General features: G+C 63.9%; 50 protein-coding genes and 1 pseudogene (1 of these 51 cut by a window edge). 25 read left to right on the top strand and 26 right to left on the bottom strand.

The window, feature by feature from the left end:
• The 3 genes from IVA92_RS24600 to IVA92_RS24590 form a co-directional block, all read right to left on the bottom strand.
• Positions 1–1,180, bottom strand: partial view of a DUF892 family protein gene (locus IVA92_RS24600; RefSeq protein ID WP_247277667.1) — the 5' portion only. It extends 92 nt beyond the left edge of the window; 1,180 of the gene's 1,272 nt are visible here — the first part of the coding sequence; the start codon lies at positions 1,178–1,180; its stop codon lies off the left edge, out of view.
• A gap of 141 nt (positions 1,181–1,321) precedes the next feature.
• Complete coding sequence (gene hydA, locus IVA92_RS24595; RefSeq protein ID WP_247277666.1) at positions 1,322–2,776, bottom strand: dihydropyrimidinase; 1,455 nt, start codon at positions 2,774–2,776, stop codon at positions 1,322–1,324.
• Between the two features lie 113 nt (positions 2,777–2,889).
• Positions 2,890–3,498, bottom strand: a complete 609-nt coding sequence (locus IVA92_RS24590; RefSeq protein WP_247277665.1) for a TetR/AcrR family transcriptional regulator — start codon at positions 3,496–3,498, stop codon at positions 2,890–2,892.
• A gap of 100 nt (positions 3,499–3,598) precedes the next feature.
• Between IVA92_RS24590 and IVA92_RS24585 the strand changes: the two genes are divergently transcribed.
• From IVA92_RS24585 to IVA92_RS24575, 3 genes are all read left to right on the top strand, one after another.
• Positions 3,599–4,294: a PspA/IM30 family protein gene (locus IVA92_RS24585; RefSeq protein WP_247277664.1), complete on the top strand. Its 696-nt coding sequence runs from the start codon at positions 3,599–3,601 to the stop codon at positions 4,292–4,294.
• A 52-nt stretch (positions 4,295–4,346) separates the two neighbouring features.
• The gene (locus IVA92_RS24580) at positions 4,347–4,622 is read left to right on the top strand and encodes a YiaA/YiaB family inner membrane protein (RefSeq protein ID WP_247277663.1); all 276 of its coding nucleotides are present in this window, start codon (positions 4,347–4,349) and stop codon (positions 4,620–4,622) included.
• A 269-nt stretch (positions 4,623–4,891) separates the two neighbouring features.
• Positions 4,892–5,098 (top strand): hypothetical protein, encoded by a 207-nt coding sequence (locus tag IVA92_RS24575; protein ID WP_247277662.1) that lies wholly within the window; start codon positions 4,892–4,894, stop codon positions 5,096–5,098.
• A 61-nt stretch (positions 5,099–5,159) separates the two neighbouring features.
• Here the strand turns inward: IVA92_RS24575 and IVA92_RS24570 are convergent, their stop codons facing one another.
• The gene (locus tag IVA92_RS24570) at positions 5,160–6,005 is read right to left on the bottom strand and encodes an SDR family NAD(P)-dependent oxidoreductase (protein ID WP_247277661.1); all 846 of its coding nucleotides are present in this window, start codon (positions 6,003–6,005) and stop codon (positions 5,160–5,162) included.
• Between the two features lie 189 nt (positions 6,006–6,194).
• Between IVA92_RS24570 and IVA92_RS24565 the strand changes: the two genes are divergently transcribed.
• The 4 genes from IVA92_RS24565 (at position 6,195) to IVA92_RS24550 (ending at position 11,512) form a co-directional block, all read left to right on the top strand.
• The gene (locus tag IVA92_RS24565) at positions 6,195–7,691 is read left to right on the top strand and encodes an aldehyde dehydrogenase family protein (protein ID WP_247277660.1); all 1,497 of its coding nucleotides are present in this window, start codon (positions 6,195–6,197) and stop codon (positions 7,689–7,691) included.
• 108 nt (positions 7,692–7,799) lie between these two features.
• Positions 7,800–8,927 (top strand): alkene reductase, encoded by a 1,128-nt coding sequence (locus IVA92_RS24560; RefSeq protein WP_247277659.1) that lies wholly within the window; start codon positions 7,800–7,802, stop codon positions 8,925–8,927.
• Positions 8,928–9,084: 157 nt separating this feature from the next.
• Positions 9,085–9,588: a GFA family protein gene (locus tag IVA92_RS24555; RefSeq protein ID WP_247277658.1), complete on the top strand. Its 504-nt coding sequence runs from the start codon at positions 9,085–9,087 to the stop codon at positions 9,586–9,588.
• Between the two features lie 262 nt (positions 9,589–9,850).
• Positions 9,851–11,512 (top strand): thiamine pyrophosphate-binding protein, encoded by a 1,662-nt coding sequence (locus IVA92_RS24550; RefSeq protein ID WP_247277657.1) that lies wholly within the window; start codon positions 9,851–9,853, stop codon positions 11,510–11,512.
• A 209-nt stretch (positions 11,513–11,721) separates the two neighbouring features.
• Here the strand turns inward: IVA92_RS24550 and IVA92_RS24545 are convergent, their stop codons facing one another.
• Positions 11,722–13,101, bottom strand: a complete 1,380-nt coding sequence (locus tag IVA92_RS24545; RefSeq protein ID WP_247277656.1) for an LLM class flavin-dependent oxidoreductase — start codon at positions 13,099–13,101, stop codon at positions 11,722–11,724.
• 265 nt (positions 13,102–13,366) lie between these two features.
• Between IVA92_RS24545 and IVA92_RS24540 the strand changes: the two genes are divergently transcribed.
• The 6 genes from IVA92_RS24540 to IVA92_RS24515 all read left to right on the top strand — a co-directional run bounded on the left by IVA92_RS24540 (position 13,367) and on the right by IVA92_RS24515 (position 19,273).
• Complete coding sequence (locus IVA92_RS24540; protein ID WP_247277655.1) at positions 13,367–14,752, top strand: M20 family metallopeptidase; 1,386 nt, start codon at positions 13,367–13,369, stop codon at positions 14,750–14,752.
• 85 nt (positions 14,753–14,837) lie between these two features.
• Positions 14,838–15,749, top strand: a complete 912-nt coding sequence (locus tag IVA92_RS24535) for an amino acid ABC transporter substrate-binding protein (protein WP_247277654.1) — start codon at positions 14,838–14,840, stop codon at positions 15,747–15,749.
• A gap of 129 nt (positions 15,750–15,878) precedes the next feature.
• Positions 15,879–16,610: an amino acid ABC transporter permease gene (locus IVA92_RS24530; protein ID WP_247277760.1), complete on the top strand. Its 732-nt coding sequence runs from the start codon at positions 15,879–15,881 to the stop codon at positions 16,608–16,610.
• A gap of 2 nt (positions 16,611–16,612) precedes the next feature.
• Entirely contained in the window at positions 16,613–17,305 is a 693-nt protein-coding gene (locus IVA92_RS24525) for an ABC transporter permease subunit (protein WP_028140044.1), read from the top strand.
• A 192-nt stretch (positions 17,306–17,497) separates the two neighbouring features.
• Positions 17,498–18,229 carry an amino acid ABC transporter ATP-binding protein gene (locus tag IVA92_RS24520; RefSeq protein WP_247277653.1) on the top strand — a complete coding sequence of 244 codons (732 nt, stop codon included), beginning with the start codon at positions 17,498–17,500 and terminating at the stop codon, positions 18,227–18,229.
• Positions 18,230–18,415: 186 nt separating this feature from the next.
• Positions 18,416–19,273, top strand: coding sequence for a D-amino-acid transaminase (locus tag IVA92_RS24515; protein ID WP_247277652.1), 858 nt, complete (start codon positions 18,416–18,418; stop codon positions 19,271–19,273).
• A 160-nt stretch (positions 19,274–19,433) separates the two neighbouring features.
• Here the strand turns inward: IVA92_RS24515 and IVA92_RS24510 are convergent, their stop codons facing one another.
• The 3 genes from IVA92_RS24510 to IVA92_RS24500 are packed head-to-tail and all read right to left on the bottom strand — an operon-like array spanning position 19,434 to position 22,700.
• Positions 19,434–19,895, bottom strand: a complete 462-nt coding sequence (locus tag IVA92_RS24510) for a carboxymuconolactone decarboxylase family protein (protein ID WP_247277651.1) — start codon at positions 19,893–19,895, stop codon at positions 19,434–19,436.
• A gap of 26 nt (positions 19,896–19,921) precedes the next feature.
• Complete coding sequence (locus IVA92_RS24505) at positions 19,922–21,532, bottom strand: MDR family MFS transporter (protein ID WP_247277650.1); 1,611 nt, start codon at positions 21,530–21,532, stop codon at positions 19,922–19,924.
• 16 nt (positions 21,533–21,548) lie between these two features.
• The gene (locus IVA92_RS24500) at positions 21,549–22,700 is read right to left on the bottom strand and encodes an HlyD family secretion protein (RefSeq protein WP_247277649.1); all 1,152 of its coding nucleotides are present in this window, start codon (positions 22,698–22,700) and stop codon (positions 21,549–21,551) included.
• Between the two features lie 134 nt (positions 22,701–22,834).
• Here IVA92_RS24500 and IVA92_RS24495 point away from each other — a divergent pair, with 134 nt between their 5' ends.
• Entirely contained in the window at positions 22,835–23,746 is a 912-nt protein-coding gene (locus tag IVA92_RS24495) for a LysR family transcriptional regulator (protein WP_247417091.1), read from the top strand.
• 12 nt (positions 23,747–23,758) lie between these two features.
• Here the strand turns inward: IVA92_RS24495 and IVA92_RS24490 are convergent, their stop codons facing one another.
• A complete protein-coding gene (locus tag IVA92_RS24490) occupies positions 23,759–27,190 on the bottom strand; it encodes an indolepyruvate ferredoxin oxidoreductase family protein (protein ID WP_247277647.1) in 3,432 nt (1,143 codons plus the stop codon).
• Between the two features lie 156 nt (positions 27,191–27,346).
• On the opposite strand from IVA92_RS24490, the gene IVA92_RS24485 reads away from it, so the two are divergent.
• Positions 27,347–27,802: an Lrp/AsnC family transcriptional regulator gene (locus tag IVA92_RS24485; RefSeq protein ID WP_247277646.1), complete on the top strand. Its 456-nt coding sequence runs from the start codon at positions 27,347–27,349 to the stop codon at positions 27,800–27,802.
• A gap of 187 nt (positions 27,803–27,989) precedes the next feature.
• On the opposite strand, the gene IVA92_RS24480 is transcribed toward IVA92_RS24485, so the two are convergent.
• From IVA92_RS24480 to IVA92_RS24470, 3 genes are read right to left on the bottom strand one after another with little or no spacing between them, the layout of a single operon-like run.
• Positions 27,990–28,769, bottom strand: coding sequence for a fumarylacetoacetate hydrolase family protein (locus IVA92_RS24480; RefSeq protein ID WP_247277759.1), 780 nt, complete (start codon positions 28,767–28,769; stop codon positions 27,990–27,992).
• Positions 28,762–30,156: an LLM class flavin-dependent oxidoreductase gene (locus IVA92_RS24475; protein WP_247277645.1), complete on the bottom strand. Its 1,395-nt coding sequence runs from the start codon at positions 30,154–30,156 to the stop codon at positions 28,762–28,764. Before IVA92_RS24475 ends, IVA92_RS24480 begins: the two co-directional genes overlap by 8 nt.
• A gap of 21 nt (positions 30,157–30,177) precedes the next feature.
• Positions 30,178–31,230 carry an Ldh family oxidoreductase gene (locus IVA92_RS24470; RefSeq protein ID WP_247277644.1) on the bottom strand — a complete coding sequence of 351 codons (1,053 nt, stop codon included), beginning with the start codon at positions 31,228–31,230 and terminating at the stop codon, positions 30,178–30,180.
• Between the two features lie 296 nt (positions 31,231–31,526).
• On the opposite strand from IVA92_RS24470, the gene IVA92_RS24465 reads away from it, so the two are divergent.
• Positions 31,527–35,642, top strand: a complete 4,116-nt coding sequence (locus IVA92_RS24465; protein WP_247277643.1) for a GAF domain-containing protein — start codon at positions 31,527–31,529, stop codon at positions 35,640–35,642.
• Here IVA92_RS24465 and IVA92_RS24460 read toward each other — a convergent pair.
• The 5 genes from IVA92_RS24460 to IVA92_RS24440 form a co-directional block, all read right to left on the bottom strand.
• Positions 35,616–35,957, bottom strand: coding sequence for a hypothetical protein (locus IVA92_RS24460; RefSeq protein WP_247277642.1), 342 nt, complete (start codon positions 35,955–35,957; stop codon positions 35,616–35,618). The two genes, IVA92_RS24465 and IVA92_RS24460, sit on opposite strands and share 27 nt — an antisense overlap.
• Positions 35,958–36,183: 226 nt before the next feature.
• Positions 36,184–37,176: a UDP-glucose 4-epimerase GalE gene (gene galE / locus IVA92_RS24455; RefSeq protein WP_247277641.1), complete on the bottom strand. Its 993-nt coding sequence runs from the start codon at positions 37,174–37,176 to the stop codon at positions 36,184–36,186.
• A gap of 19 nt (positions 37,177–37,195) precedes the next feature.
• Positions 37,196–37,999, bottom strand: a complete 804-nt coding sequence (locus IVA92_RS24450) for a WecB/TagA/CpsF family glycosyltransferase (RefSeq protein WP_247277640.1) — start codon at positions 37,997–37,999, stop codon at positions 37,196–37,198.
• On the bottom strand, positions 37,992–40,373 hold the full coding sequence (locus IVA92_RS24445) for a Wzz/FepE/Etk N-terminal domain-containing protein (protein WP_247277639.1): 2,382 nt from the start codon (positions 40,371–40,373) through the stop codon (positions 37,992–37,994). Before IVA92_RS24445 ends, IVA92_RS24450 begins: the two co-directional genes overlap by 8 nt.
• A 278-nt stretch (positions 40,374–40,651) precedes the next feature.
• A complete protein-coding gene (locus IVA92_RS24440) occupies positions 40,652–41,452 on the bottom strand; it encodes a methyltransferase (protein WP_247277638.1) in 801 nt (266 codons plus the stop codon).
• Between the two features lie 407 nt (positions 41,453–41,859).
• Between IVA92_RS24440 and IVA92_RS24435 the strand changes: the two genes are divergently transcribed.
• Complete coding sequence (locus tag IVA92_RS24435) at positions 41,860–42,888, top strand: glycosyltransferase family 2 protein (protein ID WP_247277637.1); 1,029 nt, start codon at positions 41,860–41,862, stop codon at positions 42,886–42,888.
• A 16-nt stretch (positions 42,889–42,904) separates the two neighbouring features.
• Here IVA92_RS24435 and IVA92_RS24430 read toward each other — a convergent pair whose 3' ends face one another.
• Positions 42,905–43,891, bottom strand: a complete 987-nt coding sequence (locus tag IVA92_RS24430; protein WP_247277636.1) for a glycosyltransferase — start codon at positions 43,889–43,891, stop codon at positions 42,905–42,907.
• Positions 43,892–44,206: 315 nt separating this feature from the next.
• Here IVA92_RS24430 and IVA92_RS24425 point away from each other — a divergent pair, with 315 nt between their 5' ends.
• On the top strand, positions 44,207–45,559 hold the full coding sequence (locus IVA92_RS24425; RefSeq protein ID WP_247277635.1) for an O-antigen ligase: 1,353 nt from the start codon (positions 44,207–44,209) through the stop codon (positions 45,557–45,559).
• Positions 45,560–45,677: 118 nt separating this feature from the next.
• Positions 45,678–46,811, top strand: a complete 1,134-nt coding sequence (locus IVA92_RS24420; protein ID WP_247277634.1) for a GNAT family N-acetyltransferase — start codon at positions 45,678–45,680, stop codon at positions 46,809–46,811.
• A gap of 52 nt (positions 46,812–46,863) precedes the next feature.
• Here IVA92_RS24420 and wrbA read toward each other — a convergent pair whose 3' ends face one another.
• The 3 genes and pseudogenes from wrbA to IVA92_RS24405 form a co-directional block, all read right to left on the bottom strand.
• Positions 46,864–47,463, bottom strand: a complete 600-nt coding sequence (wrbA, locus tag IVA92_RS24415; protein ID WP_247277633.1) for an NAD(P)H:quinone oxidoreductase — start codon at positions 47,461–47,463, stop codon at positions 46,864–46,866.
• 154 nt (positions 47,464–47,617) lie between these two features.
• Positions 47,618–48,315: pseudogene (locus IVA92_RS24410) on the bottom strand (pirin family protein).
• 37 nt (positions 48,316–48,352) lie between these two features.
• Positions 48,353–49,105 (bottom strand): SDR family oxidoreductase, encoded by a 753-nt coding sequence (locus IVA92_RS24405; protein WP_247277632.1) that lies wholly within the window; start codon positions 49,103–49,105, stop codon positions 48,353–48,355.
• 117 nt (positions 49,106–49,222) lie between these two features.
• Between IVA92_RS24405 and IVA92_RS24400 the strand changes: the two genes are divergently transcribed.
• Positions 49,223–50,158, top strand: a complete 936-nt coding sequence (locus IVA92_RS24400; protein WP_247277631.1) for a LysR family transcriptional regulator — start codon at positions 49,223–49,225, stop codon at positions 50,156–50,158.
• 119 nt (positions 50,159–50,277) lie between these two features.
• On the opposite strand, the gene IVA92_RS24395 is transcribed toward IVA92_RS24400, so the two are convergent.
• Complete coding sequence (locus IVA92_RS24395; RefSeq protein ID WP_247277630.1) at positions 50,278–50,541, bottom strand: hypothetical protein; 264 nt, start codon at positions 50,539–50,541, stop codon at positions 50,278–50,280.
• Between the two features lie 147 nt (positions 50,542–50,688).
• Here IVA92_RS24395 and IVA92_RS24390 point away from each other — a divergent pair, with 147 nt between their 5' ends.
• Entirely contained in the window at positions 50,689–51,675 is a 987-nt protein-coding gene (locus IVA92_RS24390) for a tripartite tricarboxylate transporter substrate binding protein (RefSeq protein ID WP_247277629.1), read from the top strand.
• Between the two features lie 95 nt (positions 51,676–51,770).
• The gene (locus IVA92_RS24385; protein ID WP_247277628.1) at positions 51,771–52,115 is read left to right on the top strand and encodes a hypothetical protein; all 345 of its coding nucleotides are present in this window, start codon (positions 51,771–51,773) and stop codon (positions 52,113–52,115) included.
• A 74-nt stretch (positions 52,116–52,189) separates the two neighbouring features.
• Here the strand turns inward: IVA92_RS24385 and IVA92_RS24380 are convergent, their stop codons facing one another.
• The 3 genes from IVA92_RS24380 to IVA92_RS24370 all read right to left on the bottom strand — a co-directional run bounded on the left by IVA92_RS24380 (position 52,190) and on the right by IVA92_RS24370 (position 54,705).
• Positions 52,190–52,660 (bottom strand): YbaK/EbsC family protein, encoded by a 471-nt coding sequence (locus tag IVA92_RS24380; RefSeq protein WP_247277627.1) that lies wholly within the window; start codon positions 52,658–52,660, stop codon positions 52,190–52,192.
• A gap of 52 nt (positions 52,661–52,712) precedes the next feature.
• A complete protein-coding gene (locus IVA92_RS24375; RefSeq protein WP_247277626.1) occupies positions 52,713–53,444 on the bottom strand; it encodes a haloacid dehalogenase type II in 732 nt (243 codons plus the stop codon).
• Positions 53,445–53,820: 376 nt separating this feature from the next.
• The gene (locus tag IVA92_RS24370; protein ID WP_247277625.1) at positions 53,821–54,705 is read right to left on the bottom strand and encodes an amidohydrolase family protein; all 885 of its coding nucleotides are present in this window, start codon (positions 54,703–54,705) and stop codon (positions 53,821–53,823) included.
• Positions 54,706–55,009: 304 nt separating this feature from the next.
• Here IVA92_RS24370 and ykgO point away from each other — a divergent pair, with 304 nt between their 5' ends.
• The 3 genes from ykgO (at position 55,010) to IVA92_RS24355 (ending at position 56,250) form a co-directional block, all read left to right on the top strand.
• Complete coding sequence (gene ykgO / locus IVA92_RS24365; protein WP_006611362.1) at positions 55,010–55,135, top strand: type B 50S ribosomal protein L36; 126 nt, start codon at positions 55,010–55,012, stop codon at positions 55,133–55,135.
• A gap of 105 nt (positions 55,136–55,240) precedes the next feature.
• On the top strand, positions 55,241–55,882 hold the full coding sequence (locus tag IVA92_RS24360; RefSeq protein WP_247277624.1) for a tetratricopeptide repeat protein: 642 nt from the start codon (positions 55,241–55,243) through the stop codon (positions 55,880–55,882).
• 107 nt (positions 55,883–55,989) lie between these two features.
• The gene (locus IVA92_RS24355; RefSeq protein WP_247277623.1) at positions 55,990–56,250 is read left to right on the top strand and encodes a hypothetical protein; all 261 of its coding nucleotides are present in this window, start codon (positions 55,990–55,992) and stop codon (positions 56,248–56,250) included.
• 7 nt (positions 56,251–56,257) lie between these two features.
• Here IVA92_RS24355 and IVA92_RS24350 read toward each other — a convergent pair whose 3' ends face one another.
• A complete protein-coding gene (locus IVA92_RS24350; protein WP_247277622.1) occupies positions 56,258–56,440 on the bottom strand; it encodes a hypothetical protein in 183 nt (60 codons plus the stop codon).
• Positions 56,441–56,602: the final 162 nt, after the last annotated feature.

Here is a 56,602-nt window from a genome sequence, read left to right as displayed (position 1 = left end):
CGGCGAGCGATTTCGAGAGCAAAGCGACGACCGCGCTGTGACGGAGCTGCTGGGCCAGATTGCGTGCCGTGGTATAGCCGGACATCTCGTAATGTTCGACGCGTTGAGCCGCTGAGATCAGCGCGAGGTCGGCGGCTGCGTCTTCCTTCTCTTCGCCTTCCTTCATGACCTCCTGGCCTTCCTCGATCAGCCCCATCATGCCTTTGCAAGGCTTGGCCCGAGCGTTCTCGCCGAGGAGCTCGAAGCATTCGTTGATGCGTTCGACCTGGTTCTCGGTCTCGGCGAGATGCTGCTCGAACAGTTCCCGCAACTGATCGAAACGCGCGGCCTGCGCCATCTTCGGAAGCGCCTTGGTCAACTGCTTCTCGGCATGGAGAATGTCACGCAGCTCGTGAAGCAGAAGATCGGTCAGGCCGGCTTCGTCGACGGGCGGCGAGCTCTCCGTGACGATCGATGTGGCAGCGCCGGGCTCCGCGGACTGCAGTGCCGGGGACTCGGTGAACACCCAGTCTTCGCCTTCGTTCCACGGACCGCGGGTGTCGATTTCGCCGTGGTCACCGCTGCCGGTGGAGTCGTTGAAGTACTGGTTCACGAGGCCAGGCGTCGGAGCAATCCGGCCGACACTGAAGGCCGGTTTGGACAGGCTTTCGAGTGCGCGCGCGAACGCCTTCATATGCGTAATCTCTCGCGTCATCAGGAATTGTAGTGCGTCTTTGCTGCCGGCGTCGTCGCAGAAATTGATCAGACGCTCGTAGACGATCTTGGCTCGCGCTTCGGCGGCGATGTTGCTGCGCAGGTCGACGTCGAGCTCGCCGGTGATCTTGAGATAGTCGGCGGTCCAGGGATTCCCCTGCGAATTGAACAGATTGACGCCACCGCCGCCGGCAATTGCAATGAGCGGATCGGCTTCCGCCGCCTGACGGTCGTTCTTTGAAGGCGCAAGATGCATCCGCGCCAGGCAGCCGACGACCTCGAGATGACTAAGCTCTTCGGTGCCGATATCCATCAAGAGGTCTTTGCGGTCGGGGTCCTCGCAATTCAGCCCCTGAATCGAATATTGCATCGCGGCCGCGAGTTCGCCATTGGCGCCGCCGAACTGCTCGAGGAGCATATTGCCGAAGCGCGGATCGGGTTCGTCGACGCGCACGGTGAACATCAGCTTTTTGACGTGGTGATACATGGAGGGCTCGCGCTCTGGAAGGAAAGATACGCGACAACGAGACGTCCGGACGTTCGTTCCTAAGCCCTCTCCAAGATTCAAGCTGTAGTTGCCCGAGACATTGCCGCAGAAGCGATAGCTCTGATCTCGCGGCGAGGAGTGTTACGGCGTCACCGCGCCGCGTTCGACCGCGGGCGGGGCGGTGAGCTTCTTCCAGGTCGAATTGGCCAGATGCACCGGCGAGAATGGCGGCCGCTCGACATAACGGCCGTCGCCTGCCTTGGCGCGCAGATCGCCATCTTTCCAGACGATGCGGCCACGGGACAACGTCGCGGCCGATCCGCCGGTGCAGGAAAAGCCCTCGAACACGTTGTAATCGATCCGACTCATCTGCCGCTTGGCACTGATGGTCCTGGTTGCCTTGGGATCCCACACCACGATGTCGGCGTCCGATCCGGCGGCGACGGCGCCTTTCCGCGGATAAATGTTGAGGATGCGGGCGATGTTCGCCGAAGTCACCGCGACGAATTCTTCCCTAGTCAGCCGCCCGGTGGCGACGCCCGCGGTCCACAGCAGCGCAAGGCGGTCTTCGAGCCCGCCGGTGCCGTTCGGGATCTTCCTGAAGTCGCCGAGGCCGAACCGTTTCTGCGCAATGGTGAAGGCGCAATGGTCGGTCGCGACGACCTGGAGCGAGCCGGCTTGCAGGCCGGCCCACAGGCTGTCCTGATGCGATCTGTCGCGGAACGGCGGTGACATCACGCGCTGGGCGGAGTGATCCCAGTCCTTGTTCTGGTACTCGCCGGCGTCGAGCAACAGGTGCTGGATCAGCGGTTCGCCATAGACGCGCTTGCCGGCCGCGCGCGCCCTTGCAATCGCCTCATGCGCTTCGCGGCAGCTGGTGTGCACGATGTAGACCGGCGTGCCCGTCATGTCCGCGATCATGATCGCGCGGTTGGTGGCTTCGCCCTCGACCTCCGGCGGTCGCGAGTAAGCGTGGCCTTCGGGGCCGGTGACGCCGCGTGCGATAAGCGCCTCTTGCATCAGGGCGACGACGTCGCCGTTCTCGGCATGGACCACCGGCATGGCGCCCAGATGAGCGCAGCGCGCGAACGAGTTGTAGAGCTCGTCATCGTTCACCATGAGCGCGCCCTTGTAGGCCATGAAATGCTTGAACGTGTTGATGCCGTAGGTTTTGACCACGGTCTCCATCTCGTCATGGATTTGCTTCGACCACGATGTCACCGCCATGTGGAAACCATAGTCGGCGGCCGCCTTCTCGGATTTGCGGCGCCAGTCCTGATACGCCGCGAGCATCGACTGGCCGTGATCGGGCAGGCAGAAATCCACCACCATCGTGGTGCCGCCAGCGAGCGCCGCTTTGGTTCCCGATTCGAAATCGTCGGCGGTGACGGTGCCCATGAACGGCATTTCGAGATGGGTATGCGGATCGATGCCGCCCGGGATGACGTAGGCGCCGCCGGCGTCAATCACTTCAGCGCCCGCGGGTGCATCGAGTGAGGCCCCGACCGCGACGATGGCCTCGCCGTCGATCAGCACGTCAGCACGGCGCGAACAATCGTGATTGACGACGGTGCCGCCGCGGACGAGGAGGGGCATAGAGAACTCCGGGGTGGGGCGAGGGGATAGGGCTCCGTGAAGGCTAAGCGCGGCAATCGCGATGCGACAGGCGAAATTTTAGTCAGCCACCGCCAACGGTTTCGCCGCTGCCTCTACTCTGCGAGGGCGACTAGCCCAACCAGCATTGCGCGTACGAGGCCTGCGATTTCCTTGCGCAGCGCCGGCAGGGGTACGGCGACCAGCTTCTGTTCCAACCCCAGCGCCACCATGCCATGGACCGCCGAGAACAGGCTGCGCGCGGTGATGCTCAGTTCTTCCGGGCTGCGCTTTGGAAGCAGCGCGGACAGCGGCTGGTAGATGTGGCGGAACAGCTGCATCTGGTCCTCGATCGACCAGTCCGGGACGATCTTGTCGGCCTCCATGCGGTGCTCGAACAGCGCGCGCCAGAGCTGGAGATTTTCCGCGGCAAAATCACAATAGGCGATCGCGATGCGGACCAGGGCTTCTTGTGGCGATGGCTCGCCCGCGCTCTCAGCGGCGCTGAGCGCCTTGTCGAGCCGAAGCAATGTGCGCGAGCCGACGCGCAGGATCAATTCGTCGACGTCGGCGACGAGATTGTAGACCGCGCCATTGGCGCAGCCGATCTCGCGGGCGAGATCCCGGGTCTTCAGGCCAGCCAATCCCCGTTCAGCGATCATTCGTTCCGCCGCAAGAACTAGGTCTGATCGCAATTTCTCTCGACGTTCCAAGATCTTAGACATCGCCTACCAAGTTCGTGAGCGTCGCTCATAAATTTCTTGAGCAACGCTCAAGATATGCTAGAAAGCATATGTGAGCAACGCTCATAACAGGGAGCAACAAATGTTCAAGACCGTGGTGACCCTTTTCCGCGGCAGCGTGGCCGCTGCGGGCGAGGAGCTGGAAGACCGGACCGCCCTACTCATCCTCGATCAGCAGATGCGTGATGCGGCCGCGGCCGTCGAGCGCAGCAAGCGCACGCTGGCGCTGGCGATCGCGCAGGACCAGCAGGAGGGCCGCAAGCTCGAAGCGACGAATGCCCGCATCGCCGATCTCGAGACCCGCGCCGTTGCGGCGCTCGACGGTGGCCGCGACGACCTCGCCAAGGACGCGGCGGAAGCCATCGCGAGCCTTGAGGCCGATCGCGATGCGTTGATGACGGCACGCGCGCTGTTCGCGACCGAGATCGTGCGGTTGAAGCGCCATGTCGCCAGCGCGCAGGCTCGCATCACCGAGCTCGATCGCGGCCGCCGCATTGCCCGCGCATCGGAAGCGGTGCGCTCGCTTCGTCGCAGTGGCATCGAGGCTGCACGACCCTACGAATCCACGCTGCCGGAGGCGGAGGGCACGTTGAGGCGTTTGCGCGAGCGGCAGATGGAGGCCCAGGCCGCCGACGATGCCCTGGTGGAGCTCGACGCGACCACCGGTCCGCTCGCCACTGCCGAGAGACTCGCCGAACAGGGCTTTGGCCCGCGGCTCAAGACGACGGCAGACGATGTGCTGGCGCGGCTGAAGTCCAAGCGCATGCCGACTGCCTGATCTCAACCCCAACTTCCCGAACCAATCATCATTCGAACAACAGGAGACCACCATGAACCAGAACGGCCAGCCGCACAGCAGCGCTTGGGTGAGCTTCACTTACGCGTCCTTCGCAGCCTCGGCTTTCCTCGTCGGCATCGGCATCTTCTTCCTGCCGATCGACCTCTGGATGAAGGGCTATCTCACCATGGGCATCGTCATGCTGATCCAGACCTGCATCACGCTGACCAAGACCGTGCGCGACAATCACGAGAGCAGCCGCCTCGTGAACCGCATCGAGGACGCCAAGGCCGAGCGGCTGCTGATGGAGGTGTCCAAGGCGGCTTGAGGAGAGAGGCGCGGAAGAGGAGCGCTGTATGGCGGCGGCTGATGCTGAGCATCCGCCCCCGCCGTATCTCCGGTCATTTGCAACAATCGTGGCATCGCCCGCAAAATGCAGTCGAACCATGATGGCGGGTGTTGCGCTCATATGTTGCCGAGATCCTTTACATGCTGAGGCTTGTTACCTGGTTGTCCAGGTCAGAGCAGGCTTTGCCGATTGTGATTTGAACGCAGGTGCGATATGGCTCTCGCGCTTTCCAGAGGCGGAGACGAGCATTGTCGAAACAATCGTTGCGTGAGGAGGCCGAGCGCCTGATCCGCGAATCGATGGAAAAGAGAACCATCGTCGTCAAGCAGGGCACCACCCGCATCGAGGCCGTCTGCGGCAAGTGCGGCGCGCCGAACCGGGTGCAGGCGGAAAAGGGCCAGACGCGCGTCAAGTACGCCTGCAAGGATTGCGGGCACAAGCAAGAGACGCTGTAAGCGGGTTATCTGATCTCACCGTGCTGTCGCGCTCCAGCTCCTCAGCATGAGGGTCTGATAGTCAGTCGCCCTCCACAAACGTCTTGAACGCATCGGCGTAATCCGGGTGCCACCGCGACAGCGGCGGGCGGTTCTCGATGATGTCGCCGGCGGCCCACAGCATGCGCTTCTCGTCGAGTGCGCGCGGCACGTCGTTGTCCGGGCACAGGATGTAGAAGTCGCCGGCCTCGATCCGCGCCAGCATGAAGTCGACGGTCTGCTCCGGCGTCCAGGCGCCTGCGGGCTTCTCGGTGCGGCCTTTCGCGGTGAGGCCGGTGAAGACGAAACCGGGGATGAGCAGATGCGCGGTGATGTGGCAGTCCTTCGTGTTACGCAGCTCGTGCTGGAGCGCTTCCGTAAAAGCTTTCACGCCGGCCTTGGAGACATTGTAGGCGGGATCGCCCGGCGGGGTGGTGATGCCTTGCTTCGATCCGGTGTTGATGATGAGGCCTGGTTTACCGCGCGCGATCATGCCAGGTGCGAAGATGCGCGAGCCGTTGATGATGCCCCACATGTTGACGCCGATGATGCGCTGCCAATTGTCCGGCCCGGCGAACAATGTGCTGCCGGGCTGGATGCCGGCATTGTTCATCAAGATATCGGTGCCGCCGAAGCGTTCGCCTACGGCATGTTCGAGTTCCGTCACGCTCTCGGCCTTGCTGACATCGGCGGCAAACGTCATCACATTCGCAGCACCTGCGATGGATGAGAGTTTTGTTGCGGCCTCGGCCAGCCGCACCTGATCGACATCGGCGATGCACAGCTTCATGCCGGTGCGCGCAAACGCCGCGGCGGCGGCAAATCCGATCCCGGACGCGCCTCCTGTGATCACGGCAACGTTGTCTTTGATGATGGCGGGATGTGACATGGCGGCCTCCGGCGAAGCTACGTTGCGTTCCGCCGCGTTATAGCACGTGTCTCGTGCGACCCTGCACAACTCGGCATGGGAGGTCTTCGCTCCGCGCCGCCTTTACGCCTCTCCGGCGCCGCTGTATTTTGTGGGACGAACGATCGCGCCCAGATCGAACCAATCAATCACCTGACAGGGAGTGCAGCCATGGCTGTGTCGCAGGCTATTCCGATCACGCGCCATCCATTCGCGAACGGGTCCTACAAGCAGATGCTGGTCGACGGGAAGTGGGTCGACGCTGCCTCAGGCAAGCGCTTCGAAACCCGCAATCCCGCCACCGGCGAGCTGCTCGCAACCGTCGCCGAGGGGGACAAGGAAGACATCGACCGTGCGGTCGCCGCGGCCCGCCGCGCCTTCGAAGGACCCTGGAGCAAGGTCAAGCCGTTCGAGCGGCAGAACCTACTGCTCAAGCTCGCCGATCTCGTCGAGAAGAATTTCGACGAATTGTCGCAACTCGACACGCTCGACATGGGGGCCCCGGTCAGCCGGACCCGCGCCTATCGCCTGCGCGCCATCGGCATGCTGCGTTACTACGCCGGCCAAACCACCGCGATCCATGGCGAGACCATCGAGAACTCGCTGCCGGGCGAGATCTTCTCCTACACGCTGAAGGAGCCGGTCGGTGTCGTCGGCGCCATCATCCCCTGGAACGGGCCGCTGACGGCGACGATCTGGAAGATCGGTCCGGCGATCGCGACCGGCTGCACGGTGGTGCTCAAGCCTGCCGAAGAAGCGCCGCTGACCTCGCTGCGCATCGCCGAGCTTGCGATGGAAGCGGGCGTGCCGCCCGGCGTCATCAACGTCGTTCCCGGCTATGGCGAGACCGCGGGCGCGGCGCTCGCCTCGCACCATGACGTCGACAAGGTCGCCTTCACCGGCTCGCATGTCACGGGCCAGTCGATCATCCGTGCGTCGGCCGGCAACCTCAAGCGCGTCTCGCTCGAGCTCGGCGGCAAGTCGCCGGACATCGTATTCGCGGATGCCGATCTCGATGCCGCGGTGCCGGGCGCCGCGATGGCGGTGTTCGCCAATTCGGGGCAGATCTGCAGCGCCGGAACGCGCCTGTTCGTCGAGCAGTCGATCTACGAGGAGTTCGTCGGCCGCGTCGCGGAGTTCGGCAAGAAGCTGCAAGTCGGAAACGGCCTCGATCCAAACACCCAGATCGGCCCACTGGTGTCCGAGCAGCAATTGGAGCGTGTCACCGGCTACCTCGATATCGGCCAAAAGGAAGGCGCCAAGGCGCTCGCCGGCGGCGGACGCGTCACCGAAGGCGCGCTGTCGAAGGGCTTCTTCGTCTCACCCACGGTGTTCGCGGGCGTCCAGGACAACATGCGCATCGCGCAGGAGGAGATCTTCGGTCCCGTCATCTCCGCGATCGCGTTCAAGGACATGGATGAGTTGGTCAAGCGCGCCAACAACACCACTTTCGGCCTCGGCTCGGGCCTATGGACCCGCGACGTCAGCAAGGCCCATGCGGTAGCGAAGAGTTTGCGCGCCGGCTCGGTGTGGGTGAACTGCTACCAGGCGATGGACCCGGCTGTGCCCTTCGGCGGCTACAAGATGAGCGGCTATGGCCGCGAGTCGGGCAAGCAGCACGTCGAGGAATATCTCAACGTGAAGGCCGTCTGGATCAAGACGGCGTAGTTTCCCTCCTCCCTTTCGCAAGGAGGAATATTGCCTTCGTGGGGCGGCACCTTTCCGGTAGCCGCCCCGCTATATGATCGTCATCCTTCCGAAGCATTTGAGGCCAGCATGAAGTTCGAGGCGTTGTTTCGACCGTTGCAGGTCGGTCCGTACAGGCTCGCGCATCGCGTCGCGATGGCGCCGCTAACGCGCATGCGGGCGGAGCGCGAAACTTTCGCGCCGTGGCCGCTCAACGCCGAATATTACGGCCAGCGCGCGACGCCGGGCGGCTTGATCATCGCGGAAGCCTCCCCTGTGCTCTCGCACGGCCGCGGCAATCCGGCGACGCCGGGCATCTATTCGGAGGCGCAAGTCGCTGGCTGGCGCAAGGTGGTCGATGCCGTGCACGCCAAAGGCGGCATCATCTTCCTCCAGCTTTGGCATGTCGGCCGCGTCTCGCATTCCTCCTTCCACGGTGGCGCGCTGCCGGTGTCGGCCTCGGCGATCCCGATCAAGGCCGAAGGCATGAAGGCGATGACCGCCGACGGCAAGATTTCGGACTACGAGACGCCGCGCGCGCTGGAGACCGAAGAGGTCAAGGGCATCGTCGAGGCATTCCGGCAGGGTGCCAAGAATGCGCTCGCCGCCGGCTTCGACGGCGTCGAGATCCACGGCGCCAACGGGTATCTGCTCGAGCAGTTCCTGCAATCGCGCAGCAACCAGCGCACTGATCAGTATGGCGGATCGATCGAGAACCGCGCGCGGCTGCTGTTCGAAGTGACGCAGGCCGCGATCGACGTCTGGGGAGCGAACCGCGTCGCCGTCCGGCTGTCGCCTCACGGCATCGCCAATGATTCCGGCGAGCCCGATCCGATGCCGCTCTATAGCCATGTCGTGAGGGCGCTCGACAAGCTCGGTCTTGCCTATTTGCACTTCATCGAGCCGCGTTCCAGCGGCGCCGGCCGCGCCGACGTGCATTGGGAGAACGTGCCCTCCGCGATGGTGCTGTTCCGCCCGCTCTACAGCGGCGTGCTGATGACCGCCGGCGGCTTCACCGGCGAGAGCGCGAATGCCGCGATCGCCGACGGATATGCCGACATCATCGCCTTCGGTCGCATCTTCATCTCCAACCCCGACCTGCCGCGGCGTCTTCGGCACGGCTTCCCGATCACGCCGTACAATCGTGCGACGTTCTACGGTGGGGAGGAGAAGGGGTACACGGATTATCCGGCGTATGACGAACTGACGCCGGCCTGAACTGTTTCCGTCATTCCGGGGCGACGCAACGCCTCGAGCCGGGAATCCATGTCGCATCCTGGCGTGCCGCCCGATGGATTCGGGCTCGCGACTTCGTCGCGCCCCGGAATGACAATCGTGTATTCTCGTCCTCGCAATGACGACGGAGAGAATCCCCATGGCCAAAGCCGCCGCCGCCGCAGGAATTGCCACCGGGCAATGTCTCTGCGGCAAGGTCAGCTTCGAGATCGACGTGCCTGCGCGCTGGGCCTGGCATGATCATTCCGCCGCCAGCCGCCGCGCCCATGGCGCGGCCTACGCGACCTATGTCGGGAGCTGGAAGAAGCGCTTTCGCATCACCGCTGGCAAGACTGCGCTCACGCGTTACGAAGACAAGGCCACGAAGACCACCCGCAGCTTCTGCTCGCATTGCGGCACGCCGATCGCTTATGAGCGCCCGCGCGGGCCGCACATGGTCAATATCCCCCGCGCGCTGTTCAACGAGCGCACCGGCCGCCAGCCGCTCTATCACATCGCCATCGAAGAGCTGCAGGAATGGGCCTATGCCGGCGAGCCGCTGGTGCCGCTGAAGGGCTTTCCTGGCGTGGTCTGGCAGCGCTCGAAAAGGAAGAAACGGGTGAGGGGCGAGGATCCGTTCGAATTGGGGCGGGAGGAGATGTAGCGCACCGCGCACAGCTCTCGTGCCCCGGACGCAGCGCTGCGCCCCTTCGGCGGTGCGCTCCTGAGCCGGGGCCATGGTACCAGCCTCCGCCGTGCGAGTTCTGTGTCCCGGCTCTGCGTCGCAACGTTACACGTTTGCGCCACGTCCGGGACACGGAGAGGCGCTCACGCAACGCAGCCATGACCGCGTTTCCTTGCACGCTTCCTCCGACTTCGGCCATCATACGCCCATCCTTGCGGCAACGTCCGCTCCTGGAGGAAACATGAAGAACAAGATCACCGGCCGCTCGGCCTTTCTCGCGCTGCTCAAGGACGAAGGCATCACCCATCTGTTCGGCAATCCCGGCACCACCGAGTTGCCGATCATGCATGCGCTGAAGGATCACCCTGATCTCACCTATGTGATGGCGATGCAAGAGAGCCTGGTGGTCGCGATCGCCGACGGTTACAGCCGCGCCTCCGGAAAGCTTGTCGCTTGCAACGTCCATGTCGCGCCCGGCCTCGGCAACGCGATGGGCTCGCTCTACAACGCCAAGTTCACGGGCACGCCGATGATCCTCACCGCCGGCCAGCAGGAGCAGGGCCACGGCCTGATGGAGCCGGTGCTGTACGGTCCCTTGGTGCGCATGGCCGAGCCGCTGGTGAAATGGGCGGTCGAGGTGACGCGGCTCGAGGACCTGCCGCGCATCGTGCGCCGCGCGGCAAAGGTCGCGACCACGCCGCCAACCGGCCCCGTGTTCATCTCGCTGCCTGGCGACATCCTCAATAGCGAGGCGGGCATCGATCTCGGCCGCTCCACCCGCATCGACGCGCGTACCAGACCATCAGATGGTGCGCTCAGGGCCTTTGCTGCGCGGCTGCTGAAAGCCGAGCGTCCTGTGATCGTCACCATGGACGAAGTGGTCAAGAGTGACGCGCTGAAGGAGGCGGCTGAATTGGCGGAGTTGCTCGGCGCCGCCGCGTTTCAATCCTCGACAGCTTACGGTGCGCACTTCCTCTCGGAGAGCCCGAGCTTCGTCGGCACGCTGGCGCGGGTTCAGAAAGCGGCGCGCGATACGCTCGCGCCCTACGATCTCCTGATTGCGCTTGGCGGTGATCCGCTGCGGATGTCGGTCCATAGCGAAGTCGATGCGCTGCCGGATGGTCTCGGCATCGTGCAGATCGGTCTCGTCGATTGGGAGATCGCCAAGAATTACGGCGCCGAGATCGCGCTGAAGGCGGATTTGAAGGAAACGCTGCGCGCGCTGATCCCGGTGCTGAAAGAGATGGGCGGCGCAACACTCGCGAGCCGCGCCAAGCAGCACCTCGCCGAGCTCGTGCCGAAGAATTGGACTGCGCGCCGCGCCGCGCTGATCGAGCAGATCAACAGGAGCGCGGGCCGCACGCCGATCGACCCGGACTTTCTGGTGTTGCAAATGGTCGAGGCCATGCCCGAACATGCCATTCTCGTGGACGAAGGGCTCACCTCCAGCCGCCAGATCACCAACCTGCGTCCGCATCGCGAACGCTACGGCTATCACGGCCTCGCCTCCGGCGGCATCGGCTGGGGCCTGCCTGCCTCGGTCGGCGTCAGCATCGCCAATCCGGATCGCCCCGTCGTCTGTTTCTCCGGCGACGGCAGCGCGATGTATTCGATCCAGGCGCTGTGGACGGCGGCGCATCACAAGCTGCCGCTCAACGTCGTCATCGCCAACAATGGCGGCTACCGCATCATCAAGCAGCGCCTGCTCGCATTCCACGGTGACGACAATTACGTCGGCATGGATTTCGTCGATCCGCCGGTGGATTTTGCGGGCGTCGCGAAAGCGCTTGGCTGCGAGGCGATCAAGGTCAGCGATTCGCGTGAGCTGAAGACGACCCTGTCGTCGGCGCTTGGCCGGCCGGGGACGAAGCTGATCGAGGTGCTGGTGGACGGGAGGGTGTAAGTAGCGCTGCCTCCAAGTTCTCAGCTGTCATCGCGCGCGAAGGCGGGCGATCCAGTATTCCAGAGACGGCTGTGATTCCTCGATAGGCCGCGGCGTACTGGATGCCCCGGTCCCGGCTGCGCTAGGCTATGCGGGGCTTGCAAGCTCACTCGGCCGGCGAAGCTTCAGCGAAGATGGCAAGCCGGGGCATGACAGTGAGAGTGTGGCTCCTACCCCGTCTTCCCCACCCGATACCCCGCCGCCGGGTGCGGCGCATCGAGCCTTGCCCGGCCCTCGCCGAACAGCTTCTCCCGCAGCGTGCCCTTGGCATAGCCCGGCTTGTACCGTCCGCGCCGCGTCAGCTCCGGCACCAGCATGTCGGCGATATCCTCGAAATCGCCGGGCGAGATCGCAAAGGCGACGTTGAGGCCGTCGACATCGGTCGCCTCGAACCATTGCTCGATCTTGTCGGCAACCATCTCCGGCGTGCCGATCACGACGGGGCCGGCGCCGCCGATGCCGACATGCTCGATGACGTCGCGCACAGTCCAGACCCGGTCCGGATCGGCCCGGGTGACGTTGTCCATGGCGCTGCGGCCAGCGTCGTTCTGGACGTGCCGGACCTGCTGGTCGAGGTCGTAACCGGAGAAGTCGACGCCGGTCCAGCCCGACATCAGCGCCAGCGCGCCTTCGGGGCTGATATGGCGGCGATAGTCGGCGTATTTCTCTTTCGCCTCGGCTTCCGTCCGTCCGAGGATGATCGTCATCATCGAGAACATCAGGATTTCGGCCGGGTTACGGCCGAGCGCGGCGGCCTCTTGCCGGATTGCTGCCACGCGCGGCGCGATCACCTTGGCCGACGGTCCCGACATGAACACGCATTCGGCATGCTTCGCCGCGAATTGCCGGCCGCGCGGCGAGGTGCCGGCCTGGTACAGCACGGGCGTGCGCTGCGGCGACGGCTCGCTGAGATGAATGGTGTTGTTGATGCGGTAGTTCGCGCCCTCATGGTTGACGCGATGAACTTTCGCGGGATCGGTGAAGATGCCGCGCGTCCGGTCTCGCAGCACGGCATCGTCCTTCCAGCTTCCTTCCCAGAGCTTGTAGACGACCTCCATATATTCGTCGGCGATGTCGTAGCGGTCGTCGTGCCCGGTCTGCTTGTCCTTGCCGGCGCCGCGCGCGGCGCTGTCGAGATAGCCAGTGACGACGTTCCATCCGATCCGTCCCTCGGTGAGGTGATCGAGCGTCGACATCCGCCGCGCGAACGGGTAGGGCGGCTCGAAGGACAGATTGCTGGTGACGCCGAACCCGAGATTTTGCGTTACTGCCGCCATCGCCGAGAGCAGCAGCAGCGGCTCGTTCGACGGCGTCTGTGCTGCGTTGCGCAAGGCTGCGTCAGGGCTATTGCCGTAGACGTCATAAACGCCGAGCACGTCGGCGAGGAACAGCCCGTCGAAGCGGCCGCGCTCCAACGTCTTGGCGAGATCAATCCAATAGGGCAGGCGGTTATAGTTGGCGGTGCGATCACGCGGATGGGTCCACAGGCCCGGTGACTGGTGTGCGACGCAATTCATCGCAAAAGCGTTGAGCCTGATCTCTTTGGCCATGACGGTCCCTCGGCACTCTGTACTGAGCGCTCTTCGAATGGTAGACGTGCGCCCGAACTTGGCGAAGTTCTTGCATATCCTAGACTTGGATGTCTCGGCCTTGGCAAGGCCAAAATCCGCAGTGCTGCCGCACTTGGCAAGCCAATCTCACGAGAGCAAGAACCAAATTCCAAGAGAACCCCAAGAACTATCGAAGTCCCGCCACTTTCGAAGACCCGCCCGTCTCGGGTAATGTCCTTCGTCTCAAAATCTCGAAAAGCAAGTCATGACCAGAGCCGACGCTATCGCCCGCGCCCGCGAGGATTTCAAATCCGGTGCGTTCCTCACCGAGCTCGACCGCCGGATCGCTTATCGGACCGAGAGCCAGAATCCCTCGCGCGGCACTGAGCTGCGCGCCTATCTGGAACAGGAAATGCAACCGGCCTTTGCCGCGCTTGATTTCACCAGCCGCATCGTCGAATCCCCGAGCGGCAAGGCGCCGTTCCTGTTTGCCGAGCACCACGAGAGTGACTCAGTGCCGACCGTGCTGATCTACGGCCATGGCGATGTCGTCGACGGCATGGAGGGCGAGTGGCGCGACGGCCGCGATCCCTGGCGCACGACGGTTGCGGGCACGCGCCTCTATGGCCGCGGCACTGCCGACAACAAGGGCCAGCACAGCATCAATATGGCGGCGCTGCGCGCCGTGCGCGAGGCGAGAGGCGGCAAGCTCGGCTTCAACGCCAAATTCATTGTCGAGATGGGCGAGGAGATCGGCTCGCCCGATCTCGGCAAGGTCTGCGACCTCAATCGCGATGCGCTCAAGGGCGATCTGTTCATGGCCTCGGACGGGCCGCGTCTGTCCGCCGACCGTCCGACGCTGTTTCTGGGCTGCCGCGGCGGCATCCGCATCCATCTCGATGTGAACTTGCGCGACGGCGGTCACCATTCGGGCAATTGGGGCGGCGTGCTCGCCAACCCCGCGACCATCCTGGTCAACGCGATCTCCACGCTGGTTGATGGCCACGGCCGTCTCCAGCTCGACGCGCTGAAGCCGCCGCGGCTCACCAACCAGATCCGCAGCTATCTCGCCGACGTGCAGGTGGTGCCGACCGCGGACGAGCCGGCGCTGGCGGAGAATTGGGGCGAGGAGGGCCTGTCGGCGGCCGAACGGCTCTACGCCTGGAACACGCTGGAAGTGCTGGCGATGGCCTCGGGCAATATCGAGAAGCCGGCGAACGCCATTCCCGGCCATGCCAATGCCGTGCTGCAACTGCGTTTCGTGGTCGGGACGAAGATCGAGGGTCTGATCGAGGCCATCCGCGCGCATCTGGTCGCAAAGGGTTTTCCTATGGTCGAGGTGCGGGCGGCCCAGAGTTTTGCCGCATCGCGGACCGATTTCGACAGCCCCTGGATCAAATGGGCGGCCAATTCAGTGCAGGAGACGACCGGCAAGGCGCCGGCCGTGCTGCCGAATTTCGGCGGCTCGCTGCCCAACGACGTGTTCTCCGAAATCCTGGGCCTGCCGACGATCTGGGTGCCGCACTCCTACCCCGGTTGCTCCCAACATGCGCCCAATGAGCACATCCTGCTGCCATTGACCGAAGAGGCCTTGACGGTGATGGCCGGGCTGTTCTGGGATCTCGGCGAGTTGCCGGCGCCGTTAACCTGAGCCTTTGATCCAGCCGAAAGTTACATTCTAATCCGGCTCGATTTGTGCTTGCATCCGGGCCGCATCATCCGAAAGGGGAAGAAAAGTGAAACATTTCCGTTACATCGGGCTCGCGCTTGCCGCGACCTTCGCCGTCAGCCAGGCCGGGGCCCAGGAGCTGACCGGCACGCTGAAGAACATCAAGGACACCGGCGCGATCACGCTGGGCTTCCGCGACTCCTCGATCCCGTTCTCCTATCTCGACGACAACCAGAAGCCCATCGGGTTCGCGATGGACATCTGCTACAAGATCGTCGATGCCGTGAAGAAGGAGCTCAAGCTGGACAAGCTCGAGGTCAAGCTCAATCCGGTGACCTCGGCGACCCGCATCCCGCTGATGGCGAACGGCACCATCGACCTCGAATGCGGCTCGACCACCAACAATGCCGAGCGCCAGAAGCAGGTCGCTTTTACCAACACCCACTATCTGACGGCCAGCCGCTACGTGTTCAAGAAGTCGAGCGGCCTGAAGTCGATCGACGATCTCAAGGGCAAGACCGTGGTCTCGACCGCCGGCACCACCAACATCAAGCAGCTCACCGAAGCCAACGTTGCCAAGGGCCTCGGCGCCAACATCATTCCCGCCAAGGACCACGCCGAGGCCTTCCTGATGGTCGAGACCGACCGCGCGGTCGCCTTCGTGATGGACGACATCCTGCTGGCGAGCCTCGTGGCCGGGTCGAAGAACCCGGACGACTATGCCATCTCCAAGGACGCGTTCTCCAAGCCCGAGCCCTATGGCATCATGCTGCGCAAGGATGACCCCGCCTTCAAGAAGGTGGTCGATGCGGCGACGGCGGCGCTCTATACGTCCGGCGAAGCCCAGAAGATCTACGATAAGTGGTTCACCCAGAAGATCCCGCCGAAGGGACTGAACCTCAACACGCCGATTTCGCCAGAGCTGAAGAACGAGTTCGCCAAGCCGACGGACTCGCCGAATCCGGACGATTACAAGTAAGATGGAGCTGTTCGCCTCTCCCCGCTTGCGGGGAGAGGCGGTACATTTCGGACATTCTGGAGGGAGAATGGCCGGACATTTGCATAGGTGCCGGGACATCCATGATTGGCGCGTTCGCGCGGGGGACACGTGAACTACAACTGGAACTGGGGAATCTTTTTCCAGCCGAACCCGATGGGGACCGGCACCTATCTCGACATGCTGCTGTCGGGACTGGTGCTGACCCTCAAGACTGCGGCGCTGGCCTGGGTCATCGCGCTGATCACCGGCTCCATCGTCGGCGTGATGCGCACGCTGCCGTCGAGGGGAGCGAATTGGTTCGGCTTTGCCTATGTCGAATTCTTCCGTAACATGCCGCTGCTCGTGCAGCTCTTCCTGTGGTTCTTCGTGCTGCCGGAACTGCTGCCAAGAGGCGCCGGCACTTGGCTGAAGCAGCTGCCGAACGCGCCGTTCTGGACGGCCGCGATCGGTGTCGGCTTCTTCATGTCGGCCCGCGTCGCCGTGCAATTGCAGGCCGGCATCGGTTCGCTGCCGCGCGGGCAGAAGATGGCCGCAACCGCGCTGGGTCTGACCACGGTGCAGGGCTATCGCTACGTGCTGCTGCCGATGGCGTTCCGCATCATCCTGCCGCCCTTGACCTCTGAGTTCCTCAACACCATCAAGAACACGGCGGTTGCGATCACCATCGGCCTGCTCGAGCTGACCGGACAGGCGCGCTCCATGCAGGAGTTCTCGTTCCAGGTGTTCGAGGCCTTCACCGCTGCGACGATCCTCTATCTCCTTGTCAACGCCGTCGTCGTGACCGCGATGCGCTTCCTTGAGCGCTGGGTTGCGATCCCCGGCTACATCACGGGGAAATAGCGATGTTCGGCAATCTCGATTTCGACGTCATCCGCCGCGCGCTGCCCTATTTGTTCTATGAGGGCATGACGTTCACGCTGACGCTAACGGGGCTCGCGGCACTCGGCGGGTTGGTCTTCGGCACGGCACTCGCGCTGATGCGGCTCTCCGGCTTCAAGATCCTTGGCCGGATCGCCGGCGTCTATGTCGACTTCATGCGCTCGCTGCCGCTGGTGCTGGTCATCTTCTGGTTCTATTTCCTGGTGCCCTATATCGGGCAGTGGCTGACCGGCGCCTCGCGCCCCATCAGCGTCGGCGCATTCGCATCGTCGCTCATCACCTTCATCATGTTCGAGGCGGCGTACTTCTCCGAAATCATGCGCGCCGGCATCCAGTCGATCTCGCGCGGGCAGCCGGCTGCGGCCAGCGCGCTGGGGCTGACTTACGCCCAGACCATGCGCTATGTCGTGCTGCCGCAGGCCTTCCGCAACATGCTGCCGGTCCTGATCACGCAGACCATCGTGCTGTTCCAGGACACCTCGCTGGTCTACGTGCTGTCCATCACCGACTTCCTCGGTGCCGCCAGCAAGGTGGCGCAGCGGGACGGGCGCCTGGTCGAAATGTATCTGTTCGCAGCCGTCGTCTATTTCACCATTTCCTGTATCGCCTCCTTCGGCGTCCGCCGGCTCCAGGCGCGCATCGCCATCATTCGCTAGGTGGAACGTGAGTTCGAGATTTCGAATGCGATGCCCCTTCACCTCTCCCACAGGGAGAGCTCGGATCGCGCTAGCGATCCGGGTGAGGGGTTTCGCTCCAACGATGGACCTGTACCGCCTCACCCGGCGCTTTGCGCCGACCTCTCTCCTTGGGAGAGGTGAACCGAGATTGCCGAACCGCTTGAGAAACACATGATCGAAATCAGCCACGTCAACAAATGGTACACGCCGAGTTTCCAGGTGCTGACGGATTGCACCACCAGCGTCACCAAGGGCGAGGTCGTCGTGGTCTGCGGTCCCTCGGGCTCGGGCAAGTCCACGCTGATCAAATGCGTCAATGCGCTGGAGCCGTTCCAGAGCGGCGACATCTTGGTCGACGGCACCAAGGTCAACGATCCCAAGACCAATCTGCCGAAGCTGCGTTCGCGCGTCGGCATGGTTTTCCAGCACTTCGAGCTGTTTCCGCATCTCAAGATCATCGACAATCTCTGCCTCGCGCAGGAGAAGGTGCTGGGGCGGCCGCGTGACAAGGCGCAGACCAAAGGCATGCAGCTTCTGGAGCGCGTCGGGCTGATAGAGCAGGCGCAGAAATTCCCGGCGCAGCTCTCCGGGGGGCAGCAGCAGCGTGTCGCCATCGCTCGCGCGCTGGCGATGGATCCGATCGTCATGCTGTTCGACGAGCCGACCTCGGCGCTGGACCCCGAAATGGTCAGCGAGGTGCTCGACGTCATGGTCGATCTCGCCCGCGAAGGCATGACCATGATGGTCGTCACCCACGAGATGGGTTTTGCCCGCAAGGTCGCCAACCGCGTCATCTTCATGGACCGCGGCGAGATCGTCGAGGACGCAGCGAAGGACGATTTCTTCGGCAAGCCCCGCAGCGACCGCGCACAGAAATTTCTGTCGAAGATCCTGTCGCATTAATCACCGCCGTCATTCCGCGGCGCGACTTCGCGGGCTCGGAATCCATTGTGCGGCAGTACGCGAGGTGAGATGGATTCCGGGCTCATTCGCTTTGCGAACACCCCGGAATGACGCATCGAGGGTTTATCGTCGGCGCCAAATCTCCTATACCGGTGGGCAAATCCCCTTTCCGCCAGGAGACCTGCCTTGGACTTTGCCTACGTCAACGGCTCATTCATCCCGCTCTCGGACGCGAAGATCTCGATCCTCGACCGCGGCTTTCTGTTCGCCGACGGCATCTACGAGGTCTCGGCCGTTCTCGATGGCAAGCTGGTCGACAATGCCTCGCATCTGGCGCGGCTGGAGCGTTCGGTCGGCGAGATCAAGCTGAAGCTACCGGAGACGCTCGAGCGCATCACCGAGTTCCAGAAGGAACTGATCGCGCGCAACAAGCTCGAGAACGGCCTCGTCTATCTCCAGGTCACGCGCGGTGCCGACAAGGGCCGCGACTTCGCGTTTCCCAAGGGTGACGTCAAGTCGAGCCTGGTGATGTTCACCTCGGAGAAGGATATCATCAACGCCGCGTCGGCGAAGGCCGGCATCAGCGTGATCACCGTGCCCGACATCCGGTGGGAACGGCGCGATATCAAGAGCGTGGCGCTGCTGGCGCAGGTGCTGGCGAAGCAGGCCGCGGCCGAAGCCGGCGCCGGCGAAGCCTGGATGCTGGAAGACGGCTATATCACCGAAGGCGGCTCGTCCTCGGCATTCATCCTGACGCAGGACGACGTCATCGTGACCCGCAAGAACTCCAATGCGATCCTGCCGGGCTGCACCCGCAAGGCCGTGGTGGCGCTCGCCGAAGAGCGCCAGCTCCGCGTCGAGGAGCGTTCTTTCACGGTGGCCGAGGCGCTGGCCGCAAAGGAGGCTTTTGCGACGTCGGCCTCACTGTTCGTGCAGCCGGTGGTGGCGATCGATGGGAAAAAGATCGGCGACGGCAAGCCCGGCCCGTTGGCAACGCGGCTGCGTGAGATCTACGTGGAGTTCGCCAAGGCGACGGCGGTTTAAGCCACACCCATTGCTGTCATCGCCCGGCTTGACCGGGCGATCCAATACTCCGAGGCGGTCGTGCTTCAATCGATTGGCCGCGCCGTACTGGATGCTGCGGTCACGCCGGGGCATGACAGTTGAGCGGCTGGAGGCGACGTTGCGTCCATGACGCCACTCCTCACCCCACCGACGCCTTGACCTTCACCGGGTGAACCGCGCGGAACGAGATCGCGATCCTGTTCCAGGCGTTGATGGTCGCGATCAGCATGGTCAGATTGACCGTTTCCTCCTCCGAGAACTGTGCGCGGACCTGCTCGTAGACGTCGTCCGGCGCGTGCGTCTGCGAGATCAAGGTCACTGCTTCGGTCCAGGCCAGCGCGGCGCGCTCACGGTCGGAATAGAGCGGAGATTCGCGCCAGGCGTCGAGCAGATAGATGCGCTGCTCGGTCTCGCCGCGCTTGCGCGCGTCCTCGGTATGCATGTTGATGCAATAGGCGCAGCCGTTGATCTGCGAGGCCCGGATCTTGACGAGCTCGATCAGTGATTTCTCCAGGCCTGTCGACTGGATCTGCGTCTCCAGCGCCATCAGTGCTTTGATCGTGTCGGGCGCGGCCTGGTAGTAGTTCATGCGGGGCTTCATGGGCGTTCTCCTTGCTTGGATTGAGGTCAGTGGGCTCCGCCGGCGGAAGTCTGGCCGGGCTTCTTCAGGAAGAGGGCTGCGACCAGGGCCACGATCAGCGCCGCGCCAAGCAGATAGAAGGTGTCGCTGAAGGCGAGGATATAGGCCTGCTTCTGCACGATACGGCCGATCGCGACATAGGCACGATGCGACGCATCCGCATGGTCGAGGATGCCATGATTGATGAAATACTGGGTGAGCTGCTCCAGCCGCGTGCGCGTCGCCTGCTCGAACACCGAGACCGACTGCATCAGCACGTTGGAGTGATACTGCTCGCGCTTGGTCAGCACGGTCTGGAGCAGCGCGATGCCGACGGCGCCGCCGAGATTGCGCATCATGTTGAACAGGCCTGACGCCGAGCCCGCGTTTTCCGGCTCGATGCCTGATGTTGCCACCGCGGACAGCGGCGCCATCACCAGCGCCTGGCCAATCGCACGGACGACGTTGGGCCAGAACAACTGATCGGCGGCATAGTTACTGGTCATGGTGATGTTCATGAAGTTGGAGGCCGCGAACAATACGAAACCGACGCCGATCACCAGCCGTGCGTCGAACCTCTGCATCAGGCGAGGGACGAGCGGGATCAGAACGAGCTGCGGCAACCCGGTCCAGGCCAGCACGAAACCGATCTGCTCGGCATTGTAACCTTGGATGCGAGCCAGATATTGCGGCAGGATGAACACCGAGCCGTAGAGTGCGATACCAAGCAGGAAGTTCGCGAGCATGCCGAAGCCGAAATTGCGCCGCACCAGCAGGCGCAGGTTCAAGAGCGGCTTCTTCACTGTGAGCTCGATGACGAGGAAGGCGGTGAGCGCAACGCCAGCGATTAACGACAGTTTCACGATGAACGGCGAGCCGAACCAGTCGTCCTTGTTGCCTTCCTCCAGCACGGTCTGCAGCGCGGACAGCCCGATCGCCATGGTGATGATGCCGGCCCAATCGCCTTCCCGCAACAGCGACAGCTTCATGGGCGTTGCGTCGAGCGCGTACCAGAGCATGCCGACCATGATCGTGCCCGGCACGAGGTTGACATAGAAGATGTACTGCCAGCCGAAATTCTCGGTGAGGTAGCCGCCGATGGTCGGGCCGATCGCGGGTGCGAACGTCGCCGAGAGCGCGAACAGCGCAAGGCCCACGGGCTGTTTTCCGCGCGGCAATAGCGTGATGATCAGCGTGAAGGCCATCGGAATCAGCACGCCGCCGGTGAAGCCTTGCACCGCGCGCAGGACGATCATCTGCGACAGATCCTGCGCCAGCGCGCAGGCCGCCGACAGAGCCAGGAACAGGATCGCGTTGGTGAGCAGATAGATGCGGATCGAGAACACCTGCGCGAGCCAACCCGAGAGCGGGATCACCACGATCTCGGCGATCAGATAGGAGGTCGAGATCCAGCCGCCGTCGTCGATGCCGGCGCCGATCGCACCCTGGATATCGGCCAACGAAGCGTTGACGATCTGGATGTTCAGCACCGCCATGAAGGCGCCCAGCGTCGCGCCGATCACCGCGATCCATGTTCTTGCGGAAACCGCCGGGGTGGCGGGCGCAGCCGGGGCGGGGAGGGCGGCTGCGGCGTTGAGGGTGGATTGGAGCGTGCTCATGGAAGTCTCGTCAGCTTCAGCCGCCATTCGGACGGGTTGTGTTGTCGGCGAGATGCCTGGCCGTCTCGCGTTCGGCCAGCACCGCCTGCTTGGTGTCGACGGTCGGCACTGCGGACATGCCGGGGCGCAGCAGGCCGGTCAGGCTGTGGTCGTCGAGCACAATCTTGACCGGCACGCGTTGCACGATCTTGGTGAAATTGCCCGTGGCGTTGTCCGGCGGCAGCAGGGCGAATTCGAGCCCGCTTGCCGGCGACAGGCTGTCGACATGGCCGCGCAGGGTCTTGCTGCGGAAGCTGTCGACGCGTAGCTCGACGGGCTGGCCGGGGCGCATATGCGTGAGCTGCGTCTCCTTGAAGTTCGCGACGACATAGACGGCATCCAGCGGCACCACGGCCATCAATTGTGTGCCGGCCTGCACGTACTGGCCGACGCGTAAGCTCCGTGCGCCAACCGTGCCGTCGACCGGCGCGGTGATCTCGGTATAGGACAGGTTCAGCGCCGCCTGCTGCGCCACCGCGCGGGCTCGCTCGACTTGGGCCGCCGTCTGGGCCCGCTGGGTGGTGAGCACGTCGACCTTGCGCTGCGCCGCCAAGAGACCGGATTTGGCGTGCTGCAATTGCGCGGTGCTGGCGCGCAGCGCCGCATCGGTCTGCTGCGCGCGCTGGATGGTGCCGGAGCCCGACTTCATCAGGTCGTCGTAGCGGGCGCGTTCCTCCTGGGCGAATTTCAGATTGGCCTCAGCAGCAGTGACGTCGGCGGTGCTCTGCGCGATGATCGGCTGTTGCAATTCGAGTTGGGCATCGATGTTGCGCACCGAGGCTTCGCCGGCCTCGACATCGGCGCGGGCCTGGTCGAGGGCCGTCTTGAAGTCACGATCGTCGATCTTGGCCAGCAGCTGGCCTGCTTTGACTTTCTGGTTGTCGCCGACTAGCACCTTCGCGATGTACCCGGAGACCTTAGGCGCGATGATCGTGGAATCGGCCTTCACATAGGCGTCGTCGGTGGATTCGAGATAGCGGCCGGTCTTCAGGTAATCGTAGCCATAATCGCCAGCGACGACGATGCCGAGGGCCAGCGCCAGGCCGACCGCGCCCCGCTGGAGCGCCTGGCGAGACGGGCGAAGCCAGATTTTCTCATTTGTTTCAGCAACATACGAAGCATTTGACATGACATCCTCGAGATTCCCGGGCGCCTTCTGAGGGGCGCCGCTGGCCCTAAGATGCGTTGTCCTCACGGCTGCGATAATCGTGGTATTATTGGAAGAATTATCCGGTCTAGGTGGATAATCGGGGGCTTCGAGACATGGACCGCTTCAGCAGCCTCACGGCGTTCGTCCGGGTGGTCGATAGTGGCGGCTTTTCCGCCGCTGCCCGTCGGCTCAACATGTCGACGACGATGGTGAGCAATCATGTCCAGGCGCTCGAAGAGCGGCTGGGGGTGCGGCTGCTCAATCGGACCACGCGGAAAGTCAGCCTCACCGAAATTGGCAAGGCCTATTACGACCGTGCCACGCAGATCCTCGCCGATCTCGAACAGGCCGACGACATCGCGAGCGAATTGCAGTCGGTACCCCGCGGCACGCTGCGCATCCACGTCGCCACGCACATGGTGCCATTCGTCGCGCCGGTGGTTGCACAGCTCCTGTCGACTTATCCGGAGCTCAAGATCGACCTGCGCATGGGCGAGGCCGACGTCGACCTCATCGAGGAAGGTTATGACGTCGCCTTGCGCATGACCCAGCCGCGGGATTCCAGCCTGATCGTGCGGAGTCTCGCCACGTGGCGCCATGTGCTGTGCTGTTCGCACGACTATCTCGACAAGCACGGCCGCGTGCAGAAGCTCGATGAGCTCTCGGCGCATAATTGCGGCCGGCACCTGAATTATCCCTTCGGTGACGAGTGGCGCTTCCTCGATCGCAAGGGTGCGCCGGCATCGGTCCGCATCTCAGGCAGCTTCGTCACCAACAGCGGAGAAGCGTTGCGGAAGGTGGCGCTGGAGGGCGCGGCTATCTGCCTAATGGCTGGGTTTCTCGTTCAAGACGATCTCGAATCGGGTCGGCTGGTCCGCCTGCTGCCGGAATATCGGACCGTCGAGCTGTCTATGAACGCGGTCTATCCGCATCGCCACCATCTGACGGCGAAGGTCAGGACCTTCATCGACATGCTCGTGCATCACAGCGCCGAACAGCAGAAGCTGATCAACCCTTATTCGTGAGGACGAATGCGGTCAGGCTGCCTTGGCCGCGGCCGGCCGAGCCAGCAAGGATTCGACCTCAGTCTTCACCTTCGCGATCGCAGCCTCCTTCACCGGGCCATAACCGCGAATGTCCATGGGAGCCCTAGCGATGGCCGTGAGATTCGGCAGACGTGCCGCGTCAAGCTCGCCGAGCATCCGCTCGATCAGGCCTTCGTACCAGGCGATCAGCTCCCGCTCGGCACGCCGTTCGGCCGTGTAGCCGAATGGATCGAACGGTGTTCCGCGCAGCCCCTTCAACCGCGCCAGCATGAGGAGCGGTGCCTGGATCCACGACCCGAAGGCGCGCTTGCGCGGACGCCCACGTGCATCGCGGCTTGACAGCAGGAAAGGCGCGGCAAGGTGATACTGGATGCGGAAGCCATCCTCGAACTCGCCTTTTAGCTCGTCGAGGAAGCCGCTCTGCATATGCAGCCGCGCCACCTCGTACTCGTCCTTGTAGGCCATCAGCTTGAACAGGGCGCGGGCAACCGCGCCGGTCAGGGCTTCGCTGTTCAGGACGGCCTCTGCGCGGCGGACCCTCGTGACGAGCGCCCGGTAGCGCGCCGCATAGGCTTCGTCCTGATAGGCGGTGAGGAAATCGGCGCGGCGTTCAATGAGTTGGTCGAGTGTCTCGGCCGTGGGCGCGCGGTCCGTCTTCGGCAGAAAATCCGGATCGGCAGCGGCGATGCGGCCCCAGGCGAACGCCTGCTTGTTGCGCTCGATGGCGACGCCGTTGAGCTCGATCGCGCGCAGCAGCGCTTGCAGCGAGACCGGCACCAATCCGTGCTGCCAGGCAAAGCCCAGCATGATGATGTTGGCATAGACGGCATCGCCGAGCAGCCCTTCGGCCAGCGCATTCGCGTTGATCGTATCGAGATTGCCATCGCCGATCACGCGGCCGATGGCGCGCATGCGGGCAGGGGAGGCGAGGTCGGCATCGCGGAAGCGGACGACGTCACCGGTCGGCATCTCCGCGGTATTGACCGCGGCGCGCGTGCCGCGGCGATAGGTGCCGGAGGCCTTCGGCGAGGAGCTCACGACGAGGTCGCAGCCGATCAGCGCATCGGCCGCGCCCTGGTCGATACGGACCTGATGCAGCGCCCCGGGGGAAGGAGCAAGCCGGATGTAGCTCAGCACGGGGCCGAATTTCTGCGCAAAGCCGGTAAAATCCAGCACCGAGACGCCGCTTCGTTCGAGATGCGCGGCCATGCCGATCAGCGCGCCGACCGTGATCACGCCGGTGCCGCCGACGCCGGTCACCAGCAGGTCGTAGGGCCGGTCGAGCGTCGCGAAGGCGGGCAGAGGCAGCGTCGCGGCCTGGCCGATCGCGTCGATCCGGCTCGCGGTTTTCTGACGACGCGTGGCGCCTTCGACGGTAACAAAACTCGGGCAGAAGCCGTTGAGGCAGGAAAAATCCTTGTTGCAGGCCGAGAGATTGATCTGGCGCTTGCGGCCGAACGGCGTTTCCTTCGGCTCGACGCTGAGACAGTTGGACTCGACCGAGCAATCGCCGCAGCCTTCGCAGACGAGATCATTGATGTAGACATAGCGCTTCGGGTCGTTCATCTGGCCGCGCTTGCGCCGCCGGCGCTTCTCGGTGGCGCAAGTCTGCTGGTAGATCAGCACGGAGACGCCTAGCACCTCGCGCAGCTCGCGCTGCACCGCGTCCATCTCCTCGCGTGGATGGATGGTGACGCCAGTTGGCAGGTCGGGCGGAGAAAATTGCGCGGGATTGTCCGACAGCAGCGCGATACGCTCAACACCTTCGGCGCGGACGCTGTGGGCGATGGCATGCACGCTGACCGGCCCGTCGACCGGCTGGCCGCCGGTCATCGCCACGGCATCGTTGAACAGGATCTTGTAGGTGATGTTGGCCTTGGCGGCGATCGCCTGCCGGATCGCCATCGACCCGGAATGATAATAGGTGCCTTCGCCGAGATTCTGGAACACGTGCTTGTGGCCGGTGAATTTCGACGAAGCCGCCCAGTTCACGCCCTCCCCGCCCATCTGGATCAGCGAGGAGGTCTCGCGGCCCATCCAGCTCGCCATGAAGTGGCAGCCGATGCCGGCGAGGGCCTTGGAGCCCTCCGGCACCTTGGTCGACGTGTTGTGCGGACATCCCGAGCAGAAATAGGGTGTGCGCGTCGCGCCTGGGACGTTGATCGTGCGCGCGGCCTCCGGCATCAAGGCAGCTGCCCGCGCGGCGAGATTGAGGCCTGGAAACATCGGGTCGAGCCGGCGCGCCAGCACGGCAGCCAGCGCGCGCGGTGACAATTCGCCGATCCACGAGATCAGCCGCGCCCCCCGCTCGTCATGCTTGCCGACCATGCGCTCGGGCTTCGCGCCCGGATAATCGTAGAAATATTCCTTGAACTGGCTCTCGATGATGCCGCGCTTTTCCTCGACCACGAGGATCTCGCGCTTGCCCTTCACGAACTCCATGGCATCATGCAGCGCCAGGGGCCAGACCATGCCGACTTTGTAGATGTCGATGCCGATGCTGCGGCAGGCCGTTTCATCGAGGTCCATCAGCCGCAGCGCTTCCATCAGGTCGAGATGCGCCTTGCCCGTGGTGACGATGCCGTAGGTGGCACCCGGAATGTCGTAGATGTGCCTGTCGATCGGATTGGCCTTCGCAAAGGCGTAGACGGCGTGCTTCTTCGCTTCCAGTCGTTCCTCGATCTGCGGACCCGGCAGGTCTGGCCAGCGATAGTGCAGGCCTCCCGGTGGTGGCGCGAAGTCGGGCGTGCGGAAGTCGCGGGGCGGGCTTAGCGCCACGGAGGCGCCAGACTCCACGATCTCCGAAATCGCCTTGAAGCCGACCCACATGCCGGAGAAGCGGCTCAATGCGTACCCATACTCGCCGAACTCGAGATATTCGCCGACGCTTGCCGGGTGCAACGTCGGCATGAACCAGCTCATGAAGGCGACGTCGGACTGGTGCGGCATCGAGGATGAGACGCAGCCATGATCGTCGCCGGCGACCACCAGCACGCCGCCATGCGGCGAGGAGCCATAGGCATTACCGTGCTTGAGCGCATCGCCCGAGCGATCGACGCCGGGGCCCTTGCCGTACCAGAGCCCGAACACGCCATCGACCTCGCGGTCCCCTTGCGTCTCGACCTGCTGCGATCCGAGCACGGCTGTTGCCGCAAGGTCTTCGTTGACTGCGGGGAGGAATTCGATGCGGTCGCGCTTTAATCGCTCCTGGATGCGCCAGAGCTCGAGATCGATGCCGCCAAGCGGCGAGCCGCGATAGCCGGAGATGAAGCCGGCGGTGTTGAGGCCGCGGGCGCGATCGCGCCTGACCTGGTCGAGTGCGATACGGACGATCGCCTGTGTGCCCGTGAGGAAGACACGGCCTTGCTCGCGGTCATAGCGGTCGGAGAGTTCGTAAGTGTCGAGGGACGGAATGGCGTCCATGCGGACCTCCCGCGGCATTCCCTGCCGGATCAGCAGAGGTTAGGCTCGGGGGGCTGGTAGGTCTTACCTATCTTTCCCAATAGGCGCGGTTATTCTGGTAGATGTAACCTGATTTGGCCTATAATTCGGTTAAGTTATCCGGTTTGTGAGGATTCCATGATCGAAGAGCAGGATACGCGGATTCTTGCGCACCTCCAGAAGGACGGCCGCGCCACCAACCAGCAGCTTGCCGATGAGGTCGGCATGTCCACCTCGGCCTGCTGGCGCCGGGTGCGCGCGCTTGAGGAAAGCCGCGTCATCCGTAGCTATGCAGCGCTGATCGATCGCGAGCGGGCGGGCTTTGCGATGTCCGCCATCCTCCACGTCTCGCTGGAGCGGCATGACGCCAAGTTCGTCGATGAATTTGTCGCTCGGGTCACCACGCGCCGCGAGGTGCTGGAGTGCTTTGCGACCACGGGCGATGCCGATTATCACTTGCGCGTCGTCGTGCAGGACATGGCCGCCTACAACAGATTCTTGGACGAATTCATGTTCCGCATCCCCGGCATCCGCTACGTCCGCAGCAATGTGGTGCTGAAGGAGATCAAGACGAGCGTGGCACTGCCGTTTTGACGCAGGTGTGCACGGATTATCCGTGGTCGTCCCGGCCCTGCTGCGCCATTGCGCAGGGAGCCGGGACCCATGATCACGAATGCCAATTGTTTGCGAAGCTATAACAACGAGTCCCGATCATAACATATCTGCTGCGGCGGTATGGCTCCCGGCTTTCGCCGGGCCGACACTGTGGGTGCAGCGTGCGCTATACCTTCTCCCTGACAAACCTGTTCCGCAACGTTCCGATGCCGCTGATCTCGATCTCCACGACATCGCCGTGCTTGATATCCGGCGAGGCGCCGTCCGTGCCCATCCAGATCACGTCGCCGGGCCACAGCGTGAAATACTTCGTCAGCTCGACCAGGAACGGCACCACGCCGAAGATCATGTCGTTGGTTTGGAAGCGATTGGTCTCCTTGCCGTTGACCCGGACGATCGTCTGCATCCTGGCGAGGTCCGCCTCGGTCTCGATCCACGGGCCCATCGGCTTGAACGTGTCGGCGTTCTTGGAGCGCCACAGGCTGCGATCAGCCTTCTGCCAGCTGCGCTCGCTGACGTCGTTGCCGATGGTGTAGCCGAACACGCAATCCATCGCGTTCGCTTCGGTGAGATGCTTCACTTTTTTGCCGATGACGACGACGAGCTCGCCTTCATAGTGGATCTTGTCCGTTGCAAAGGAAGGGATCACGACATCCTGGTCATGCGCGATCAGCGCGTTTTGCGCGCGATAGCCGATCTCGGGACGGTCTGGCACTGCCGGCACCTCGCCGCGCTTGTCGGCGGCCTCCTTCAGGTGCTTCAGGTAGTTCAGGCCGACGCAATAGAAGGTGCGGGGAATCAGCGGCAGCTCGATGGTAACTTGTGACAGCGGATGCGTGCGCGAGCTGCGCCGCCATTCACTGAAGGGATCGCCGTCCACGGCGATCACCTGGTCGTCTTCAACGATCCCCCAGGACGTCCTGTCCCTGGCAGTGAATTCAGCCAGCGCATGTTATGCCCTCGTTGTCATTCCGCGGCATCGCGGGCTGAGTCTTCCAGGCACCGGGTGCCGGCCGCTTGAGCCCGAGATTTTCCCGCAACGTCTTGCCGCGGTATTCTTTCTGGAACAGGCCGCGCCGCTGCAATTCCGGCACGACGTGTTGCACGAAATCCGCGTAAGAGCCGGGTACGTAAGTCGCGGCGATGACAAAACCGTCGCAGCCGCGCTCGGCGAACATCTCTTCCAGCTTGTCCGCGATCTCCTTCGGACCACCGACCATCGCATCCTGAACCTGGCCGCGGCCGGAGTAGGTGACGAAGTCACGCGCGCTCGGATTGCTCTTGCCCGAATTCTTCAGCACGCCGTCGCGAATGCCTAAGATGCCCTGCATGCTCTTCAGCTCTGCCGTCGTCAGCGGCTCGTCGAGATCCTTGGAGGCGAAATCGTAGTTGAGCGCTTCGGCGAGCAGCGACAACGCGTCGATCTCGAGCGGAAGTTTGTTGATCAGCGCCATCTTGTCCTCGGCCTCCGCCTTGGTCGCGGCGCAGACCGGCGTCGTCAGGTTGCAGAGGAGCATCTGGTCGGGATCGCGGCCAGCCTTGGCGGCTTCGTTACGCACGGAAGCATAGCCTTCCTTGGCGCCCGCGAGGTTGCGCGCGGCGGTGAAGATCACCTCACCCCATCGCCCGGCAAAGCGCTGACCGCGACCGGACGCGCCGGCCTGGATGATCACGGGATGGCCCTGGTCCGAGCGCGGCACTGTGAACGGTCCGCGCGACTTGAAGGCCGGTCCATTGTGATCGAGTCGCTTGACCTTGGTGGGATCGGCAAAGCGGCCGCTCTTCTTGTCCATGATGAGCGCGCCGTCCTCCCAGGTGTCCCAATGGCCGAGCACGACCTCCATGAACTCGTCGGCTCGGTCGTAGCGGGAATCATGCTCGGGGTGCGAGTCGCGCCCCATGTTGAGCGCCTCGCCGTCGTTCAGCGAGGTGACGACGTTCCAGCCGGCGCGCCCGCCGGACATCAGATCGAGCGTTGCAAAGCGTCGCGCGACGTCGAACGGCTCGTAATAAGTGGTCGAGCAGGTCGCGCCAAGGCCGAGCTTCTCGGTGACCATGCCCATCGTGGTCAGCACGATCAGCGGGTCCATCTTCACGCAGCGGATGCCGTATTCGACGGTGTGGGCGTGATCGTTGCCGTAGCGGTCCGGCATCGCAAGGCGATCGTCGAAGAAGGCCATGTGAAATTTGCCGGCTTCGAGGATTCTCGCGATCTCCTGATAATAATCCGCCGACATCGAATCGTTGCGCGAGTCCGGATGCCGCCAGGAGCTCGGCAAGTTCGTGCAGTTCTGCGCCTGGAGGAAGCCGACCAGTACCATCTGCCGCGTCATGCTGCTGTTCTCCTGATGCCGTCAAGCCAGATCGAGGACGGTGTCGAGCCGGTACTCGCGCGCCAGCGCGCGCAGCTTCCCCCAGGTCGTATCCTCGATCTCGATGCCGTCGCGCAGGCGTTGCCGCTCGCGCAGGCCCTCGATCTCGCCGGGATAGAACACGCCCGTGCTGCCTTCGGACGGCGGCGTCGATTTGAGGTAATGCGCAAACTCGGCGACTTCACGCTTGAACTCCTTCAGCGGACGGAAGGCCGCGACGTTGAACACCGCCATGAAGCATCCGTCATTGTGCCGCCCGGTCGGCTCGACGCCGAAGCCGAGACCGGTGAGCAGGCCGCACAGCACCTCGACCATGGCAGCAAGACCGCTGCCCTTGTAGCCCTCGGTGCCGCCGAGCGGCAGCAGCGCGCCGCCCTTGCGATATTGGGACGGATCGGTGGTGTGCCGCCCCTCGGCATCGATGATCCACCCCGCCGGAATCTCCTCGCCGCGGGCAAGCGCGAGCTGGATCTTGCCGGCCGCCACCGCCGAGGTTGCCATGTCCAGATAGAACGGCGCATCGAGGTCGGACGGCACCGCGATCGAGATCGGGTTGGTGCCGAGCCGCGCCTCCTTGCCGCCAAACGGGGCGACGTGCTTCGGCGAGCGGCCGGAGTCCGCGGTTGCGATTCCGATCATACCTTCCCGCATCGCCATCAACGGATAAGCGGCAAGGCGGCCGACATGGCTCTGCCGGAACACGGTGCAGGCGGCGACGTTCGCCGTCTTCGCCTTCTCGATGGTCAGTGCCATGGCCTTGGCGTTGACGTGGTAGCCCAACCCCCAATGGCCATCGATCACGGTCGTGGTCGGCGATTCCTGGACGATGGTCCATTTGGCGCCGGGAACGATGTGTCCGGCCTTGATGCGGTCGATATAAGTGGGAACGGCGATCACGCCGTGCGAGTCATGGCCAGCGAGATTGGCGTTGACGCAGCCGAACGCCACCGCGTCCGCTTCTTCCTCGGACGCTCCGGCGGCGCGGAGCAGCGCTGCGCTGATGCACGTGAGACGCTCGGCCCCGACGATCGGCATGGCGTTTCCTCGGCTTGGTGCCCTTAACAGGGTGTTTGTTGGGTGCATGGTCTCAAAGCGCCGGCGCGATATCAATCTCCCGTAAACCAATACAGGGCTGCATTTTCGTAAAGAGAACGCGCCTTCGGTCGACAGTTCGTGCCATGCGGCGGTATTTTCGACAGTTTGGCGCCGGCCGTTCGCCGCTCATTCACTTTGATTGAGGGTTTGCAGCGCGCAATAACGTCCACTTAGGCGATCGCCACCCATAAAGTCACCCGGGAAAAATAGGCAGAAAATGCCCGGGAGCTGAGAACGTGCCGACGACCCTCGCACGCACCTTTGCGGCGTTGAGCGCCATCAACGAAGCGATTCTCTACGCGAAATCGCCGGACGAGCTGTACCAGAAGGTCTGCGACGCCGGGTTTTCGAGCGGAGATTTTTTGGCGGTCGCGGTGTTTCTGGTGGGACCGGACGGCCGGCGGCTGCATTTTGCGGCCGGCTGCGGCGATGACGTTGCGCGCCTGCGCTCGATCGTGATCACGACGGAAGCAGGCACGCCCGAAGGATCCGGCGTCGGCGGCGAGGCGTTTCGCGATCAGAAGCTGTGCATCAGCAACGACTATCTGAACGACCCGCGTTCGCTGGCGTGGCGCGAGGGTGCGGCGAAGGCCCAAATCGGGGCGGCTGCAGCAGTCCCGCTCCTCTGTAACGGCAAGGGCGTCGGCGTGCTCTACGTGACCCGCCGCAACGCCGGATCGCTGAACGAGCAGATGGTGTCGCTGTTCGAGCGCATGCCAGCCAATATCTCCTATGCGCTCGAGAATTTCGAGCGAGAAGGAGCGCGCCGGGACAGCGAGGCGGCGATGCGGCGGCTCAATCGCATGTTTGGGGCGCTTAGCGCGACCAACGAGGCAATCCTCAAAGCCAATACCGAATTGGACTTGTATCAGCGGGTCTGCGACGCAGCAGTGCACGGCGGCAAATCACTGGCGACTTTCGTGCTGTTGCGCGAGGAGAACTCGCATTGCCTGACGCCGGTGGCCGCGACCGGACAAAATCTCGATCTGATCAGACAGGCACGCTACTCGATCGATCCCGACAATCCTCACGGTCGGGGCATCTCCGGCCAGGTCTTCCGGACACAGAAGGCGATGGTCGAAGACGACCTCGTCGGTCGTACCAAGGGAACGACTTGGGAGCGGGCCAGCATCAATGCTGGCGCGGTCGCCTGCGTCGCCGCACCACTGATCAAGCGCGGAACCAGCGTCGGCGTGATGTTCTTCTTCGTCAGCAAGTCTTGGGCGAAGGACCATGGCATCGTCGCGCTGTTGCTGCGGATGACCGAGAACGTGTGCTTTGCGCTCCAGAATTTCGATCGCGACGAGGAGAAGGCGCAGATCGCGCGCGAGGAGGAGCGGCTCGCGCGCATGTACGCCGCGCTGAGCGCCACCAATGAGGCGATTATCCGGGCCACGTCGCGTGCCGAGCTGTTCGATCTCGTATGCGAGGCCTCAGTGCAGGGTGGTAAGTTCGGCTCGGCAACGATCGCGCTTGCCGAGCCCGCCTCCGGCTTGCTTCGGGTCGTCGCCTCCGCAGGGCCGTACTCCGATGAAGTACGCAGACTCAAATTCGCCACGACCGACAAGGTGCCGGAGGGAAGAGGCCTGACCGGCACGTGCTTCCGCACCGGGCAGCCGTGCATCTCCAATGACCTGCTCGCCGACGAGCGCCTCAAACCCTGGCACGAGAGTGCCCGCCGCACCGGCGTCAAGTCCTCCGCCGTGTTGCCGTTGCTGAACGGCGACCGCACGGAGGGCGTGTTCCTGTTCAACTCGCTCGAGATCGGCACGTTTACGCCGGAATTGGTCGAACTGCTGGAACGGCTCGCACGCAACGTGTCATTTGCGATCGCAAATCTCGACCGCGCCGAGGAGAAGGCGAAGGCCGACAAGCAGCGAGACCGGCTGAGCGGCATGTTCGCGGCGTTGAGTGCCACCAACGAAGCCATCATGCGCGCCGAGACCCGTGAGGAGCTGTTCGAAGTCGCATGTCAGGCGGCCGTGCTGGGCGGCATGTTCGCCTCTGCGACGATTGGAATCATCGACCAGAAACGTGAGTTGGTCCGGGTCGTCGCCGTGAAGGGACGGCTCCAGCAGCGAATGGTCGGGCGCACCTGCGCGATTGCCCCGGATCATCCCGAGGGCCAGGGCATCATTGGAACCTCGCTGCGGACGCGCCGGCCCAGTGTCGTCAACGACTATATGCACGATCCGCGCTCAGCACACTGGCACTCCAAGGCGGTCGAGGACGGAACCCGGGCCGCTGCCAGTTTCCCGCTTCTACGTTCCGGTCAGGAGCCGATCGGCATCCTGCTGTTCCTTGCTCCGGAGGAGGATACATTCACGCCCGATCTGGTCGAACTGCTGGCCCGTCTCGCAGAGAACGTCTCGTTCGCGCTCGACAATTTCGACCGCGCCGAGGAAAAGGCCCGCACCGAGGCGCAGAAGGAGCGCCTGACCCGCATGTTCGCGGCGCTGAGCGCGACCAACGAGGCGATCATGCGGGCGAAATCGCGCGCCGAATTGTTCGACCTCGTGTGTCTCGCCGCATCGAACGGCGCCAAGTTCACCTCGACGACCATTGCGCTCGCCGGCGCCGACAGCGACCAGCTCAAGATCGTGTCAAGCGCAGGACCGTCGTCCGACACCACGCGCAATGTCCGCCTCTCGGTCGACCCCGAGCGCCCCGAAGGTCGGGGGATGGCCGGCACGGCGTTCCGGACCCGGCAGCCCTGCATCAGCAACGACTATCTCAACGACCAGCGCGTGAGCGCCTTCCACGCCATTGTTCGTGGCGACGGCGCACGGTCGGGCGCGGCGATCCCGCTCATCGTTCATGATCTGGCCGTCGGCGTCATGATCTACATGTCGACCGACAAGGACACGTTCACCGCCGAGTTCGTCGAGCTGTTGCAGCGCCTGGCCGACAACGTTGCCTTCGCGATGGAGAATTTCGATCGCGCCGACGAGAAAAAGAAGGCCGACGAGCGGATCGAATACCTCGCCTCGCATGACAGCCTGACGGACCTGCCGAACCGCGAGACATTCAACGGATTGTTGCGCGAAGCGATCGGCGCGGCGCAGCGCTACGATCACCGCTTTGCGGTGCTGTTCATCGATCTCGACCGCTTCAAGGTCATCAACGATTCGCTCGGCCACGAGGCCGGCGACCTGCTCTTGCTCGAAGTGGCGAGTCGGTTGCGGAGCGCGCTGCGGACTAGCGACGTGGTGGCACGGCTCGGCGGCGACGAGTTCGTGGTGATCCTCGACCGGTGCGGCGAGATCGACGAGGTCCAGCGCATCGCCAGCGGGCTGCTTGCCGTGCTTGCCGAGCCCATGGAGCTGGCCGGGCACGAGTGCCACACCACGGCCTCGATCGGCATTGCGATGTATCCGACCAACGGCTCCGACGCGCAGACGCTGACCAAGAATGCCGACATGGCGATGTATCTCGCCAAGGAAGACGGCAAGAACGGCTATCGCTTCTTCTCGAAGGAAGTGAAGACGCAATCGATCGAACGTCTGTCGCTGGAGAGCGCGCTGCGCCGGGCGCTGGAGCGCCAGCAATTTTCGCTGAATTACCAGCCCAAGGTGGATATGGAGACCGGCCAGATCACCGGAGTGGAAGCGCTGCTGCGCTGGACGCATCCCGATCTCGGCAACGTCTCGCCGGCGCAATTCATTCCGCTTGCCGAGGAGACCGGGCTGATCGTGCCGATCGGCCGCTGGGTGCTGAATGAAGCCTGTGCCCAAGCGATGGCTTGGCAGCGCCGCGGCCTGCTGCCCCTGTCGATGGCGGTCAACCTGTCGCCGCGGCAGTTTGCCGACGAGCATCTGTTGCAGGACGTCGATGAGGCGCTGGCCGCCAGCGGCATGTCGCCGGTGCTGCTCCAGCTTGAGGTCACCGAGAGCATGATGATGCGCAATGTCGGGCGCGCGCTCAAGGTGCTCGACGCCATACAGAGCCGCGGCATTCGCCTCGCCATCGACGATTTCGGCACCGGTTATTCGTCGATGTCGCTGATGAAGCACTTCCCGATCGACACGATCAAGATCGACCGCTCCTTCGTCCGCGACCTGCCGCAGGATTCGGAAGATCAGGCGATCGCGCAGGCGATCATCAGCATGGGCAAGGCGCTCGGCATGACCGTCGTCGCCGAAGGCGTCGAGAACGCCGAGCAGGAGGCATTCTTGCGTACCCATGGCTGCGACGAGATGCAGGGCTATCTGATCTCCAAGCCGCTGCCGGCGCGGCAGATGGCCGAACTGCTGCGGCCGATGGAGCTGACCGTTGCGCCGCCGCTCCAGCCGGAGCCGGACCTTGCCGCAACCGATGCCGCAGCGTTACGGCTGAAACGCGCTGTCATCTGACGGCTGCGGGTGCAGCTCGCGGACGTCGTCATCCTTGCTTTCCGCCTTGCGCGGAAAATCTTCCGGCCACGGCAGTGAGGTCTGATCCTCGAACAGCGCGAGAAGTAGGCGCGCGCCATCGGCAAAGGCCGATCCTTCGCCGAGGCCGAGCGTGCGCGACCACGCACTTGGCATAGGCTGGCGCACGTCGAGCACCGCGATCGCGGGTCCCCACCACCAGGCCGGCGCCGGCGAACGTTCGTCCTCGGGCACAGCGAGCCAGCGGGCGAACTCCTCCACCACGCGCTCGAATTGCAGGCTTGCGGCCTGATGCATTCGTTCCGTGCTCCCTTGGGTCCGCCTGAGCAGGCCGATGCGCGCACTCGGTCGTGGTCTTTACGTTTGAAGAACGGCTCGTGTCGCGCAGCCACGTCTGCCGCTCCCATCGGCGGCCAGGCCTGAAACATGCGGCGGCCGGAAAAGCGGTCGACGCCGGTTGTCATAGTCTCTTCATTCTCTTTAGCCGCTGAAGGGCCCTGCCGGCAAGGTGCAGGACGGTTACCTAACGCGACCTGAAGGGATGCGCCTTCTGGTGCCAGGCCCAGGCGGTGCGGATGATCGTAGACAGGTCGGAGTGACGCGGCATGAAGTTCAGCACCTTCTTCGCGGCAGAGGGATCCGCGACCAGATAAGTGGGATCGCCGGCGCGGCGCGGCTTGACGGTGTGTGGCACCTCGCGTCCGGTCTCCTGCCTGATGGCGTTGAGGATCTCGCGCACGGAAAAGCCGGAGCCGGTGCCGAGATTGAAGCTGCCGCCGGCATGCCCTTCTTCCAGAAGCTTCAGTGCCGCCACATGCGCCGCGGCGAGATCGGTGACATGGATGTAGTCGCGGATCGCGGTGCCGTCGGGCGTGCCGTAGTCGTCGCCGAACACTGCGAAGTCGACATGACCCTGAAGCGCCATCATGGCGCGCGGAATGAGATGGGTTTCGTTGTCGCGCAGTTCTCCGATGCCGCCGGCTGGGTCGGCGCCGCTGGCGTTGAAATAGCGCAGGCAGAACGCGCCGAAGCCATAGGCCGCGCGGTAATCGGCGAGCATGCGCTCGATCATCCATTTCGATGCGCCGTAGGGGTTGATTGGCACGCAGGGAAAGTCTTCCGGCAGTTCCTTGGAATCGGCGTTGCCATAGACGGCGCCGGTCGAGGAGAACACGATGCGATGGCAGTTCGCGTTACGCATCGCCTGCAACAGCGACAGCGTGCCTTGCACGTTGTTGATGTAATATTTCTGCGGGTCGGTCATGGACTCCCCGACGAGGCTCGCCGCCGCGAAATGCATCACTGCCGTGATCTTGTGATCGGCGAAGGCGCGCGCCAGTGCTGTGCCGTCGAGCAGATCGCCCGTCACCAGCGGGCCAGTCACGAAACTGCGATGGCCCGTCGAGAGATTGTCATAAACGACGGGCTGATAGCCGGCGGCGGTCAGTGCGCGGCAGGCATGCGAGCCAATATAGCCCGCGCCCCCGGTGACGAGGACGGTCGGTCGGTCGGTCATGTCGTGTTCAGCTCTTCCCTTAACGGACGGGTCGGTTACGGCTGAAGAGAAGATAGAGCGCGCGGGGGTTGGTGGTCAAATAGCGCCAGAACAGGCGGCGTGGCTCGAGCCAAGTGCGCCAGGCCCACTCGAGCCCGATCTTCTGCATCCATTGCGGCGCGCGGGAACGGCTGCCCGACAAAAAGTTGAAGAGGCCGCCGGATGTCTTGATAACGCCAACATTGGTGAGATGCGGCGTGAATTCCTCCACGAATGCCTGCTCGTTGGGCACGCCGAGCGCAACCCAGAGATAATCCGGCGCAAGCGCGTTGATTTCCTGGACCTTCGCGCGCAACGCTTCGCCGCGCAGATAGCCATGGCTGCGGCCGACGATCTTGAGGTTCGGATACATCTTCTGAACGTTCTCGACCGCTGCGATGTTCTCGGCCTCGCTGGCGCCGAGCATGTAGAAGGTGCGGCCGAGCGCTTCCGCCTTGCGCGCGACGACATGGAACAGGTCCGTGGTTGCGACGCGCTCCGGCAGCGGAAACCAAGATTGTAGCTTCGAAGCCGCGACCAGCGGCTGGCCATCGGCGTTGATCAGGTCGGCGATGCGGAACAGGCGCTCGGTCTGCGGCTCGGTCGAGCAGCGCGCCAGCACCTCGCCATTGGCCGAAGTCAGGAACAGCGGACGGCCGATGCGATTGTCAGGATCGGTCGCCTCGATCATGAAATCGGCGGTCGCTTCCAGGTCGATCGCGGCCATGCGAAGGCCGCCGACGGTGATCCGCGGCACGTCGGCAGTTGCCGTCCGTCCCTCGAAATTGACGCGACGCTCAAGCATATTGCCGGCCTCGCTGGCGCGTTTGGGCTGCGGGAGTGAGCTCGTCGAGCACGACGCCGACGAGCTTGCGCTCGGCGCGGCCGAGTGTGGTCAAGATCTCTTCCAGGCTGTCGTTGATGTCGAGGCTGGTCGGCAGCACCGCCACCAGCGCGTCGGTGTCGTCCAGCAGCTTGCGGCCGCCGGCCGAGAGCGGCACCGCGGGGCCGTCGAGGATCACGAGATCATAGCCACCCGCGGCTCGCGCCTGTGTAATCGCCTTGCGGATGGCGTCGGCCGCCTTGCCGGCGTCGCCCTCTGCGGCCGGCAGCACCGAGATGCCGTTGACCGTCTTGATCTCGCGGGCGTCCTTGCTGCCAATCGAGAGCCAGCCGAGCCTGCTCGGCTCGTTCTTGCCGCGACGATCGACCTTGTTCGAGAGCGAACGCGCCTGATGATCGGCATCGATCATCAGCACGCGGGTGCCGTCGCGCGCGGCGGCCAGTGCGAAATTCAATGCGGCCACGCTACGCCCGGTGGTCTCGCCGGTCCCGACGAGCGCGATGACCGGCATCGCCATGCCGCCGGCGCGCCGGGCCACGGCAGCGCGCATGTCGCGCCAGGCATTGAGCAGCGTGGTGAGGGGAAAGCCGGGGCGCAGGGTCGGCCAGCCCAGCCGGGTGAGATCGACGCTGCCGCCGGTGGCGAGAATGGCGCCGAGCGTATGAATGACGTCGGCCTCCTGGAGGCGTGCGATCAGCGGCTTCTCGATCAGGGGCTTCTCGACGATCGAAGGCTGTAACGGAGGTGCGGCAAGTTCCGGCGGAGCTTGCTCTACTTCCGGAGCACCTGAGACCTGCGGGGGCGGCCAGGCCTCCGAGACCTCTGGTGCCCGCGCGCGCTGCGGAGCTCGCGTCGCATCCGGCGCCGGCGTGCGCTGTGGACGGGCAGGTGTTGGCGCCGGCGCGCTCGCACCAGCGAACATGAGCTCGGCCGCAGCGAACCAGCTCGACGCCGCGACCGCACCGAAGATGAAGCCGATCATGGCAAACAGGCTCATCGCCGGCGGGAACGAGCGCCGCTGCGGCACCGTCGCTTCGCCGATGACGCGGGCTGCTGAGGTGTTCAGGCTCTCCTGCTCCTCGGTCTCGCGGGAACGCTTGAGGAAGGATTGATAGACGTCGCGGCTGGCGTCGGCCTCGCGCTCGAGCTCGCGCAGGCGGACTGCGGCCTGGCTGAGCTGGACACTCTGCCGCTTCTGCGCTTCCAGCGCCCGGTTGAGCGAGGCTTCGAAGTCGCGGGCACGCGTCAGGTCGTTCTTGGCGGACTGGGCGAAGCGATCGATTTCCTCGTTGATGGTGCGCTTGAGATCCTCGACCTGCTTCTCGGTCTGGCGCAGCGCCGGGTGGCGCGGGCCGAGCTCGCCGGCTTGTTCCGCATACTTCTTGCGGGCGTCCGCATATTGCGCGCGCAGGTTCGCAATCGTCGGCGATTGCAGCGCCTCGGGGATTGCGCCCGCATCCGCCGCCGTGCGCCGGCTCGCCTCGATCTGGTCGAGCCGCGCCTGCGCATCCATCGTCGCCGCGCGGGCCGCGGCCAGCCGCTGGTTGCTGGCGGAGAGCTGCTGGTCGCTGATCAGCGTGTCCTGGGTGCCGACGAAATTGTTCTGGGCCTTGTAGGTGGCAAGCGCGGTCTCGGCGTTGCGCAGCCGCTCGCGCAGCTCCTTCAGGCGGCCGGAGAGATCATTGGTGGCGCGCCGTGCGGCCGAGGCCTGCGAGTTGCGGGATTCCGCAAGATAGGCATTGGTCAGCGTGTTGGCGAGCATTGCCGCTTTCGCGGGGTCCGTCGACCAGACCTCGATGTCGACGATGAAGCTCTTCTCGGTCTTGCGGACCGTGATGTGCCGGTTCAGCGCGTCGAGCGCCGCGAGCTGCACTTCCTTCTTTTCCGCAGCGGAGGGCGCGCGGGGCTGAAGGCCGATCAGGCCGAGCAGCGATGACATCAGGCTCGTGCCCTCGCCGCCGCCGAATTCCGGATCCTTGTCGAGGCCGGCTTGCTGGATGACCTGGAGCAGCACGCTATTGGAGGTGATCAGGCGCGCCTGGCTCTCCACCACCATGGACATGCCGGAGACGTCCTGGGCGCGCGGCGTCAGCTCGCGATCGACGAGCTGAAGCTCGCGCGGGTCGACATAGAGCTGTGCGGTGGCGGTGTAGCGCGGCGTCAGGCTCTTGCCGATGGTGACCGCAAGCGTCGCGCCGAGCAGGGCGGCCGCGGCAATCGCGACCTTTCGCCGCCAGAGCAGATTGGCGAGCTCCAGCACGCTGAAGCCGGCCTGAGGCTTTCCTCGCGGGGCCTCCGGTCTGGCCCGCTCAATCGGCTGGTTATAGTCAAGCATGATCCCCAGCTTTCATTCCAACTGCCGCGGGCTGAGGGGTTACTCTTCGTTTCACGCCACGCACCCGGGATATAGGTGCCCAATCAACGCAACAGGAAAAATTAACCATACTCATTGAGGGACTATTCACCGAAATGGCAAACAAAGCGTTTAAGCGCATGTCGTTCTTCGGTGCGTCGCGGCGACGCTGAGGTCGCTCAGAGATTAACGGTTCGTTACCGCGCGCAGCGTGGCCGCGAAGCTTCGCTTGTTGTGCGATCCGCTGCGCGCGCATGGCGTCAGCTCTTTCGCAGGATGACGTGATAATCGCCGCGGCGGACGTCGGTGCCGCGCGGCAGCACGGCGTTCAGCACCGTGGCCCCAGCGTCGGCCAGGGCCGCAAACAAAGGCTTGCGCCGGCGCATCTCGGGATAGCGCGGGCTCTCGACTTCACGACGATAGATCATCTCGAGACCGTTGGCGGCCGCAAATGCTTCGAGCCTCGGCAATGTCACCAGCGGATGGAAGAACGTCGGGAACGGCGGCTCGCCCGGCAGGCCGGCATCCTTGATGCCGCGGATATTCCGGTAGAACCAGACGTGGAACCAATGCGGCGAGTATTTGGTGACCACGCCGGACAGCGAGCGCGGGTTGGGGGCGCCGATCAGGATCATTCCGCCGCGCTTGAGCGCATCGCGGAAATTCAGCAGTGCAGCTTCGACGTCGGGAAGATGTTCGATCACGTTGTAACAGATGACGAGATCGAAAGTCTCTTGCCCAAAACGGTAGGTCTGGACGTCACCGAGGATCGCCACGTCCGCGTAGGTATTGTTGCGGACCTGATCCTCGTCGATGTCGACGACGGTGATGTGACTGCGGCTTGGCAAGTCCGGCGGCAGAACGCTGCACGAGCCACCGCCGGCTTCATAGATGGCGAGCCGGCCCTGCGGCAGTTCGCGGCGCAGCACGTCATGAATCGCGAGCAGGCTGTCGCGGGCTTCGCCAGGGATCAGATCGTGCAGCGCCTGGGTGGGGGGAGTGGCCGCGGAGACGTTGATCGCCGTGGCTGTCGCGAACTCGATCGTCGCTGGCTTGTTCATGATTTTCTGACCGCACTTGTTCTATTCAAATTTACAGGAAAAAACTCGCTTGGCCGAAGAGCAAATCTGATGCCGCGCCATCTCACTGATCGCAGTGCTTACGGTCGGGTTAATGCGCATAGGCGTTAACTACGGCATTGTTCGTGTTGAGGTGTTGTCGGCGCATTGGACCGCGAGTTGCACTAACACGGGTGCGAGGTTTCGCTGCGGAAGCGTGCGAAGGCGGTTAACTGCATGGTGTTTGTGCCAAGATGGCTGGAGATCGCCAGCGTGCGCGAGGATTTTCCGCTCGCCGGCCGTTCATTTTGGGACGCATCTGTCCCGCCGCGATGTGCCGTCGCGGGACGCGGCCGATCCGCGCGATCGAAGCAGGGCTTTTTCAACATATCTCGGACATCTAGGACGTCATGACACTGATCCCGACAGACTTGTCCGCCACGCGCTTCTCGGACCTCGTGTGCGATCCCAACCGCGAGATCGCGGCGAGCTCCAGCGTCATCGACCTGTCGGTCGGCATCGTCGTCTGCATTCCCTGCTTCCGCCGCCCGCAGCATCTGCGGCTGACGTTGGACTCGCTGGCCAGCCAGCGCACACCTCGCTCCTTTGCGGTCGTCATGGTCGAGAACGATGCCGCGCTGCGCGAGAGCGCGCCGGTCGCCGCGGAATATCTCGCCGACGGGAGGCTCCAGGGCATCTGCCTCGTCGAGAAGCGGCAGGGCAATTGCCAGGCGATCAACGCCGCGTTCGAGACGGCGCAGGCCATATTTCCCGCCGCGACCCGCTTCCTGATGATCGACGACGACGAGATCGCCTCGCCCGATTGGCTCGAGTTGATGGTGCGCACCGCGGAGGCGACCGGCGCCGACGTGGTCGGCGGGCCGGTGTTGCCGGTCTTCGACGACGACAGCCAGCCCTGGCTGTCACGTCATCCCGCTTTCTGTCCCGCCTATGATTACAGCGGCGCGGTGCCGCTGATCTATGGCTGCGGCAATTGTCTGATCACGCGTGCGGTATTCGAGCGGTTCGAGCGTCCGGCCTTCGACCTGCGCTTCAATTTCCTCGGCGGCGGCGACTGCGATTTCTTCGTGCGGTGCCGCGATGCCGGCATGACATTCCACTGGACGGCGGAGGCGGTCATCACCGAGACCGTGCCGCAAAGCCGCACCAGCCTCGGCTGGATCGCGAAGCGAGGCTTGCGCATCGGTGCGATCAATTATCGCGTGCAGTCCAAGGCTGCGCAGAGCGCAGCGGCGCGGATGCTGGTGTTTGCGCAGATGGTTGGCCGGTTGCCGCTGTCGCTAGTGCGTGCGGCCGGTCTGCTGACATCGTCGAAGACAGTCGTCGCGATGCATCCCGTGATGGTCGCGCTCGGCTCCGTGCTTGCGGCATTCGGCATCGAGCCGAAGCCCTATGAAGCCTCGAAGATCGTGTCCTGACGCCCTGGTAGCGGAGCTAGATGCCAAAACGGGCGAGGACGACCCGGAGCGCGGAGCGCGGCAGCGATTTGAGCGAGCGCCGGCCGACCATGGCGAGATAGGCGACGGCGTCGCGATATCTGCCGAAGCGAACCGCCTGCATCGCCGAATAGGTGACGAGATGAATCTCGGCGGCCCGGCGCAGCGCGCCGGCCGTGCCTTCGGGCAGTCTCGCCAGGATCAGCCCGTCGTCGAAGACTCGCGCGACCGCCGGGAAGAAATCCTGCGGCGTCCGCACCGCGGCATTCATCGTGTTCGCCGTGTGCAGGCGATAGTCGAGCAGGAGCTTTGGCGCGAATTCGAACTCGCCGATCGCGGCAAGTCGGCACCAGCAATGCCAATCCTCGCAATATCTGAGGGAGACGTCGAAGCCGCCCACAGCGCGAAAAGCCTCCGCACGGGTGAGCACGATGCCGCCATTGACGATGAAGTTGCCGGCTGCGAGCCGCGTCAGCACGTCGCCGGACGGCTTGCGGCGTCCCTTCAGCAGATCGCGCCGGCCGATCTGCCGTCCCTCGCTGTCGATCGTGTTGTAGTCGCCATAGACGAGAACCGCGCGCGGAGCGCCGCGCGCTGCCGCCAGCAGGGCCGCCACGCCATCGGGCCGCAGGCGGTCGTCGGCATCGAGGAAGAGCAGCCAATCGCCGACCGCCTGCCGCGCGCCAAGATTGCGCGCCGCTGACACGCCCGCGGAGGCGTTTTGTATCATGCGGAGCCGTGGATCACGCATGGCGCGGACGATCGCAATCGTGTCGTCGGTCGAGCCGTCGTCTACGACGATGATTTCGGCGACATCGCGTTGCGCCAGCGCGCTGGCGATGGTTTCGCCGATATAGGCCGAAGCGTTCTTGGCGGGAATGACGACGGATACCGACGCGCCCGGATTCACCGGCAACGGCAGGCGCGCCGCCGGCATCACGCGTGAGGCAGCCGTTAATTCGAGAACCTCGTCGGCGGTGATCAAGCTGCGACTCGTCTTTAATGATCCGTTAACCAGGGCGCGTCTGCCGAGCCGGCAATGCCAGCAATCGAAATCTCGGCTGCTGCGGATGATACCCGCATTATGGGCAAGTCGCTGCCGCGAGCGCCTGCGCGGCGCCGGATTCGTGGAATAACGTTAAGCCGGTGACATTGAGCCTGCGGCAAATCTAGAGTGCGGCAGCGCTGCCGCACAGAATATGCCTGTCGTCTTCGACATGCTGGTTGACGGATGGTTAACGGCGGTGAGCTAGAACCTGAAGCTTCCCGGCCTCACCTGCCTTGAGCTATGGATCGCAGCTTGGATCGCAGCGCCGCTGACATGACTGACGTCGAGGCCCGATCGTTGGGCCACGTCCTGCGCGGCGGGCTCGCAGGGCTGAACGCGGTGCGGGCAGCGCGCTGTCTCGTCGCCGTCGCGGCCTTGCTGTTGATCCTGGTGACGCTCGATCCGTTTCCGGACCTGCGGAGTGAGAATTTCGCTACTGTCGTCAGCGGGCGAATGGCGCTGACCTACATCGCCTTCGGCCTCTTGGCCGTGGTCGCCGTGCTGTTCGCCGCCGTGACCGATGCGCCAGCGCTGAAGTCCCTGGTGACCCCGTTGCATCTCTGTCTCGTCGGTTGGCTCTTGATCAACATCGCCTTCTCCGAGAGCCGCGGCGTTTCGTTTCAGCGCTTCGTGCTCGCGGCGAGCGTGACGTCGCTCGCCGTGCTCCTGCCGCTGTTGCCGCCGACGCAGCGCAGCTTCAACCTGTGCCTCGGCGGTGCCGCGCTCGCGCTGCTCGTGCTCTGCTATCTCGGCGTCTTCCTCGCGCCGCAATATTCGATTCACACCGCGTTCGACATCACCGAGCCGCAGCTTGCCGGTGACTGGCGCGGCAGTTTCGGCCACAAGAACGTCGCCTCGCCGGTGATGACCATCCTGGTCTATGTCGGCATCTACCTTTGCAGTGCCGGCGCGTTCGTGATGGGGCCGGCGATCGCGGTGCTTGCCGGCATCTTCCTGATCTTCACCGGCGGCAAGACGTCCTCGGTGCTGTGCCTTGCGATCTACGCGCTGGCGTCGCTGGTCTACGTCACGCGCAGCCTCTGGCTGAAGCGGATCATCTGTTTCGTGCCGCTGATCGCGATGAACCTGCTGACGGTGGGCAGCGTCTTGAGTCCGTCGCTCGGCGCCATGACGCGGCTGCTTCCGCTCGACCCCACTTTCACCGGGCGCTCCGCCATCTGGGAATTCGCGCTCGCAGCCGTCGCCGAGAAGCCGATCATCGGCCACGGCTATGCAGCCTTCTGGGATGATTTGACCGAGCGGCAGACCACGCAAGGCGCGGAATGGGCGACGAGCGCGGCGCACAGCCACAACAGCTATCTCGACCTCGCCGTCACCATCGGCCTGTCGGGGCTGCTGCTGGTGATCCTCGTCTTCGTGCTCGCACCGCTCGGCAATTTTCAGTCGGCCCAGGCGCATAACCGCAGTCGCGCGCTGGCAAAGCTGTTCCTGACGGTATGGCTGTTCGGCCTTTATTACGGAGCCACCGAGACCTTCCTGCTCGACCGACAGAGTCCGATCTGGTTCATCTTCGCTGTCGCAGTGGCCGGCCTGCACTTCCTGGCCCGGTTCCAGTGCGCAGGGCAGGTGGAACCTGAGCACTGACACCTGTCGCAGCGGGGCGGCTTTAAGTGGCATCGCTTAACGATAAGAGGCGACGTTACTTGTCCTCCGCGGCAAAACATAATCTATCCGGAAACTTCAGTAATCCTATGTCCCGCGGATGACGTTCCTCAGCGTCGAGCAATCAGAAGGCCGGGTGTCGAGCACGTCGGGAATCGCGGTCGATTTCATACGCGACTGGCGGCGGGCCGCATTGCGCCTGAATGCAAGCCATCGCACCGCGTTCCAGCACGGTTACTGGCTCGGCGCCTGGTACGAGGCGTTCCACGACCTCACACCGCTGATCGCCGTGATCTCCGATGCCGCGACCGGCAAGGACATCGCTCTTGTGCCGATGATCAGCCATACCAGGCGCGGCATCCGCGTGGTCGAATTTGCCGATCTCGGCGTCTCCGATAACAATGCGCCGATCCTGTCGCTTGACGCGGATGCGCCAGATGCCATCAGCAAGGCGTTGATCGATGCACTACGCGCCTTGCCCGATGGCTTCGATCTGCTGCGCCTGAGGAAGATGCCGGCCCAAATCGGCGGCAAGCCGAACCCGCTGGTCTCGCTCGGCCGGATCGGATCCTCCTCGCTCAACGGCAATCTGGTGCTGATGGGCGACGACTATGAGGCTTACCAGGCCTCGATCAAGCGCATGCAGATGCCGCGCTGCTGGCGCGTCTTCAGCCGTCATGCCGGCGCGCGGTTCGAGATCGCTGCGGATATCGCTCGCGCGCATGAACTGCTGGATGTCATGGATGTTCAGCAGCAGGCGCGCATGCGAAAGCTCGGCTCGCCATTTATCCTCAACGACGAGACCCATGCGCGATTTTACCGCGAGGTCGCCCGCCAGGGCGTCGTGGAAGGCTATGCCGTCGTCTCGGCGCTGGTCTGCGACGAGGGCGTCGTCGCCACCTCGCTCGGCGTCAGGCAGGATGCGACTTACTACCTGCTGCGCATCAGCCACGCCGGTGATTCATGGTCGAGCTGCTCGCCCGGGCTGCTCGTCGCCGAGCGCACCATGGCCGCACTGCATGCAGGGGGCGTGCGCTGCTTCGATCTCAGCATCGGCAATCAGGACTATAAGCGCCGCTTCGGCGCTCAGAGGGTCCCGCTGACCGATGTCAGCGTCGCACTGTCCTGGCGGGGCCTGCCCTATGCATGGCGCGACCACGCCGCGCAGGGGCTGCGCCGTCACCCGAGGCTCGCCGCGCTTGCGGCGCGGGCGATGGGCAAGGGGACGCGCTGAAGCGGCATTCCCGAACGAGAAATGCCGCCCGCGATCGCGTCAGCCGTGCAGCTCAGCCATGTAGTTTCCTGGCGGTCTCCGCGATCTGGCGGCCCTGATAGCGTGCGCCGGCGAGCTCGTTGGCGCTGGGCTGGCGGCTGCCATCGCCGCCGGTGATGGTGGTGGCGCCGTAGGGCGCGCCACCCGTGACCTCGTCCAGCTTCATCTGTCCGGCGAAGCCGTAGTTCATGCCGACGACGATCATGCCGAAATGCAGCAGGTTGGTGATGATCGAGAACAGGGTCGTTTCCTGGCCGCCATGCTGGGTCGCGCTCGACGTGAACGCGCCGCCGACCTTGCCGTGGAGCGCGCCCTTGGCCCACAGCCCGCCGGCCTGGTCGAGGAAGTTGGCCATCTGCGAGGCCATCCGGCCGAACCGGGTGCCGGTACCGACGATGATCGCGTCGTAATTGGCGAGATCTTCGATCTTGGCGAGGGGGGCGGCCTGATCGAGCTTGTAGTGCGAGGCTTTCGCGACCTCCGCCGGCACCAGCTCCGGCACGCGCTTGATGTCGACGGTGGCGCCGGCCTCGCGCGCGCCTTCGGCAACGGCATTCGCCATCGCCTCGATGTGACCATAGGCGGAATAATAGAGGACGAGAACTTTGGTCATGGGTGGTCTCCGTTGGATGACGAGGTGAGTTGCTTGTTCGCCGTCGTTGCCGGGCTTGACCCGGCAGCCCATCGCTTTTCAAAAAGCTCTTTACGAAGGCGATGGATGCCCGGCTCAAGGCCGGGCATGACGAGTTGCTGTGTGGTGGGGGCGCCTACGCCGCATCGACGAGCACGAGCTCCGTATCTTCCAGAGCGGTGATCTTCAGCCTGTCCTCGTCGCGGATTGCGGCGCCATCGCGGGCTTCGACGCGAACGCCATTGACCTCGACCGCGCCCGCAGCCGGCACCAGGTAGAGGTGCCGTGACTTCTGCGGCGTGTATTCTGCGCTCTCGCCGGCCTCAGCGTGGTGGCGAGCACCCGCGCATCGGCGCGGATCGGCAGCGCGTCGGTGTCGTCCTCGAAGCCGCTCGCGATGGTGACGAGCTTGCCGGAACGGTCCGCCTTGGGGAATGGTTTCGAGCCCCAGGTCGGCTGACCGCCGCGTGCGGTCGGCTCGATCCAGATCTGGAAGATCCGCGTTCTGGTCGGCTCGAGATTGTACTCGGAGTGGCGGATGCCGCTGCCGGCGCTCATCACCTGCACGTCGCCGGCCTCGGTGCGTCCCTCGTTGCCGAGGCTGTCCTGATGGGTGATCGCGCCCTCGCGCACATAGGTGATGATTTCCATGTTGGCGTGGGGGTGAGCGGGAAAGCCGGTGTTCGGCGCGATCTCGTCGTCGTTCCACACCCGCAGGGCGCCGTGAGCCATGTTGTTCGGGTCGTAGTGGCTGGCGAAGGAGAAATGATGCTTGGCCTTGAGCCAGCCGTGATCGGCGCCGCCGAGCTTTGCGAAAGGTCTGAGTTCGATCATTTGCGTAATTCCTTGACTTGAACGGACGGCGCCTGAATCAGGCCCCGAATCCGCCGTCGACATTGAGCACCGTTCCGGTGACGAAGGAGGCTTCGGGGCTTGCGAGGAAGACGACGCCGGCTGCAACTTCCTCGGGGCGGCCGAAGCGCTGGAGCGCGTGCTGCTTGCGCTGGGTCTCGGCGAACTCGCCGCCGTCCTTCGGATTCATGTCGGTGTCGATCGAGCCCGGCTGCACCACGTTCACGGTGATGCCGCGTGGGCCGAGATCGCGCGCCGCACCCTTGGTGTAGCCGACCACGGCCGCCTTGGTGGCGACGTAGTCGGCGAGTCCGGGGAACGAGGCGCGGTCGGCCAGCATCGAGCCGACGGTAATGATGCGGCCGCCCTCATTCATCAATTGCGAGGCGGCGCGGATAGCCGCGATCACGCCATGCACGTTGATCAGATCCTGGCGGGCGAACGCTTCGGTGTCGGCATTGGCATCGTCGATCGCTCCGCCCGCGGCGACGCCGGCATTGTTGACGAGGATGTCGAGATGGCCGAACTCCTTGGCCACGTCTTTGACCAGCTGCGTCACGTCACTGGCCGAAGCCTGATCGGCCTTGAAGGCGCGTGCCTTGACGCCCTTGGCTTTCAAATCGGCAACGACGGCCTCCGCCTTTTCGGGCGAGGCGACGTAGCTGATGGCGACGTCCGCGCCTTCATCTGCGAGCGCGCGGGCCGACGCCGCGCCGATGCCGCGCGAGCCGCCGGTGACGAGAGCAACCTTGCCTGAGAGCTTCTTGGTCATTGGATGTCTCCATTGCTGGAATTGCGATTGACGCTTGGATAAGCCTCCGCCTGTGGTATAGAAATAGAAACTGTTGAAACTCATTGTTTCATTAAATAAACTAACGACGGACTTCACATGGCAAAACTCCCCGATTTCGAGGCGCTCGCGGTTTTCGCAAAAGTCGTGGAATTGCGGTCGTTTGCGGGGGCCGCAAGCGAGCTCGCGATGTCGAAGGCGACGGTCTCCAAGGCGGTCACCCGGCTGGAGGAGCGGCTCGGCGCCCGGCTGTTCAACCGTACCTCCCGCCGGCTCGCGTTGACCGATGCCGGCCACAAGCTCGCCGAACGCGCGACGCGCCTGCTGGCCGATGGCGAAGCCGCGGAGAACGAAGCGCTGGCGCAATCGGTGGCGCCGCGCGGCCTGGTCCGGCTCGCTGTGCCCATGACATTCGGCATCAAGGCCGTGGCGCCGCTGCTGCCGGAATTCTTTCAGGCCTATCCGGAAGTCTCGGTCGACCTGCATTTGAGCGATGCGACCGTCGACCTGATCGGGGAAGGCTTTGACATGGCGGTACGGATCGCGCGGCTGCCGGATTCCTCGCTGATCGCACGGCAGCTCTTCACCATGCCGCGCTATACCGTGGCGGCGCCGTCTTACCTCAAGCAATATGGCCGTCCGACGCATCCGATGCATCTGGCCGAGCACAAATGCTTCAGCTACGCCTATCTCTCGACGCCGAATGCCTGGCACTACACCAATTCGGCCGGTGAGCAGGCCAGCGTGCGCCCGGGCGGCCAGCTCCGCGTCAACAATGGTGAAGCGGTGATGCCGGCGCTGATCGCGGGCCTCGGTATCGCCGAGTTGCCCGAGTTCATCGTCGGCGAGGCGATCTCCTCAGGTCAGGTCGAAGTGATCCTCAAGGACTGGAAGCAGGCCGAAGGCGCCGTGCACCTGGTGACGCCGCCCGGTGGCCCGCGTCCCGCACGTGTCGAGGCCCTTGGCGATTTCCTGGCCGCGAAGCTGCCGGGCACCTGTAAGCGGCGGACACGCGGGAAGGCAAAGACGTCGTAGACCCACGCAGACTGACAGATCTAACGACCTCGTCATTGCGAGCGCAGCGAAGCAATCCAGAGTAAACCCGCGGAGAAACTCTGGATAGCTTCGTTGCAAGAGCTCTTCGCAATGACGGGTTAAAACGAAGGCAACTTCACGCCGTCGATCGCGACAATCCGCAAGCTCGGCTTCAGTGTCCCTTCCAGCTGGGACTTCAATTCGTGAACACGCGGGTCGCTCGAGCGTCTCGCGCAAACCGCATATTGATGGACAGATTGCGCCAGTGCGCGTCGCGCTTCCGGCGTTCGCGTCATTTCGGGCGTTGAAAGTCGCAACACGATCGCGGCGAGATTCACCAGCATCTCGTCCAAGGCGACGTCGATGGTCGCGAGTTTTCCCATGGCACACTCCTTGGAGTGAAAACGGAGGCCTCAGGCATGCGTTCCGGACCCAGTCGAACATGGCTAATGCTTCGTAAACATCTTGTTCTTGCCGATCGCGACGTTAGGCTGGCGAGCGAACAAAGAAAATGAGGGGAGGGACCTGCCATGGACCGACGCGACGTCCTGCGCGCCGCTGCTGCACTGCCGTTGTTGCGCGCTGGGTTACCTGACAATGCCTTTGCTCAAACCTATCCAGCCCGCAACATCACCATGATCGTGCCGTTTCCCGCTGGCGGACAGGCCGATCTGGCGGCGCGTCCGGTGGCCCAGGCGCTGGAGCGGATTCTCGGCAAGCCCGTGATCGTCGACAACCGCGCCGGCGGTGGCGGCGGATCGGTGGGCAATGCCGCGGCCGCGCGCGCCGAGCCCGACGGCTACACGCTGCTGATGACACTGTCCTCGCTCGCGGTGCTCCCCGAAGCCGACCGCCTGTTCGAGCGTCCTGTTGCGTACGAAGTCTCGCAGTTCATGCCGATCGCGCGCGTGCTCGCCGATCCCACGCTGCTCGCGGTGCCAGCCTCGGCACCGTGGAAGACGGCGCAGGATTTCGTCGAGGACGCGAAGAGGCGACCGGGCCAGATCACCTATGGCTCGTCCGGGCCCTACGGCACGCTGCACGTGGCGATGGAGATGTTCGCAAGCAGCGCCGGCATCAAGCTGCTGCATGTGCCGTTCCGCGGCGCAGGTCCCGCACTGACCGCCATCCTCAGTGGTACCGTGCAGGCGATCGCCGCGGCACCCGGCACGCTGAAGCCGCAGGTCGACGGCGGCAAGCTGCGCGTGCTCGGCAATTGCGGCGCGCAGCGCATCGCGAGCTTCCCCGACGTGCCGACCTTTCAGGAACTCGGCTACAGGGATGTCGAGATGTACATCTGGGCCGGCCTGTTCGCGCAGAGCGCGCTGCCGGCCGCGATCGCGACCCGTCTGCGCGAGGCGATGGCGCAGGTGATGACGAGTCCGGACGTGCTCAAATCGTTCGAGGCCTCGGGCAGCCTCGTGGCCTATCAGGATGCCCCGGCCTTCGCGCAATTCGTCGCGGCCGACAGCGCGCGGCTGATCGCGGCGGTGAAGAAGATCGGCAAGGTCGAGTAGGTTCCAGACGCGCTTTCACATTTTGTTGTTGGTCCAGAACCTTCCCCCGCCTCATTGATTGAGGAGGTTTTGACGGATTCGGGAAGGATCGGGACATGCGAACAGAGCGGATTGCGCTGGGTGTGGCGCTCGCGATCAGCGGCATCGTCGCGCAGAGCGCGGCATCTGCGCAAGAATACCGCGGCACGATGGAACAGCAGATGGCCTGCACGCCTGATGTGTGGCGTCTGTGCAGCGATCAGATTCCCGACGTGAACCGCATCGTGGCCTGCTTGCAGCAGAACACGCCGCAACTCTCCAGCGGGTGCCGTGCGGTGTTCCAGTCGAACAATCAGGCCCAGCCGCAGCAGCCGGTCCCGCGCAACCGCGCCGCGCCGCCGCCGCCGCGCTATAATGCGGCTCCGCCCGGGGCTCAGCCCCGACCCTACGATGACGATTAAAGTGCTTTCGCGCGACGTGGATACCCGGTCGCGCGGAGAGGTTCGGTTCTGATTCGATCAGAACCGATAAGGCTCTAGTCGCGCCTGATTTCGCAGACGTCGACCCATTCGGCCGCGACCAACTCGGCCATCCGGTCAGGGGTGATGCGCACGGCACTGTGGGTCGAGCCCGCGGCTGGCACCACGACGTCGAACGCTTTCAGCGAGACGTCGCAATAGATCGGCAGCGGTGCCTTCAGGCCGAACGGGCACACGCCGCCGACCTCGTGGCCGGTGATCTCGGCGACCTCCTCCGGTCCCAGCATTTTCGGCTTGCCCCCGAACTGCGCCTTCACCTTCTTGTTGTCCATGCGCGATGTGCCGGCAGCGACGATCAGGATCACGCGCTCGCCGACGCGCAACGAGAGCGTCTTGGCGATGCGCCCCGGCTCGACGCCATAGGCTTCGGCCGCCAGCGTCACCGTGGCGGAGCTGATCGGGGATTCGATGACGGTAATGTCGGGGGCTTTCTCGGCGAAGAAATCGCGAACGGATTGCAGGCTCATTCCAAACAGCTCATTCCAGCAGTTCACTCGAACTCATGGCAGCTAGCGATCCCTAAGCGATGCTTGGCAGCTCGGAGAGCGCGCGGACACGATGATCCGGCGCGAAGCCGAGCTCGTCCATCTGGGTGCGGATCGCCTTGAACATCGTCAGCGGTGCCATGAGTTCGGTCTCGACGCAAGCCAGCGCCATGGCTTCGGGTGCCACCCGCTCGATCCAGGCAACCTTCAATCCGAATGATTTCGCGCCGGCGGCGTCCCAGGGATTGGAGGAGACGAACAGAACCTCGTTCGGCTTGGTGCCCAGCACCTCGCCGATGAGGCCATAGGCCTCCGGGCTCGGCTTGAAGATATTCTTGGCGTCGACGCTGATGGTGGCATCGAGCAGGCGATCGAGGCCGGTATTCCGCACCAACGCGTTCAGCATGTGCGGGCTGCCATTGGAGAGGACCGCGAGCTTGCGCGGCTTCAGCGCGGTGAGCGCATCGATCGCATCCGGATAGAGCTCAAGATGCAGATATTTCTCGATCACGCGCTCGAACGCCTCGCTGTCATAAGCGAGCCCGAGCACGCGCAACGTATAGGCCAGGGAGTCGCGCGTGACCGCCGAAAAATCCTGGTAGCGCCGCATCAGCGAGCGCAACCAGGTATATTCGAGCTGCTTGATGCGCCAGATCTGCGTGATGATCCCGCCATAGCCTGGAAATGCATCCTCGGTGATCTCAGCGACCGACTGGATATCGTAGAGCGTTCCGTAGGCGTCGAAGACGACGGCTTTGAGGGGCAATTGACCGTCCTCCGGGCTCGATGCAGCCGCAGGACTATAGCGGGCCCCGTGATATCGATCCAAGCAGGAAATTCGGATCGGGCGCTGTTGCGCGGCCAAGAGTGTGCGAGGAATTCGATCGGGTTGCGAGGCGAACGCTGCAATATTTCAACGAAGCGAAGCGCATCTGGCGTGAATGCGTTCCGAAGTCGATCAGGCTGATACCACCGAAGGGGAGTTCCTGCGTGCAGTTGAGAAGCTGCGCGCCGAAGCCACTAGAGAACCGGGAGTTACACCGTGATTTGGCGCGGACGATGTGACCGGAGGCAGCTTCCGTTGGCGCAGTATCCGTTGCGCCCACGAAAATCAGCCAGACTCCACCGATCCATGAGCGCGTCTAGATTCCCAGCAGCTTGCGCGCGTTGGCCTTGAGCACCTTGGGCCGGATCTCGTCGCGGATGTCGATCTTGGCAAAATCCGACAGCCAGCGATCCGGCGTGATCACCGGCCAGTCCGAGCCGAACAGCATCTTGTCCTGGAGAATCGAGTTGATGTAGCGCACCAGGATCGGCGGGAAATATTTCGGCGACCAGCCCGAAAGGTCGATGTAGACGTTCGGCTTGTGGGTTGCGACCGACAGTGCCTCCTCCTGCCAGGGGAAGGAGGGGTGGGCGAGAATGATCTTGAGGTCGGGGAAATCGGCCGCGACATCGTCCATGTACATCGGGTTGGAGTATTTCAGCCGCATGCCCATGCCGCCGGGCATGCCGGAGCCGACGCCGGTCTGGCCGGTGTGGAACAGCGCGATGGCGCCGCCATTGTTGATCTCTTCATAGAGTGGATAGGCCATGCGGTCATTGGCGTAGAAGCCCTGCATGGTCGGGTGGAATTTGAAGCCGCGTACGCCGTATTCCTCGATCAGCTTGCGCGCCTCGCGGACGCCCAGCTTGCCCTTGTGCGGGTCGATGGAGACGAAGGGGATGAGGACGTCGAGGTGGTCGGAGGCGACCTCCAGCATCTCGTAATTGTTGTAACGGCGGAAGCCCGTCTCGCGCTCGGCGTCGACTGGGAAGATCACGGCGGCGATGTTCTTGGCGCGGTAGTACGCCGCGGTCTCCGGCACTGTCGGCGGATGCTTGTTTGGCGACTTGAAATACTCCGCCATCTGCGCCTGGAAATCGTCATAGCCGTCGTCAGCATGGCAGCCGCAGGGCTCCTCGGCATGGGTGTGGATGTCGATGGCGACGACATCGTCGATGTTGGGCAGCTTCAGCTTCGGCATGGTTTTCCTCCCGGCGGGTTGCCGAATTGATTATATGATATAACGAATTTTGCAAGGCAAAGCCGCAGGTTATCGATTGGCAGATCGAGCCGATCCGGCCGTTTCTACTGTGCATGGGGTTGTTTTCACGAATTTGCTGGTTCGGAACGGGGCCGTTAACATTGACATCACCGCCCGCCATGCCTTAAGAACCGCCCCGTCCCGGGCGGTCGGTCTGCCAGCGGGAAAAATCTCATTTTGCCACATTCGCGCGTGCCGAAACGGTAGTGCCGAACACGGCCTTTCGAACGTTCAGGATTCTGCCATGAAGGTCCGTAACTCGCTGAAATCGCTGCGCGGTCGCCATCGCGCCAACCGCCTGGTCCGCCGCAAGGGCCGGGTCTATGTGATCAACAAGGTGCAGCGCCGCTTCAAGGCGCGCCAGGGCTGATCTCGCCCTGCCGGACGCCGCGCGCGTCCCGCAAGACCCGGTCTCACACGAGTTTGACGCCGCCTTTGCTTTGCAAGGGCGGCTTTACGCGTTTAGACTTTCACCATGGCAGTGAGATTCCCTTTCGCGCTTACGCTGTGTCTGGCCCTTGTCCTGGGAACCGCCGGCTTCGCCCCGGCGCGAGCACAGCAGATTGAGCCGCCGCCCCCGCCCGGCAAGCAGAAGAAGCTGCCGGAAGCGCCGGCCAAGCTGCCCAAGGTCGACCGCACCAAGAATCTCGATTTCCTGTTCGGCGCGCTGAAGGCGGCGCCCGATGAGGCCAGCGCCAAGCATGTCGAGGCGCGGATCTGGGCGATCTGGCTCCAGACCCCGAGCGACACCGCGGCACTGTTGATGTCGCGCGCCAAGACCGCGGTCGACGCGCAGAAGATCGAGGTCGCGATCAAGCTGCTGGATTCGGTCATCAAGCTCAGGCCCGACTACATCGAGGCGTGGAACCGGCGCGCCACGCTCTATTACATGCAGAACGATTACGGCCGCTCGCTCGCCGACATCCAGCAAGTGCTGATCCGCGAACCGCGCCATTTCGGTGCGCTCGCCGGGCTCGGCATGATTATGCAGGAGGTTGGTGACGAGAAGCGCGCGCTGGACGCCTACCGCAAGGCACTCGCCGTCAATCCGCACCTCGAGAAGATTCCCGACCAGGTCAAGGCCCTGACCGAGAAGGTCGAAGGCCGCGACATCTAGCTTCTAGCGATCGCGGCCGGCGCGGATTAACCACGATCGCAGGCGTCGCATCGTGAGGGCTATTGCCGGGGCCGCCGCGGGCCTACCTGCAGGGCAGGAGCAAAGCCATGAAGCGTTTGATCTTTGCGGGTAGCTTGCTGCTCGCGTCGGGCACGGCGAGCCTCGCCGACGGATTGTTCTGGGTGGTCGGCAACCGCGCCACCGGCAAATGCAACATCGTGACCAGCAATCCCGTGATCATCGGCGATATCTGGTTCGGTGACGGCCCCTACAAATCCAAGGCCGACGCCAAGGTTGCGCGTTCAACGATCCGCGCCTGTCCCGCGCTCACGCCGGACGAGGAAAAGGACGAGGACGGGTCGAACTAGCCTGCACTCAATGCAGGACGCTGCCGCCGCGCTCGGAGAGGCCGCGATCGGCGGCTGCAGCGTAAGCCTTTGCAAGCTCCGCTTCGAGATGCTCGTTGATCAGGAGCAGCGCCCGCACGGCACCGCGCAGGTCGCCGTTACAGCTCGCGACGATCTCATCGATCGCAGTGTCATTCGATCTGAAGCTCATCGAAAATCCTCCGGTTCAACCAGGAAACATCCTGCCGGTCTTTCCCGCATCCCCGAGGTTGCGAGGAGGATCGGCGCCCACCCGCGCCTAGATGGCCGAACCGACCATGGCGATTATATGGATTCCGCGATGACGACTGCATGAAGCTGGGCCGAGGCGTCC

Origin of the sequence: Bradyrhizobium sp. 154, assembly GCF_023073875.1 — a bacterium.
In the GTDB taxonomy this organism is placed as follows: Bacteria; Pseudomonadota; Alphaproteobacteria; order Rhizobiales; family Xanthobacteraceae; genus Bradyrhizobium.
The sequence above is the reverse complement of the archived record's forward strand: the minus strand, read 5'-3'. Positions and strand labels throughout refer to the sequence as shown.

Excerpts from the sequence above, each read along its gene's own strand:
- hydA (WP_247277666.1), bottom strand. The coding sequence starts at position 2,776 with ATGCCCCTCCTCGTCCGCGGCGGCACCGTCGTCAATCACGATTGTTCG.
- IVA92_RS24590 (WP_247277665.1), bottom strand. The coding sequence starts at position 3,498 with ATGTCTAAGATCTTGGAACGTCGAGAGAAATTGCGATCAGACCTAGTT.
- IVA92_RS24585 (WP_247277664.1), top strand. The coding sequence starts at position 3,599 with ATGTTCAAGACCGTGGTGACCCTTTTCCGCGGCAGCGTGGCCGCTGCG.
- IVA92_RS24580 (WP_247277663.1), top strand. The coding sequence starts at position 4,347 with ATGAACCAGAACGGCCAGCCGCACAGCAGCGCTTGGGTGAGCTTCACT.
- IVA92_RS24570 (WP_247277661.1), bottom strand. The coding sequence starts at position 6,005 with ATGTCACATCCCGCCATCATCAAAGACAACGTTGCCGTGATCACAGGA.
- IVA92_RS24565 (WP_247277660.1), top strand. The coding sequence starts at position 6,195 with ATGGCTGTGTCGCAGGCTATTCCGATCACGCGCCATCCATTCGCGAAC.
- IVA92_RS24560 (WP_247277659.1), top strand. The coding sequence starts at position 7,800 with ATGAAGTTCGAGGCGTTGTTTCGACCGTTGCAGGTCGGTCCGTACAGG.
- IVA92_RS24555 (WP_247277658.1), top strand. The coding sequence starts at position 9,085 with ATGGCCAAAGCCGCCGCCGCCGCAGGAATTGCCACCGGGCAATGTCTC.
- IVA92_RS24550 (WP_247277657.1), top strand. The coding sequence starts at position 9,851 with ATGAAGAACAAGATCACCGGCCGCTCGGCCTTTCTCGCGCTGCTCAAG.
- IVA92_RS24545 (WP_247277656.1), bottom strand. The coding sequence starts at position 13,101 with ATGGCCAAAGAGATCAGGCTCAACGCTTTTGCGATGAATTGCGTCGCA.
- IVA92_RS24540 (WP_247277655.1), top strand. The coding sequence starts at position 13,367 with ATGACCAGAGCCGACGCTATCGCCCGCGCCCGCGAGGATTTCAAATCC.
- IVA92_RS24525 (WP_028140044.1), top strand. The coding sequence starts at position 16,613 with ATGTTCGGCAATCTCGATTTCGACGTCATCCGCCGCGCGCTGCCCTAT.
- IVA92_RS24520 (WP_247277653.1), top strand. The coding sequence starts at position 17,498 with ATGATCGAAATCAGCCACGTCAACAAATGGTACACGCCGAGTTTCCAG.
- IVA92_RS24510 (WP_247277651.1), bottom strand. The coding sequence starts at position 19,895 with ATGAAGCCCCGCATGAACTACTACCAGGCCGCGCCCGACACGATCAAA.
- IVA92_RS24505 (WP_247277650.1), bottom strand. The coding sequence starts at position 21,532 with ATGAGCACGCTCCAATCCACCCTCAACGCCGCAGCCGCCCTCCCCGCC.
- IVA92_RS24500 (WP_247277649.1), bottom strand. The coding sequence starts at position 22,700 with ATGTCAAATGCTTCGTATGTTGCTGAAACAAATGAGAAAATCTGGCTT.
- IVA92_RS24495 (WP_247417091.1), top strand. The coding sequence starts at position 22,835 with ATGGACCGCTTCAGCAGCCTCACGGCGTTCGTCCGGGTGGTCGATAGT.
- IVA92_RS24490 (WP_247277647.1), bottom strand. The coding sequence starts at position 27,190 with ATGGACGCCATTCCGTCCCTCGACACTTACGAACTCTCCGACCGCTAT.
- IVA92_RS24485 (WP_247277646.1), top strand. The coding sequence starts at position 27,347 with ATGATCGAAGAGCAGGATACGCGGATTCTTGCGCACCTCCAGAAGGAC.
- IVA92_RS24475 (WP_247277645.1), bottom strand. The coding sequence starts at position 30,156 with ATGACGCGGCAGATGGTACTGGTCGGCTTCCTCCAGGCGCAGAACTGC.
- IVA92_RS24470 (WP_247277644.1), bottom strand. The coding sequence starts at position 31,230 with ATGCCGATCGTCGGGGCCGAGCGTCTCACGTGCATCAGCGCAGCGCTG.
- IVA92_RS24460 (WP_247277642.1), bottom strand. The coding sequence starts at position 35,957 with ATGCATCAGGCCGCAAGCCTGCAATTCGAGCGCGTGGTGGAGGAGTTC.
- galE (WP_247277641.1), bottom strand. The coding sequence starts at position 37,176 with ATGACCGACCGACCGACCGTCCTCGTCACCGGGGGCGCGGGCTATATT.
- IVA92_RS24450 (WP_247277640.1), bottom strand. The coding sequence starts at position 37,999 with ATGCTTGAGCGTCGCGTCAATTTCGAGGGACGGACGGCAACTGCCGAC.
- IVA92_RS24445 (WP_247277639.1), bottom strand. The coding sequence starts at position 40,373 with ATGCTTGACTATAACCAGCCGATTGAGCGGGCCAGACCGGAGGCCCCG.
- IVA92_RS24440 (WP_247277638.1), bottom strand. The coding sequence starts at position 41,452 with ATGAACAAGCCAGCGACGATCGAGTTCGCGACAGCCACGGCGATCAAC.
- IVA92_RS24435 (WP_247277637.1), top strand. The coding sequence starts at position 41,860 with ATGACACTGATCCCGACAGACTTGTCCGCCACGCGCTTCTCGGACCTC.
- IVA92_RS24420 (WP_247277634.1), top strand. The coding sequence starts at position 45,678 with ATGACGTTCCTCAGCGTCGAGCAATCAGAAGGCCGGGTGTCGAGCACG.
- wrbA (WP_247277633.1), bottom strand. The coding sequence starts at position 47,463 with ATGACCAAAGTTCTCGTCCTCTATTATTCCGCCTATGGTCACATCGAG.
- IVA92_RS24405 (WP_247277632.1), bottom strand. The coding sequence starts at position 49,105 with ATGACCAAGAAGCTCTCAGGCAAGGTTGCTCTCGTCACCGGCGGCTCG.
- IVA92_RS24400 (WP_247277631.1), top strand. The coding sequence starts at position 49,223 with ATGGCAAAACTCCCCGATTTCGAGGCGCTCGCGGTTTTCGCAAAAGTC.
- IVA92_RS24395 (WP_247277630.1), bottom strand. The coding sequence starts at position 50,541 with ATGGGAAAACTCGCGACCATCGACGTCGCCTTGGACGAGATGCTGGTG.
- IVA92_RS24390 (WP_247277629.1), top strand. The coding sequence starts at position 50,689 with ATGGACCGACGCGACGTCCTGCGCGCCGCTGCTGCACTGCCGTTGTTG.
- IVA92_RS24385 (WP_247277628.1), top strand. The coding sequence starts at position 51,771 with ATGCGAACAGAGCGGATTGCGCTGGGTGTGGCGCTCGCGATCAGCGGC.
- IVA92_RS24380 (WP_247277627.1), bottom strand. The coding sequence starts at position 52,660 with ATGAGCCTGCAATCCGTTCGCGATTTCTTCGCCGAGAAAGCCCCCGAC.
- IVA92_RS24370 (WP_247277625.1), bottom strand. The coding sequence starts at position 54,705 with ATGCCGAAGCTGAAGCTGCCCAACATCGACGATGTCGTCGCCATCGAC.
- ykgO (WP_006611362.1), top strand. The coding sequence starts at position 55,010 with ATGAAGGTCCGTAACTCGCTGAAATCGCTGCGCGGTCGCCATCGCGCC.
- IVA92_RS24360 (WP_247277624.1), top strand. The coding sequence starts at position 55,241 with ATGGCAGTGAGATTCCCTTTCGCGCTTACGCTGTGTCTGGCCCTTGTC.
- IVA92_RS24355 (WP_247277623.1), top strand. The coding sequence starts at position 55,990 with ATGAAGCGTTTGATCTTTGCGGGTAGCTTGCTGCTCGCGTCGGGCACG.
- IVA92_RS24350 (WP_247277622.1), bottom strand. The coding sequence starts at position 56,440 with ATGAGCTTCAGATCGAATGACACTGCGATCGATGAGATCGTCGCGAGC.